The 57,671-nt window shown below is 48.2% G+C and carries 45 protein-coding genes, 1 tRNA gene and 2 pseudogenes (1 of these 48 running past the window's edge); 17 read left to right on the top strand and 31 right to left on the bottom strand.

The features are described from left to right. Positions 1-7,795, top strand: the 3' portion of a protein-coding gene (locus L5M49_RS17780) for an Ig-like domain-containing protein (protein ID WP_263266571.1). Its footprint begins 1,598 nt before the window's first position; the window shows 7,795 of its 9,393 coding nt (coding positions 1,599-9,393); its start codon lies beyond the left edge, outside the window; it ends in the stop codon at positions 7,793-7,795. Between the two features lie 51 nt (positions 7,796-7,846). Here the strand turns inward: L5M49_RS17780 and ftnA are convergent, their stop codons facing one another. Further along, the gene (gene ftnA, locus L5M49_RS17775) at positions 7,847-8,383 is read right to left on the bottom strand and encodes a non-heme ferritin (protein ID WP_263266570.1); all 537 of its coding nucleotides are present in this window, start codon (positions 8,381-8,383) and stop codon (positions 7,847-7,849) included. 349 nt (positions 8,384-8,732) lie between these two features. Here ftnA and glp point away from each other — a divergent pair, with 349 nt between their 5' ends. From glp to L5M49_RS17755, 4 genes are all read left to right on the top strand, one after another. Next, positions 8,733-9,986 (top strand): gephyrin-like molybdotransferase Glp, encoded by a 1,254-nt coding sequence (glp, locus tag L5M49_RS17770; protein WP_263266569.1) that lies wholly within the window; start codon positions 8,733-8,735, stop codon positions 9,984-9,986. Between the two features lie 10 nt (positions 9,987-9,996). Further along, a complete protein-coding gene (gene moeB / locus L5M49_RS17765; protein ID WP_263266568.1) occupies positions 9,997-10,764 on the top strand; it encodes a molybdopterin-synthase adenylyltransferase MoeB in 768 nt (255 codons plus the stop codon). A 99-nt stretch (positions 10,765-10,863) separates the two neighbouring features. Continuing rightward, positions 10,864-11,526 (top strand): Bax inhibitor-1 family protein, encoded by a 663-nt coding sequence (locus tag L5M49_RS17760; RefSeq protein ID WP_263211893.1) that lies wholly within the window; start codon positions 10,864-10,866, stop codon positions 11,524-11,526. A 17-nt stretch (positions 11,527-11,543) separates the two neighbouring features. Further along, positions 11,544-11,801 (top strand): DUF333 domain-containing protein, encoded by a 258-nt coding sequence (locus L5M49_RS17755; protein WP_263211895.1) that lies wholly within the window; start codon positions 11,544-11,546, stop codon positions 11,799-11,801. Positions 11,802-11,887: 86 nt separating this feature from the next. Here the strand turns inward: L5M49_RS17755 and rlmF are convergent, their stop codons facing one another. Continuing rightward, positions 11,888-12,988, bottom strand: coding sequence for a 23S rRNA (adenine(1618)-N(6))-methyltransferase RlmF (rlmF, locus tag L5M49_RS17750; RefSeq protein WP_263266567.1), 1,101 nt, complete (start codon positions 12,986-12,988; stop codon positions 11,888-11,890). 58 nt (positions 12,989-13,046) lie between these two features. Beyond that, a complete protein-coding gene (locus L5M49_RS17745; protein ID WP_105250969.1) occupies positions 13,047-13,475 on the bottom strand; it encodes a flagellar basal body-associated protein FliL in 429 nt (142 codons plus the stop codon). A 170-nt stretch (positions 13,476-13,645) separates the two neighbouring features. On the opposite strand from L5M49_RS17745, the gene L5M49_RS17740 reads away from it, so the two are divergent. Then, entirely contained in the window at positions 13,646-14,209 is a 564-nt protein-coding gene (locus tag L5M49_RS17740; protein ID WP_131525672.1) for a chorismate--pyruvate lyase family protein, read from the top strand. 117 nt (positions 14,210-14,326) lie between these two features. Here L5M49_RS17740 and L5M49_RS17735 read toward each other — a convergent pair whose 3' ends face one another. Both L5M49_RS17735 and L5M49_RS17730 read right to left on the bottom strand, forming a co-directional pair. Continuing rightward, positions 14,327-16,918, bottom strand: coding sequence for an immune inhibitor A domain-containing protein (locus tag L5M49_RS17735; RefSeq protein ID WP_263266566.1), 2,592 nt, complete (start codon positions 16,916-16,918; stop codon positions 14,327-14,329). Positions 16,919-17,235: 317 nt separating this feature from the next. After that, positions 17,236-17,829, bottom strand: a complete 594-nt coding sequence (locus L5M49_RS17730) for a YhgN family NAAT transporter (RefSeq protein WP_011848195.1) — start codon at positions 17,827-17,829, stop codon at positions 17,236-17,238. 220 nt (positions 17,830-18,049) lie between these two features. Here L5M49_RS17730 and L5M49_RS17725 point away from each other — a divergent pair, with 220 nt between their 5' ends. Both L5M49_RS17725 and L5M49_RS17720 read left to right on the top strand, forming a co-directional pair. Beyond that, complete coding sequence (locus L5M49_RS17725) at positions 18,050-19,702, top strand: metal transporter (protein WP_263266587.1); 1,653 nt, start codon at positions 18,050-18,052, stop codon at positions 19,700-19,702. A 61-nt stretch (positions 19,703-19,763) separates the two neighbouring features. Further along, positions 19,764-20,567: an NRDE family protein gene (locus L5M49_RS17720; RefSeq protein ID WP_263266565.1), complete on the top strand. Its 804-nt coding sequence runs from the start codon at positions 19,764-19,766 to the stop codon at positions 20,565-20,567. 47 nt (positions 20,568-20,614) lie between these two features. Here L5M49_RS17720 and L5M49_RS17715 read toward each other — a convergent pair whose 3' ends face one another. Beyond that, positions 20,615-21,067, bottom strand: coding sequence for a YybH family protein (locus L5M49_RS17715; protein WP_105250965.1), 453 nt, complete (start codon positions 21,065-21,067; stop codon positions 20,615-20,617). 405 nt (positions 21,068-21,472) lie between these two features. Here L5M49_RS17715 and L5M49_RS17710 point away from each other — a divergent pair, with 405 nt between their 5' ends. Then, positions 21,473-22,036: a lysophospholipid acyltransferase family protein gene (locus L5M49_RS17710; RefSeq protein WP_113941259.1), complete on the top strand. Its 564-nt coding sequence runs from the start codon at positions 21,473-21,475 to the stop codon at positions 22,034-22,036. Between the two features lie 26 nt (positions 22,037-22,062). Continuing rightward, complete coding sequence (locus L5M49_RS17705; RefSeq protein WP_168826912.1) at positions 22,063-22,686, top strand: LysE family translocator; 624 nt, start codon at positions 22,063-22,065, stop codon at positions 22,684-22,686. A 26-nt stretch (positions 22,687-22,712) separates the two neighbouring features. Here L5M49_RS17705 and L5M49_RS17700 read toward each other — a convergent pair whose 3' ends face one another. Beyond that, positions 22,713-23,978 (bottom strand): mechanosensitive ion channel family protein, encoded by a 1,266-nt coding sequence (locus L5M49_RS17700; RefSeq protein WP_263266564.1) that lies wholly within the window; start codon positions 23,976-23,978, stop codon positions 22,713-22,715. Between the two features lie 209 nt (positions 23,979-24,187). On the opposite strand from L5M49_RS17700, the gene L5M49_RS17695 reads away from it, so the two are divergent. Beyond that, positions 24,188-24,766 (top strand): outer membrane protein, encoded by a 579-nt coding sequence (locus tag L5M49_RS17695; RefSeq protein WP_263266563.1) that lies wholly within the window; start codon positions 24,188-24,190, stop codon positions 24,764-24,766. Between the two features lie 32 nt (positions 24,767-24,798). Here the strand turns inward: L5M49_RS17695 and L5M49_RS17690 are convergent, their stop codons facing one another. Beyond that, positions 24,799-25,191, bottom strand: a complete 393-nt coding sequence (locus L5M49_RS17690; protein WP_263266562.1) for a DUF1090 domain-containing protein — start codon at positions 25,189-25,191, stop codon at positions 24,799-24,801. Positions 25,192-25,406: 215 nt separating this feature from the next. On the opposite strand from L5M49_RS17690, the gene L5M49_RS17685 reads away from it, so the two are divergent. Continuing rightward, positions 25,407-26,036, top strand: coding sequence for a DUF3157 family protein (locus tag L5M49_RS17685; protein ID WP_263266561.1), 630 nt, complete (start codon positions 25,407-25,409; stop codon positions 26,034-26,036). Positions 26,037-26,174: 138 nt separating this feature from the next. After that, positions 26,175-27,170 (top strand): DUF481 domain-containing protein, encoded by a 996-nt coding sequence (locus L5M49_RS17680; protein WP_263201212.1) that lies wholly within the window; start codon positions 26,175-26,177, stop codon positions 27,168-27,170. On the opposite strand, the gene L5M49_RS17675 is transcribed toward L5M49_RS17680, so the two are convergent. Both L5M49_RS17675 and L5M49_RS17670 read right to left on the bottom strand, forming a co-directional pair. Continuing rightward, entirely contained in the window at positions 27,153-27,605 is a 453-nt protein-coding gene (locus L5M49_RS17675) for a VOC family protein (protein ID WP_263266560.1), read from the bottom strand. The two genes, L5M49_RS17680 and L5M49_RS17675, sit on opposite strands and share 18 nt — an antisense overlap. A gap of 18 nt (positions 27,606-27,623) precedes the next feature. Next, positions 27,624-28,262 (bottom strand): MliC family protein, encoded by a 639-nt coding sequence (locus L5M49_RS17670; RefSeq protein WP_131524607.1) that lies wholly within the window; start codon positions 28,260-28,262, stop codon positions 27,624-27,626. A gap of 450 nt (positions 28,263-28,712) precedes the next feature. Here L5M49_RS17670 and L5M49_RS17665 point away from each other — a divergent pair, with 450 nt between their 5' ends. Next, positions 28,713-30,041, top strand: coding sequence for a M48 family metallopeptidase (locus L5M49_RS17665; protein ID WP_168826895.1), 1,329 nt, complete (start codon positions 28,713-28,715; stop codon positions 30,039-30,041). 45 nt (positions 30,042-30,086) lie between these two features. Here the strand turns inward: L5M49_RS17665 and L5M49_RS17660 are convergent, their stop codons facing one another. The 5 genes from L5M49_RS17660 to fdhD form a co-directional block, all read right to left on the bottom strand. Next, positions 30,087-30,311: a sulfurtransferase TusA family protein gene (locus tag L5M49_RS17660; protein WP_107946198.1), complete on the bottom strand. Its 225-nt coding sequence runs from the start codon at positions 30,309-30,311 to the stop codon at positions 30,087-30,089. Between the two features lie 20 nt (positions 30,312-30,331). Further along, the gene (locus tag L5M49_RS17655; RefSeq protein WP_263266559.1) at positions 30,332-31,369 is read right to left on the bottom strand and encodes a YeeE/YedE family protein; all 1,038 of its coding nucleotides are present in this window, start codon (positions 31,367-31,369) and stop codon (positions 30,332-30,334) included. A gap of 10 nt (positions 31,370-31,379) precedes the next feature. Continuing rightward, positions 31,380-31,613 carry a sulfurtransferase-like selenium metabolism protein YedF gene (yedF, locus tag L5M49_RS17650; protein WP_107946196.1) on the bottom strand — a complete coding sequence of 78 codons (234 nt, stop codon included), beginning with the start codon at positions 31,611-31,613 and terminating at the stop codon, positions 31,380-31,382. Next, positions 31,613-32,827: a selenium metabolism membrane protein YedE/FdhT gene (gene yedE, locus L5M49_RS17645; RefSeq protein ID WP_263266558.1), complete on the bottom strand. Its 1,215-nt coding sequence runs from the start codon at positions 32,825-32,827 to the stop codon at positions 31,613-31,615. The genes yedF and yedE overlap by 1 nt, the downstream gene beginning before the upstream one ends. A gap of 113 nt (positions 32,828-32,940) precedes the next feature. Further along, a complete protein-coding gene (gene fdhD, locus L5M49_RS17640; RefSeq protein ID WP_198573380.1) occupies positions 32,941-33,777 on the bottom strand; it encodes a formate dehydrogenase accessory sulfurtransferase FdhD in 837 nt (278 codons plus the stop codon). A gap of 141 nt (positions 33,778-33,918) precedes the next feature. Here fdhD and L5M49_RS17635 point away from each other — a divergent pair. Continuing rightward, positions 33,919-34,013 (top strand) — tRNA-Sec (locus tag L5M49_RS17635). A 69-nt stretch (positions 34,014-34,082) separates the two neighbouring features. Here the strand turns inward: L5M49_RS17635 and selB are convergent. The 9 genes and pseudogenes from selB to hutC form a co-directional block, all read right to left on the bottom strand. Beyond that, positions 34,083-35,921: pseudogene (selB, locus tag L5M49_RS25355) on the bottom strand (selenocysteine-specific translation elongation factor); the annotation flags it as partial. A 5-nt stretch (positions 35,922-35,926) separates the two neighbouring features. Beyond that, positions 35,927-37,348, bottom strand: coding sequence for an L-seryl-tRNA(Sec) selenium transferase (gene selA, locus L5M49_RS17625; protein ID WP_263266586.1), 1,422 nt, complete (start codon positions 37,346-37,348; stop codon positions 35,927-35,929). Positions 37,349-37,444: 96 nt separating this feature from the next. Beyond that, positions 37,445-38,350, bottom strand: coding sequence for a formate dehydrogenase accessory protein FdhE (fdhE, locus tag L5M49_RS17620; RefSeq protein WP_263257091.1), 906 nt, complete (start codon positions 38,348-38,350; stop codon positions 37,445-37,447). After that, entirely contained in the window at positions 38,350-38,991 is a 642-nt protein-coding gene (locus L5M49_RS17615) for a formate dehydrogenase subunit gamma (RefSeq protein WP_105250947.1), read from the bottom strand. The genes fdhE and L5M49_RS17615 overlap by 1 nt, the downstream gene beginning before the upstream one ends. Further along, entirely contained in the window at positions 38,988-39,899 is a 912-nt protein-coding gene (fdxH, locus tag L5M49_RS17610) for a formate dehydrogenase subunit beta (RefSeq protein WP_168826883.1), read from the bottom strand. The genes L5M49_RS17615 and fdxH overlap by 4 nt, the downstream gene beginning before the upstream one ends. A gap of 2 nt (positions 39,900-39,901) precedes the next feature. Further along, positions 39,902-42,916: a formate dehydrogenase-N subunit alpha gene (gene fdnG, locus L5M49_RS17605; protein WP_173496974.1), complete on the bottom strand. Its 3,015-nt coding sequence runs from the start codon at positions 42,914-42,916 to the stop codon at positions 39,902-39,904. A 675-nt stretch (positions 42,917-43,591) separates the two neighbouring features. Continuing rightward, positions 43,592-45,133 carry a histidine ammonia-lyase gene (hutH, locus tag L5M49_RS17600; protein WP_263266556.1) on the bottom strand — a complete coding sequence of 514 codons (1,542 nt, stop codon included), beginning with the start codon at positions 45,131-45,133 and terminating at the stop codon, positions 43,592-43,594. A 52-nt stretch (positions 45,134-45,185) separates the two neighbouring features. Next, a complete protein-coding gene (hutU, locus tag L5M49_RS17595; protein ID WP_113941241.1) occupies positions 45,186-46,853 on the bottom strand; it encodes a urocanate hydratase in 1,668 nt (555 codons plus the stop codon). 155 nt (positions 46,854-47,008) lie between these two features. Continuing rightward, entirely contained in the window at positions 47,009-47,716 is a 708-nt protein-coding gene (gene hutC, locus L5M49_RS17590) for a histidine utilization repressor (protein WP_263147157.1), read from the bottom strand. Between the two features lie 173 nt (positions 47,717-47,889). Between hutC and hutI the strand changes: the two genes are divergently transcribed. Next, entirely contained in the window at positions 47,890-49,116 is a 1,227-nt protein-coding gene (gene hutI / locus L5M49_RS17585; RefSeq protein ID WP_263266555.1) for an imidazolonepropionase, read from the top strand. Positions 49,117-49,213: 97 nt separating this feature from the next. Here hutI and L5M49_RS17580 read toward each other — a convergent pair whose 3' ends face one another. The 4 genes from L5M49_RS17580 to L5M49_RS17565 form a co-directional block, all read right to left on the bottom strand. Then, a complete protein-coding gene (locus L5M49_RS17580; RefSeq protein ID WP_263266554.1) occupies positions 49,214-49,966 on the bottom strand; it encodes a siderophore-interacting protein in 753 nt (250 codons plus the stop codon). Further along, positions 49,959-50,519, bottom strand: a complete 561-nt coding sequence (locus L5M49_RS17575; RefSeq protein WP_263266553.1) for a MarR family winged helix-turn-helix transcriptional regulator — start codon at positions 50,517-50,519, stop codon at positions 49,959-49,961. The genes L5M49_RS17580 and L5M49_RS17575 overlap by 8 nt, the downstream gene beginning before the upstream one ends. A 108-nt stretch (positions 50,520-50,627) precedes the next feature. Then, a complete protein-coding gene (locus tag L5M49_RS17570; RefSeq protein ID WP_113941236.1) occupies positions 50,628-51,164 on the bottom strand; it encodes a protein tyrosine phosphatase family protein in 537 nt (178 codons plus the stop codon). A gap of 229 nt (positions 51,165-51,393) precedes the next feature. Continuing rightward, positions 51,394-51,672, bottom strand: coding sequence for a hypothetical protein (locus L5M49_RS17565; protein ID WP_263164109.1), 279 nt, complete (start codon positions 51,670-51,672; stop codon positions 51,394-51,396). 225 nt (positions 51,673-51,897) lie between these two features. Here L5M49_RS17565 and L5M49_RS17560 point away from each other — a divergent pair, with 225 nt between their 5' ends. Then, the gene (locus L5M49_RS17560) at positions 51,898-53,721 is read left to right on the top strand and encodes a glycerophosphodiester phosphodiesterase (protein WP_263266552.1); all 1,824 of its coding nucleotides are present in this window, start codon (positions 51,898-51,900) and stop codon (positions 53,719-53,721) included. Between the two features lie 822 nt (positions 53,722-54,543). Here the strand turns inward: L5M49_RS17560 and L5M49_RS17555 are convergent. The 3 genes and pseudogenes from L5M49_RS17555 to L5M49_RS17545 all read right to left on the bottom strand — a co-directional run. Beyond that, complete coding sequence (locus tag L5M49_RS17555; RefSeq protein WP_263266551.1) at positions 54,544-57,108, bottom strand: outer membrane beta-barrel protein; 2,565 nt, start codon at positions 57,106-57,108, stop codon at positions 54,544-54,546. Between the two features lie 2 nt (positions 57,109-57,110). Beyond that, complete coding sequence (locus L5M49_RS17550) at positions 57,111-57,443, bottom strand: InlB B-repeat-containing protein (RefSeq protein ID WP_263266550.1); 333 nt, start codon at positions 57,441-57,443, stop codon at positions 57,111-57,113. After that, positions 57,440-57,671 (bottom strand): annotated as a pseudogene (locus L5M49_RS17545) (IS4 family transposase); the annotation flags it as partial. The gene L5M49_RS17550 and the pseudogene L5M49_RS17545, both read right to left, overlap by 4 nt.

Here is a 57,671-nt window from a genome sequence, read left to right as displayed (position 1 = left end):
GGCTTCCCCCGACGCCACTCCCCCCACAATAACCTCGGTTAACTCCAGTACTGCCAATGGCACCTACAAAGTAGGTGATGCAATTAGTATTCAGGTCAACTTTGATGAATCTGTGATAGTGACCGGCACGCCGCAATTGGAGCTGGAAACCGGCACTACCGACCGGGTAGCGAGTTGCGCGAGCGGCACTGGCACTAGCATGACCTGTACCTACACAGTTCAGGCGGGTGACACTACAACTGATTTGGATTATGTGGCGACCAATTCGCTGGCCTTGAACGGCGGTACAATACGCGATGCTGCGGCTAACAACGCAACCCTGACGCTGGCAAGCCCGGGGGCAGCCAATTCATTAGGTGCAAATAAAGCGATTATTGTCGATGGCGTCGCACCAACTGTGAATAGCGTTAGCGTTCCTGCGAACGCAACCTATATCGCAGGTCAAAATTTAGATTTCACTATTAATTTCAATGACAATGTGACGGTCAATACCGGAGGCGGTACACCACAATTATCCATTACTGTTGGCGCGACAACTCGTCAAGCAACTTATCAAAGTGGTTCGGGAACCGGTGTATTATTATTCCGTTACACCGTTCAAGCGGGAGAGTCTGATACAGATGGTATTTCTGTCGGCACTTTGAGCGCGAATGGCGGTACCTTGCGAGACTCAGCTTCTAATAATGCTAACCTGACTCTCAATAGTGTAGGGGCAACAACCTCGGTATTAGTTGATGCAACTGCGCCAGCAGTTACGTCCGTCACTGTTCCGGCTAATGCTACTTATACCGCAGGACAAAACTTGAACTTCACCATTAACTTCGGTGAAAACGTCACCGTCAATACCGGAGGCGGTACACCACAATTATCCATTACTGTTGGCGCGACAACTCGTCAAGCAACTTATCAAAGTGGTTCGGGAACCGGTGCATTATTATTCCGTTACACCGTTCAAGCGGGAGAGTCTGATACAGATGGTATTGCTGTCGGCACTTTGAGCGCGAATGGCGGTACCTTGCGAGACTCAGCTTCTAATAATGCTAACCTGACTCTCAATAGCGTGGGGGCAACAACCTCGGTATTAGTTGATGCAGTCGCCCCCAGCGTCACCAGCATCGCCCCCAGCGGTTCGCCGGCAGCCAATGCGGCAAGCATGGACTTTGCGGTTACTTTTGATGAGTCGGTAAACAACATTTCGACTGATGACTTCGCACTGGTTACGACGGGAACGGCGGCAGGCACTATTGCCAGTGTTTCGGCAGTGTCAGGCTCCACCGTAAACGTCACCATTAATACCATTAGTGGTACGGGCACGCTCAAGTTAAATCTCAATGGTTCAACCAATATTGCAGATGCGGCTGGCAATGGTATAGCAGCTTACAATAGTGGCACTTCCCACAGTGTGGATCGCGATGTCCCCGCTGCACCTTCCACCCCTGATTTGGATGCAGGCTCTGATACAGGTGTATCCAATACAGATAATAACACCAGTGACAATACCCCTACCTTTACCGGCACGGCAGAAGCCAATGCCACAGTGACAGTAATTTCTTCTCTGAGCGGAACTTTGGGTACTACAACGGCGGATGGCTCCGGCGACTGGAGTTTTACCGCTGGCGCTATGGCCAATGGCATCCACAACATTACGGCAACGGCAACTGATGCGGCAGCTAATGTCAGCAGTGCCTCGGCGGCTTTGGCGGTCACTATCGATGGCCCGGTCACAGTCACCACGAATGCTGACTCAGGTGCTGATGCGACTATCGACGGCAGCCTGGGGGTTGATCTGGTCGATGGCGGCGGCCTGTCCCTACGTGAGGCGCTCAATTATGTAGCGGCTAGCGGTACTGTTGATTTCGCGGTGGGATTGAACGGCACCACTATCACTTTGGGCGCGCCTTTAACAGTTCCAGCGGGCATTACGATAGATGCAGATGCGCTGGGCACTGCCTCTATTACCGGCAGTACTTTCACCCTGGCGGGCGGCCTCAGTTTGACCAATGGCAGCGGTGACCGGTTAACTTTGGGCAGTGAATTGAGCAGTGCGGGCGCTTTAACCAAAACCGGTGCTGGTCGCTTAATCCTGACGAATACAAACAACAATAGTCACAGTGGCGATGTCACTGTCACAGCGGGTGAATTGTGGATTGGCAGCGATAGTGCTTTCTCTACAGGAACCCTCACCCTGAATGGCGGTGTTCTGGGCAACAACATGGCCAGTTTTAATCTGGATAACCCCATAGTGCTGGGGGCCAGTGGCGGTGGCATTCAGGTATTGAGTGCAGCACAAATCCTGACATTGTCAGGCAATATTAGCGGCGCAGGGGCACTTAGCAAAACCAGTGGCGGTAATTTAACGCTAAGCGGTACCAATAGTTTCTCCGGTGGGCTGGCTATTTCTGGTACTAACGGAGTAACAGTAGCGGATTCGACTAACCTGGGTTCAGGCGCAGTCACAATCAATGCTTCCAGCCTGCTAACCCTTACCGGTAGTGCCCAGACGGTTACTAACGCCATTGTGCTGGCCGGTGACGCAACGATCACTAACGACAATGCCATGACAATATCCGGTGTTATCAGTAGCACGGGCGGTTTGACCAAAAGCGGTGCAGGCGTATTGACCCTCAGCGGCACCAATACGGCAACCGGGGCGATCAACGTTGCTGCAGGCGGTTTAGCACTCGCTGGCGGTAGCGCCGTTGCCGATACTGTCCCGGTGACGGTGGGCGCAGGCGCAACCCTGAGCTTGCCGGCTGGTAACGAAACCATTGGTTCCATTGCGGGCGCCGGTAATGTCGTGTTGAGTTATCGTTTAACCACCGGCGGTGACAACAGCAGCACAACGTTCTCGGGTGTAATTTCTTCTACAAATGTGTCCGGCATTACCAAAAATGGTAGCGGCACTTTCAAACTCACAGGTACCAATAGTTACACGGGTTCAACTCAAGTGTCTGCAGGCAGTTTGATCGTGAATGGTTCCAATTCTACCAGCTCTGATGTGACGGTCGCATCGGGCGCAACCCTGGGCGGGTTGGGTACCGCGCCGGGTGTCGTTATCAACAGCGGCGGCAACCTGGCGCCGGGTGATTCGGGTATCGGCATTCTCTCTATTGCTAACGGATTAACGATAAATTCCGGTGGTAATCTACTATTGGATATCGCCGGCACGACTGCTGTCATGCAATACGATAGGTTGAATGTGGCAGGAACAGTATCATTATCAGGCGCCAACATCTCAGCTACTCACAGCTATGTCGCCGCCAACGGCGATAGCTATACAGTGATTACCAATGATGGTGCAGATGCGATTAGTGGCACCTTCTCGGGTATTGCTGAGGGCGGCGCCTTTGTTGCCAGCGGTAATTCCAGCAACTTAATTACCAGCTATGCAGGTGGTGATGGCAACGACCTTAGCCTGACCAACACACTGCTGCCAGGTGCTCCCACCGCTGTTAGCGCAGCAGCAGGCGATGGCTCAGCGCAGGTCAGCTTTACTGCACCGGCTTCCAATGGCGGTTCGGCAATTAGTGGTTATACCGTTACTGCCAACCCCGGCGGTGCTACTGTAACGGGCGCGAGTTCGCCCATTAATTTCCCCGGGTTAACTAATGGCACTGCATACACCTTTACCGTTACCGCAACTAATGCTGCAGGGACAAGTGCTGTTTCTGCGGCATCAAACAGTGTGACACCTCAGCCATCCAATTCTGCGCCCACGATTACGGGTTCACCCATATTAACCATTAACCAAGGTGCTTCGTATCTGTTTACGCCTACAGCGACTGATTCTCCGGGAGAGACACTAAGCTTTAGCATCCTAAATAAACCAGTGTGGGCGACTTTTAACCCAGCAACAGGCACTCTGTCAGGTACACCGTCCAATCAAGATGTCGGTATGACAAACGGTATTGTTATTAGTGTTTCTGATGGCACTTTGTCAGCGAGTTTACCTGCATTTAATTTAAGTGTAGCGAACGTCAACGACGCGCCGACCATCAGTTCAACGGCGGTGACCACAGCAACGCAAGATACCGCGTACAGCTACACCGTTGTGGCTGCGGATACTGATGTGGGGGATGTACTGACCTTCAGTGCAGTGACTAAACCGAGTTGGTTGAACTTCAATGCTGCCACTGGACTGTTAAGTGGCACGCCAGGCAATGCGGATGTGGGTAGCCATGCCGTATTACTGCGGGTGACAGACACTGACGGCTTAACAGCAGAACAATCCTTTAGTATTACAGTGACCAACGTCAATGATGCTCCGACCATTAGTTCAACGGCGGTTACCACAGCAACGCAAGATACCGCGTACAGCTACACCCTTGTGGCCGCGGATACTGATGTGGGTGATGTACTGACCTTCAGCACAGTGACTAAACCGAGTTGGTTGAGCTTTAATGCGGCTACTGGCTTGTTAAGCGGCACGCCAAGCAATAGCGATGTAGGTGCACACCCAGTAACACTACGGGTGGCAGACACTGACGGCTTAACGGCAGAGCAAAGCTTCAGCATCACAGTGACCAATACCAATAATGCGCCTGTAGCGACAAGCTCAACTGTGACGTTAGAGGAAGACGGTTCTGTGATGATAACCCTAACGGCCGTAGATGCAGATAACGACCCGCTTACCTATGAAGTGGTGAGTCAGCCAGAATCCGGCACCTTAGAGCAACATGGCACTGTTTGGCTGTATACCCCTGAGAAGGATTTCAATGGAACAGACATGTTTAGCTTTATTGCTAAGGATGCCGAGCTGAGTTCCGAGCCTGCAACTGTCACGATTAACGTCACGCCAGTGAATGATGATCCGCAGGCGGTTGATGACGACTACACCTTAACAAGTACCGCCAACGATATGTATGCGCTTGCGGTGCTCGCGAACGATGTTGATGTCGATGGTGATACCTTAACGATTGATGGCGCGGCTGCGGATATCGGCAGTGTGCAAATCACTAGTGAGGGCTTGAGTTTTACTGCGCCTGAAGCCTATGTCGGGCCTGTGGCACTTCGCTATACCATCAGTGATGGCAATAAAGGGCGTGCAAGTGCCAAAGTGAATGTATTGATTGAAGGCACTGAGTCGGACAATCAGCCCGTGATCACTTTGCCTGACGATGTCGATGTGAATGCGACGGGCCTATTTACTCGCGTTGAGCTCGGCTTCGCAAAAGCGGTCGATCGTAACGGTCATCCATTGCCCGTTTCTCTGGTGAATAAGAGTCTGTTCTTCGCACCAGGCAGCTACTTAGCTTACTGGCAAGCTATTGATCGCGATGGTAATAAGGCGATTAAAGCACAAAAGGTGAAAGTGCATCCTTTGATTTCCTTGAGTAAAGATCAACTTGTCGGTGAGGGCAATGAGGTGGTAGTGAGCGTGCACCTTAATGGCGCCGCACCCGTATATCCACTTTCTGTGCCTTATACCGTTTCAGGCTCTGCAGGTAGCGGTGATCATGATTTGGTTGATGGGGTGGTCGAAGTGACATCGGGCCAACAAGCTGAGATCCGCTTTAGCACCTTTGAAGATGGTGAGGTCGAAGGGGATGAGGATGTGCTGATTAGTCTAGATCCTAGCTTGAACTTGGGCAGTAAGCAGCAAACCCAGGTGTTGATCACCGAAGCGAATATTGCGCCTAAGGTAACGTTGGATGTGACTCAAGCGGGAGTGCACCAATTTATTGTGGCGCAAAATGGCGGTGATGTACGCATTGATGCTGATATCAGTGATGCCAATATGCAGGACAGCCTAGCGTCAACATGGGCAAGCGGTTCGCTGAACTTACAATCCGATGATGCGGGCATGTTCTTCTCTCCAGTATCTGTACTGCCGGGCATTTACCCTGTGAGTGTGACGGTTACTGATAATGGTTTGCCAGCGCTGTCAACCACAGAACAAGTCTACATTGTTGTACGTTCAAGCCTACCTATATTGACAGGCGCAGACACAGACGGTGATTTGATCCCAGATGTTCAAGAAGGCTTTACCGATTCAGATGATGACGGTATTCCTGATTACTTGGATGCGATTAACGACTGTAACATTATGCCCGAAGGTGAATTGCAGCCTGTGTACTTCTTGGCTGAAGGGCAGGCTGGCGTGTGCTTACGCTTAGGTAATATTGCACTGATGCAAGAGCAAAGTGGTATTCAACTATTACCTGATCTTGTCCCAGAAGACAGCATAGCGGCCAATGTCGGCGGTATTTTTGACTTCATCGCGACGGGATTGCCACAACAAGGGCAGAGTTACAGTCTGGTGATACCACAACGTTCGCCAGTTCCTGCCAATGCGGTATATCGTAAGTATCAAGCCCAAAATGGTTGGAAGGATTTTGTGATTGATACGCGCAATAGTGTCGCCAGTAGTGAAGGTGAGCGTGGTTTCTGTCCTCCACCAGGAGACAGTCGTTGGACTTCTGGATTAACTGAAGGCCATTGGTGTGTGCAGTTAACCATAGAAGATGGTGGACCAAACGATGACGATGGCATCGCTAACCGTACTATCGTCGATCCAAGTGGCGTGTCCGTGATACTCAATGGCAACCATTTACCGGTGGCGAACCCAGATACGGCCTCTTTACCTTGGAATCAGAGCCTCGATGTTGATGTGCTCGCCAATGATACCGATAGCGATGGTGATGCCTTGACAGTTACACAAGTGACTAGCGAGTTTGGTACCGCCGTCATCTTGGCTAATCAGCAGCTAAGTTACACGCCAGCAACCGATTTCATCGGTACTGATGTGCTGGTGTATAGCATTACCGATGGAAAAGGTGGCACTGCGAGTAGTGAGTTGACTGTGGTAGTGAGTGGCAATACCGCGCCAACGACAGTCAACGACAGCGCCGCAACCGACGACAGAACGAGCTTGCTACTCGATGTGTTGAGTAATGACAGCGATCCAGATGGCAATGCTTTAACCTTAGTCAGCGCAACCGCGCAGCAAGGGACAGTATCCATTGAGACTAACAAGCTGCGTTATATCCCTAAAACAGGATTCGATGGTGTCGATACTGTGAGTTATCAGATTAGCGATGGGTTGGGCGGTGAGGCAACCGGGCAAGTGTTAATTACCGTTAAGGCCTATCAAGAGGTGGTGATTGATAACAAATCGGGTGGCGGCAGTCTGTCCTTGTGGGCATTAGGATTGCTCATTACGACGGGTTTAATCCGTCGCCGTAAATTACATAAAGTGGTCTTGGGGGCTGTGTTGCTCGCCAGCACAGTGACTCAAGCGAATGCCGCTGATAACTGGTATGCCGAGGGCTTTGTCGGCCAAGCTCAGGCTGATAGCGGCAGACGAGAGTTACAGTCTGACGCTGCAGCTGGCGTAGTGACATCGGTTGATGACAAAGATACTGCGTTTGGCTTAAGTGTGGGTTATCAATGGACTCCCATGGTGGCAATCGAATTAGGCTATGCCGACTTTGGTAATGGAAGTGCGCGGATTGAGGGCGCAAGTCTGACTCCGGCGCAATATCATGAGCAGGTCAAAGCCGTGACCCCCGTACTGGCTGATGGCGTGATGTTGGGATTGCGTTTAACCTTACTGCAGCATGATGCTTGGCGGTTTGAAGTACCTATCGGATTATTTCGATGGCAAGCGGATATCAGTAGCACTATGGGCAATAGCCGTTTAACCACAGAACTCGATGGCACTGATTGGTATGCCGGAGTGCGGTTTAGCTATCAAGTGAGTGACGCTTGGTCAGTTGGCTTGGGGTATCAGTATGTGGATATTGAGCCGAATGACTTCCTCAGCTACCAGCTCAATTTACGTTATCAATTCTAAGCGTAAACCAAACAAAAAGGGGCTTGGCCCCTTTTTGTTATTAAAAGCAACTTAAGCCTGTTGTTGGCCTTGACCGTTCATTATGCTTTCGCCACCCTTAGAGGCTAGCTTAGCTAAATCTTTATCGATAAAGAACAGTGCCTTACCATCTTCGCCCACTAAACGTATCTTATCGACAATCGACTTAAACAGCTTTTCTTCTTCATGCTGCTCAGCGACATACCATTGTAAGAAGTTAAAGGTTGAGTAATCTTGATTCGAAAATGCGGCATGGGCCAAGGCATTGATCTGACGGGTAATCAGCTGCTCATGCTCATAGGTTAATTCAAACAACGCCAGTAAAGAATCAAACTGTGACTGCGGCGCCGCAATCGCACCTAACAAAGGTAAGCCACCGGTTTCACTCACATACGTGAACAGACGACGCATATGGCCCATTTCTTCATCCGCGTGCTCACGCATAAACTTAGCTGCGCCTTCAAATCCCTGATCTTCACACCACGCACTCATTTGCAGGTATAAATTTGAGGAGAAGAACTCCATATTAATTTGTTCATTCAACTTTTCGATCATAGTTGCAGACAGCATAGTAAATCCTCTTTTGCATTCGAACTGAATCATAGGGGACATTGTCATCAAGGGGGTCGACAAAAGCAACAAAATTTACCTTTGGATTTATTGCTAAGTTAATGATTCATTGATAAAAATGATTTTCATTTGTTCATCGACTCGCGTTCAACCCTCGAATTAGCGCAGTAAATTGTGTGACTTCTAGCGAGGTTATCGCCCAAAGTGGCAGAAAAAACTGACTGGCCTATCACAGAAACTCACATGCAAATCATAGCCATCCCAGATCACCGTGGCATAATAGCCAGTCATAATCAGGTGGAAATTCATTCAGCGTCATTACGACCCATTGCATATAAGGCAGACCCTAATGTCCGTAACAGCCGATCCTTGTTCGCAACCTAGCTTAATGCATCCAGATCAAGCTATTCCCCTTTTGCTCGAGCAAGTTAGCCCAGTGTCAGACACCGAAGTCGTATTGCTTCCCCATGCCCTTGGCCGCGTCCTAGCAGAAGATTTAGCTTCCTGCATCGACCTGCCGCCCTTTAACAACTCCTCTATGGACGGCTACGCCTTCCGTTTTGTCGACTTAAATACGCAAACCAATCAGACCGCATTGCGCCTTATCGGCAGTTCCTTCGCTGGCCATGGTTTTAAAGGTGAAGCCAAACCTAATACCTGCGTGCGGATCATGACGGGCGCGCCTGTGCCTACAGGTTATGACACAGTGCAAATGCAGGAAGAAGCCGAGGTTGAAGGTGAGATTATTCATATCCGCCATCCTAGGGCGCAAGGCGCCAATGTGCGTTGCCGCGGTGAAGAACTCACCCAAGGCACTAAAGTGCTCAGTGCTGGCATTCAAATTGGTGCCGCCGAACTCGGGGTGTTAGCCACTATTGGCGTTAGCCAAGTGCGAGTTTATCGTCAGCTTAAAGTGGCCTTTTTCTCCACTGGCGATGAACTACGTCCCGTTGGCAGCGAATTAGCCCTAGGACAAATTTACGATTCAAACCGTTACTCGATCCAAGGCTTACTCAGCCGCGCTAATGTGGAATGGCTCGATTTAGGCGTAATAGCCGATGATCCTGAAGCCATACGTCAGGCATTTCGCCATGCTGCCAGCCAAGCCGACATGGTATTAACCTCGGGTGGCGTGTCGGTCGGTGAAGCGGATTTCACTAAACAAATTCTTGATGAGGAAGGCAAAATTACCTTCTGGAAACTCGCCATCAAACCAGGCAAGCCCTTTGCCATGGGCCGAATAGGCAAAGCGATATTCTGTGGTTTACCGGGGAATCCCGTGTCTTCTATGGTGACGTTTTACAAACTCGTTTGGCCAATACTGAACAAGATGCAGGGGTTAACCCCAGTTGCACCTTTGATGTTAGACGCTGCGCTCACCACGCCTGTGCGTAAACAACCAGGCCGCGTCGAATATCAACGGGGCGTTTTAAGCCGTAATGCACAAGGTAAACTTGAAGTTGCCATTACCGGTAGCCAAGGTTCTGGCATGTTGACTTCGATGAGCTTAGCAAACTGTTTCGTTTTATTGGAGCAATTCCAAGGAGATACAGCCGCTGGCACGCAAGTGACGGTCGAGCCCTTTAACAGCGTGCTTTGCTAGGAAAATCTCCATGAATGTGCCTGACGATATTCTTAGCGACAGCGAACTCTTAAGATACAGCCGTCAGATCTCCATCAAAGCCATGGATATCGACGGCCAAGAACACCTAAAACAAGCGAAAGTGTTGATGATAGGTGCAGGCGGATTAGGCTGCGCCGCCAGCCAATACCTCACAGTTGCAGGGATTGGCGAGCTGACCTTGGTCGATTTTGATCACGTTGAACTCTCTAACCTGCAGCGCCAAGTGCTGCATCAAGATGCCAATGTCGGCCAGCCAAAAGTCGAATCGGCCAAACAGAGCCTGAGTCTGCTCAATCCCTTTATTAAGATCAACATTATCAATGCAGTATTAGATGATCATGAGATTGACGCCCTTGTCGCCAATCACAATCTAGTGCTCGACTGCACCGATAATGTCAGTGTGCGCGAACAACTCAACCTCAGCTGTTTTAAGCATAAAGTGCCCTTAGTGTCCGCTGCGGCGATTCGCATGGAAGGCATGGTAACAGTGTTCGATTATCACAGCGAAACACCTTGTTATCATTGCTTTAGCGCCCTATTTGGCGAGCAACAACTCAGCTGCGTCGAGTCGGGCATCCTAGCCCCTGTCGTCGGCATGATAGGTTGCTTGCAGGCGGTTGAAGCCATCAAGGTCATCACTGGTATGGGTAAAACCTTAGCGGGCCGCATTTTGATGATCGATGCAATGACGATGGAGTTTCGTGAGATGAAACTACCGAAACACGCCAACTGCAGTGTCTGTGGTACTCAGGCTTAAGATATTCTCGCTTGAAAAACGGCTTTACTTGCCTTAACTTAGCTCGACGCTGGTGAGGCTGAACGACCAGTTAACATAAGGAAATCACAAGGAAAACATATGGATTCGGAAAACAGTGTATTTGATCGCATGACCACAGACGATCCCATCGTTGGCGCAGGCATGTACAACCTCGTTATCGGCCTCACGCTGATTTGGGGTTTTGCGGTTAACTATTGGATGGTCACCAATATCGACCCAGAAGCGATTGCCAGCGTGAATCCTTGGATTTTCTTTATCGGCTATTTTGCCTCCTGTTTTTTCGGGATTTATCTGTTTCAAAAATCGAGCAATCCCGTCGTCAGCTTTATTGGCTACAACTTTGTAGTCGTCCCCTTCGGCTTGATTATCAATATGGTAGTCAGTCAATACGACCCTGAGTTAGTGACGGAAGCCATTCGCATCACAGGCCTAGTGACCATTGCCATGATGTGTTTAGGCACACTCTTTCCCGCCTTTTTCCAAAAAATTTCCGGCGCACTCACGATTGCTTTGATACTCGTCATCGTCGTCGAACTGATTGAAGTGTTTATCTTTAATACCCACCACGGGATTTTAGATTGGATCGTCGTGCTGATTTTCTGCGGGTATATAGGTTACGACTGGGGACGGGCGAATCAAATTCCGAAAACCATAGATAATGCCATCGATAGCGCAGCCGCTTTGTATATGGATATCATCAACTTATTCCTCCGCATTCTGCGAATTTTAGGGCGTAAATAAGTGTTCAAGGAGGATCTATGAAAGTCCTATTACCGCTTGCTGCAACTTTACTGCTGGCAACTGTGGCACTCGTGGGTTGCGGCGAAGCTGAAAAGCCTGCTGCGCAAGTTAAAATTGCCAATCCCGCCTCTGAGTATTGCATCTCCCTGGGTGGTAGCTTAGCAATAGAGAAAACCACCGAAGGTGAGCATGGCATCTGTACCTTGCCAAACGGTGAAGCCATGGAAGAGTGGGCGTTATTCCGCCGTGATCATCAGGAAGAAAAGCCGCAGTAACAGTGGTTATTTTTACCTTTAATCAAAACAGGCGCCATTGGCGCCTGTTTTGTTAGCAGTACTTAATTGGGTCATACTCAAAAGTCTTAACGGGCTAAGTGTTCACCGCGCCAGATTTTGCGCTTAACTGCTGACTGGAAACTCCACGCTAAAACCCGCGTAATTTTATTGCCCTGCTGCATCTCAATCGTTTTCACAGTATCGACTTTCAACTGCGCTAAGGCTTGATAACAAGGTTTCAGGTTTTCCTTCTTCGACACTAGACTGGTAAACCATAAGCATTGATCTGCAAACATTTGGCTCTCACGGATCATAGTCGCTAAAAACTGTCGTTCACCGCCTTGGCACCAAAGTTCAGCTCCTTGACCACCGAAATTCAGCTTAGGCGCAGCCTTTACCAAGCCACCCCGATTGAGCTGCAGATTATTCACCTTACGCTTTGTACCTTCGCTCGCCTCAGCAATAGAGGCATGAAATGGCGGATTGCACAGGGTTAACGCAAAACGTTCTCCGGCTTGAATGATTCCCTTGAAGACCGCCTTATCATTTGGCTGTAATCGTAAACTTATCTGCCCTTGCAGCACTGGGTTTTGCTCAATAATACTCTGCACATTACTGAGTGAACCGGCATTAATATCCGAGGCGACAAATTGCCAACCGTATACTTGGCAACCCAATATGGGATAAATACCGTTCGCGCCAGTACCGATATCTAATGCCCTAGTCTTATCCAAAGCAAATACATCATCGCCTTCGGCTAGAAGGTCTGCTAAATAATGTAAATAATCGACTCGACCGGGAATAGGAGGACATAACGCTCCATCAGGAATATCCCAAGATTCAATCCCATAATGATGTTTCAGTAGCGCCGCATTAAGGATTTTAACCGCTAACGGATCGGCAAAATCGACCGATAAAGCCCCATAAGGCGTGGGTCGAACAAAGGCTTTTAGCTTAGGGAATGAACTCATCAGCGCCGGAAAATCATAGCCGTTCAAGTGTACATTTCGAGGATGCAAAGCTTTTTTGATCTCAGCACTAGGCCTGTTTTTGACCGACTTGGCTTTGCCTTTCACCTCCGTTCTAGCCTGCTTTGGTGCTTTAGTTTTTGCATGACCAATGTTGGCTGTACTCGTTAGGCGTTTCGCAGTCACTAATTGGACGGGTTTCACGGCAGGTTTTGACATAATAGCTCTTGTAACGCAATGGGCCGACCTGAGTCAGCCCATGGAATGGGGCAGTAAATTAATCGTACAGATAAGAGGTGAACAATAAGTTTACGATCAAGGGTTTGCCAGCTTCTTTGGTGATCAAATTGTTGACCATTTCAAAGCACTCACGACGAATCTCTTCACGACCCGTGAGTGACTTAATCTTCTCTTCCGATTGATTGCCTAACACTTCAACAATTGCGGCTCGTAATAATGGATTATGGAGCTCAATTGTCACTAGATCATCTGGACTCTTTACCATTAACTCAACGCTAATCTTCACAAAACCCAATTTCTTGCGATTAGAAATATAGTTAGTGACAATTTCGGGTTCGAAACCATAGTAGGCATACTCACCCGTAGGTGGGGTTGCTGCAGCAGGTGCAGCTTCTTTTTCATCGGCCGCATAAACACTGAAAACACTTGTAAACAGGATAAGACAGACTGAGAGTAATTTTTTCATAGCGACTTACGGCTCCCTAAAACAATAACGGTAATGGAAGAAACTTCCCAATCTATATAGCCAAACAACCTGAAAACGCCAGATCAGTATCTTCAGGTAGCTTGGGTATATATGCTCGCGTCGCGACATGCTAGACTGCCGACGTTTGTTTATATTGTAACGAGTATTTAATGAATGTGACTAGCTTAAGCTTTCCCTATGGTGAATCTATTCAGTGGTTTTCAGCCGATCTAGCCGACAAACTCCCCAAATCGCCCTTGAAAGAATGGTTGCTTGCCACTGGCAGCCTAACGCAAAAACTCAAAACTTGCTGTGCTCAATTTGAAGTAAAGATACTAGGCGAAGGACTGCATGCTCCCTTAGAGGGCGAATATCCCCAGCAAGGTGCTGTATGGATCCGTGAAGTCTTGCTTTGCCTCGACTCGATACCTTGGGTATTTGCCAGAACCTTAATCCCTGAAAAATTAATGGCCGAGCGCAAAATGGATTTCCTTAGTTTGGGTACTCGCCCCTTAGGTGAATTACTGTTTAGCCAAGATAACTTCATCCCCGGTAGAATCGAAGTTGCCAGTTTCGAAACCTGTAGTCGCCTTGCCCACTTAGCTGAAAGTTTAGATCAAAGTGTCGAACATGCACTCTGGGGACGCCGCCGCTATTTCCATCACGGTGAGCATGAAATGATCGTCAGCGAAATCTTTCTGCCAGCGGCCGAACAAGCTATCCGTCAGTTGTAAACTTTAGATTTCACCCAAAGCTTAGTCAGATTTTAGCCTCAAGACAGATAAAAAATGCCTCTAGATCAGAGGCATTTTTGTTCGGGTTTTAAACAATCAACTTAGTGGACATTTAACTTAGTGCACATTTAACTGGCGGCGCCAAGTCAATAAGCTAAGGAAGGCAAGGCTTAACCAACCTAAGCTGCCACCACCTGAACTCTCACTGGCCGGCGGAGTTACTGGAGGCGTAACAGGTGCAACAACCATTACCGTCGAACTGCTAATCGCCTTAGTATTTTGCGCATCTGTCACTGTAAGCTTCACAGTATAAGTGCCCGCCTTTGCATAGGTATGGGTTGGCGCCGTGACAGTGCTTGTCGTGCCATCACCAAAATCCCAAGCGTAGGTTAATACTCCCATACCGCCATCAATATTACTGGTGAAGCTTACTGCTAATTGGTTGACAGTATTAGTAAAACTGACAGTTAACGGCGCTATAGCATCAGAGTTCGCATTAGCAAGACGAATAACCGCAGTACTATTGTTGCTGGCTTGAGATAGTACCTGCGTTGTCAACCCTAGCTGCTGCAACACCATACCTGACTGTGGCTGTAGTGGCGCGCTGTAATCAAAACTGTCATCGAACAGGCTGACAGCATCGCGATGATTGTCCTCCAAATAGAAGGTTTGATTTACTGTACTAAAGGCCGCATCACGAATTTGTACGTCGGTAGAGCGAGTGCCAATCATATTTTGGTCAGCATCAATCACACCAATCAAGCCATGGCCAGCGTGGTCTGAAACGTTATTGTCACTGTAGCTAAAATTTTCTAACCAGAGTAAAACTCCGGGATCAAAGCTTTTTGCTTTCAAACCCGCATCGACACCATTATGGCTACGCAGCTGGATAATATAACGAGACTGAGATTTGGGATCCGGACGAGAATCCTTAATCCGGCTATAGCCGTTAAACGTCATTTTATCCGCGACTTCAGCGTTATCACTATATAACTCAGTGGTATTTTGTTTAACGCTGATGTTATCAATAGCGATCCCTGACTCAGAGGTATAATCATCGGTGACATAGTTGATTTCGACAGCAACAGATTTTCCAGAATATGCTGATAAATCATACTCTAATGTTACCCAAGCATCGCGACCTTCCGCCTGAGCAAGCGCAGACGATTCACCAGTAATGATATGACGAGCACTATTCATTGCATTGTTCGACTTAGTGTAATTACCCGCAATGGCCACACCATCCACTTTCACCTGCATGTAGTCATAGTTAGGCTCAATACTCCAACTGGCCTTCATACTCAGAATCAGTTTATCTGTGGTTACGGCAGGTAAATTAACATTAAAATTCATGCTGTTATTCAGCATATTTCCTTGGCCAGAATAGTACTGATAACTGCCCTGATAAGGTGTTTTAAAAGGAATTAACACAAGAGGGAGCGGAATAGAGATCTGATTAACCGCCTGATGATTAACCGCCTCATTCAACGTCACTTCCATGCCTGATTTGGGAATGCTATCTAAGGAAATTTCACGTTCATTTAACCACTTACCTTTGTATCTTTTCTGTAGATAAGATCGAGCATAAGGACTAAAACCACTCGGCTGAGCGCCTGGAATAGCACCAGCCCAACTACCACCAGACATTAAAGACCATAGCCCCACAGGCGAGCCGTCTTTCTTATCATTTTCAGAGGTATCGTACTCATCAGGCAGACCTAGATCATGGCCAAACTCGTGGGTACACACGCCCGTTGCCGCATCGATAGGCTGGATTGTATAACCGAATACTTTTTTGTTCGTACCAGGAAGCGCATAACCATTGGTTGCTTGGTCGACATAATATCGATGCGACCATATCGCACTCGATCCTAGTTTTCCGCCGCCGACCTCTTCGCCTACGCTAGAGTGGAAAATCATCACATGGTCGATAATGCCATCGGGCTCATCGTAATTACCGTTATTGTTCAAATCATTTTGGTCTTCAACATCATAACTCGCCAACTCAGCTTCAGACATATTTGCAACAGCTTGCGATACGGCTTCTTTTACCAATTGTTCGACCTGTGAATCACTACGGGTATCTGGATCATTAACACCATAGTATTCAGCATTTTGCGAGGCGGTATACCAGCCCTTCACATCCCCAGTAAAGGAGAAGGTTTGCCCAGAAACCGCTTGATAATATTGATACCCCGAATCTAACGTCTGCCCCTGTGGACCTTTGAAGCCCGTAGGCGAAAAGAGTAATTCCTTGTAGTGGGACGCAGGATAACTCGGGTAATACATGTCTGTATCCCCCGCTTTTAAGCCATTGTCATCATGTTTTAGATCAGCAAAATCCACTAATACTGTGAGCACTTTAACGGTTTTCTTTACATCCGCATCGGCCTGTAAACGCTGTGCGGGTGAGCGCATCATTTGCGATGATTTAGCTCTTTGTAGACGCGCATGTTCAGCTTCAACTTCGATGCGCGGCGCTTTAGGTTGTGCCAAAGTGGCGCGATGAATATAAGCTTCTATCGCCTCCTGCTTTACACTATCACTGGCATCGGCGGCCACTTCGCCACGCTTAATCAACCAATATAAAATTCGATCTTTATTAATCACACCCGCATCTGCAGGCGTATGATTCGGAGCTGCAATACTCGCGCCGCTAATCAATGCCAACATCAGTCCAAACGCTGTTACGCCTTTTGTACTTCGCATTTTTAACATCCTTCTGTAACAGCCAACGCCATTCTATTTATTAAGACTAGTGTCTCTTTGTATTAAGACAAATTACCTTTAATGAGTAACCTACCCAGGGTTTATCCGTCTTCAAGTGATAGAGACAGAGTTTTCGACATTAGCAGCACTGCACCTCAGTAACAACTTGATACACCTGTTCGCAGGTAAGATTTGCACTTTTGTCAGCAAATATTCAGCAAACCTCTGTGCTGACTCAATTCCAAGCCAAATCTCAGCCATAAAAAAACCGCATTAACAACGTTAATACGGTTTCGTTTTGATCAAACTAGATAAAGTTAGCCAGCGGTTTTCAGATAGTTTGAAATACCGTCGAGGAACATTTGCACTGAGATCATGACCAGCACCATACCCATCAAACGCTCGACCGCTGTGAGCCCCTTTTCCCCCAGCACACGGGTGAAAAGTTTATAAAACATTAAGATCACCGCACTCGCCCCCCAAGCTGACACTAACGCTATGGTCCAATCGCCCATACGTGAGCTATCGGTATGCGCCAGTAAAATCAAGGCTGCAAGAATCGATGGGCCAGCCATCAAGGGAATAGCCATAGGCACGATAAAAGGCTCTTCTCCCGCGGCTAATCCAACGACACCACCGGGTTGGGGGAAGATCATCTTAATCGCGATCAAAAACAGAATAATACCGCCTGCAATACTCACAGATTCGGAACGAAGATTTAAGAAACTTAAAATGGCTTCACCCGCATAAAGAAAAGACAGCATGATCACTAAGGCGAAAAGTAACTCTCTGATCAGTACCTTACGACGTTTCTTGGGATCGATATGCCGCAGAATCGACGCGAAAATCGGCAAATTACCCAAAGGGTCCATGATCAGAAACAACATTACCGCAGCAGAAAATATATCCATTTAACGTATCAACACCCAAGCCAACATAAGCCGATATTGTATAACCTTTTCTCGAGTTAGATCTGAAAATTTCTCCGCAGAATGGTCAAAGTGAATAAAATTCTCCCCTTCAAAACACAGTATAAAATGTCAGTTGAGTAAATTGCCTGCAAGTCACTGCTCACTTTGCTTTACAGCTGGTATACTATGGCGTTTTTTCAGCAAATTTTCCGTGGAATCCATGCTCTATCTTCTTGCTAGCTGTATCGCACTCTTAATTGGCCCTCTGTTTTATCGCTACTTCTCATCGAGTAGTGGCTTACAAAAGGGGCTCGATGGTTTTATATTCGTCTCATTAGGCGGATTAGTGCTGATCCACATCTTGCCAGAATTACTCGAGCATGGTGGCATGCTTGCGATCGTCTTTGTACTCCTCGGCATCTGGGGGCCTACCGCCAGCGAACGCCTATTTCACCGTTATTCAGAAGTCACCCATAATTTTACGCTTTTCTTGGGTATTGGTGGCTTATTACTGCATACCATCACCGATGGCACCGCTATGGTTTTGGCGCAGCAAGACGATAACTCCATTCTGCTAGCTCTTGGTGTCATACTCCACCAATTACCCGTCGGTTTTGCAGTATGGTGGATACTTAAACCCCATCTCGGAACACGTTGGACACTTATGATCTTTGCAGCCCAGATGCTATTTACAGGCATAGGCTATTTCGCCGGTGAGCAACTACTTCCTTATTTAAATATCGATGACACTGTCTACTTACAAGCCTTTATTACTGGCACAATTCTGCATGTGGTACTACATCAACCCCATGGTCAGCATGAAAGTGATACGCAAGGCAAATATGAATACCAAGCTGGCATAGGTAGTTTGCTCGGCATCGGTTTACTCGTGATATTGCTATTAATGGATTCAGGCGGCCACGAACATGCCCACCATGATCACAGTACAGAGCAATTAATGACTTGGCTATTAAAGCTCGCACCCGTGTTGCTGCTAAGCTATGGTGCGGCTGCGCTACGCTTTAAATTAGGTTTGACGCCGCAGGATGGCAGTTTAGCCCGTCGCTGGTTCCAACGCTTAGCAGGGCCTGAAGCCTTAGTGATCACAGCTCTACTTCTTGGTCCTTGGTTAGCGTTATTCCAATTGCTTGTAGTGTTTATTCTGAGTGCATATTTAAGCCATGCTAACGTCACCATTACCGATCCACACACTAAATTACCCAGCAATTCACTGCGTTTCGGCTTTGCTCATTTAGTCGATCGCAGCGCACCTTGGATTTTACTCAGCCTAGTATTAGTGAATTTAATTGGCCACCCTTCAATACCCTTAAGCAATCCATTGCTACAGGTTGTTGTGCTATTGCTTGTATTTTTACCTATGCGTTTCTGCAACTTAGGCGCCGCCGTCCTCGCTCTTGCACTGGCCTATAGTGGCTGGAGTCCTATCGCGATTATGATGCCGCTGATTGCTGCACCTGTGCTCAACATAGCTCAGCTTAAGTTAATGACATGGACGCAAAGGGCGATATTACTGAGTATTATTGCGCTGAGCTTAGCCGCAGCATTACGCTTGCCACTATGGTTCTCCTTATTTACCTTGCCTGAAGTCGTGAACTTAATTGCTCTACTGATCCTCTCAGGGTTGTTTGCCGCCAGCTTACTGCGCTTAGGTCCACGTAAATTTTTACGCCGCTTAATGCTCAGCAAACCTGCAGTTCATGCGCATAGTCACGCCCATAGCCATTCCCACGAGAATACACATACTCATGAATCTAGCGCTTCGCACACAGACGAGCAGAAACCTGTTGTGACACCTAGTGCCGATAAACATGCACATGAACACGCAAAAACGGATAAGCACTCGCACCACTAACGCTGTTCATTTGTGAGCAGACAGGCTAAGTTAATCTACCTTTGGATTAATTTAGCCTGCTATGTGCATACTCTTTGTCGCCATTAATGCCCATCCTAAGTATCCCTTAATCATCTGTGCCAACCGCGATGAGTTTCATCATAGACCAACTGCGCCAGCGCATTTTTGGCCACCGGAAGAAAACATACTCGCGGGTAAAGATCTGCAGGCCGGTGGCACTTGGTTTGGCATCAATAAACAAGGACAAATCGCTGGCGTAACCAATCTGCGCGTTCCGCAAAAGAACCCTGAAGCCATGCGTAGTCGTGGCGAGCTAATTACTATGACGCTCAACTCAGGGTCGCTCGTGTGCCCTAATTGGCTCGTTGAACATAGCGACAATTATCAGCCGTTCAATCTCATCTTCGGCCAAAGCACTGACTTATATTGTTTTAACAGTATCAATAAAGACACAGTAAAACTTGCCGATGGATTTCATGCCATTAGCAATGGTGCACTCGATGATATTTGGCCGAAAATGGCGAAGGGACAGCAGGCATTAGAAGCGGCAATCAGCCAGTCCAGCAGTATAGAAGTGCAAGTACTGTTACAACTAATGAAAGACGATTCCCAGCCGCAAGATAATGAGCTGCCTAATACGGGAGTAGGGATCGAGTGGGAACGGCGTTTAGCTGCGATTTATATTCGTCACCCCGACTATGGCACCCGCTCCACCAGCATTCTGCTTGAAGATGCTGAGGGCGGTATGCATTTCACCGAAGTGAGATACGATGGCAAAGGTAGACAGCTTGGACAGCAGGATTTCCATTTAACCCTGCCCGCCGAGCCGCCCGCCAAACCAGACTGTTTATTATCGCAAATCTAATTTGAACTGCTGAACTGCAGTGCAGCACTGAGTGTAAAGGACACAGTTTAGTCTGAACTGTGGTCCATAGTGATCACCCAACGATCGTCGATTTTTTCAATCAACAGAGTAAACACGCCCGTTGGGGCATCTTTTATCCGCCGTAAATCCCAGCGCCCAACAACCATAGCGGCGTAATTACTGAGCATTTTGATTTCTTTGATAGTGAACTTCAGTTCACCAAGCGCTTCTTTATTTGGATAATTTTTCTTATAGGCAGCGAGAGTTTCTTCCCAGCCAAAACGAAACTTACCATTAGAGACAAAACGCAGTTGATCACTCTTCCAATAGCCTTGCATATAAGCATCGAGATCGCCGCGATTCCAGGCGTCTTCTTGGCCTTTGAGCATCTGCGTAATTTCATCCGTCGGCACCGCATTAACATGACAAGTCAGCAGGAGTAACAGTGCCGCAAAAACACGCTGCCAGATAACCTTGTTTAATAGTCCATTTTTCAACATAGTATCGTTCCCCCACAATCAATCAGGTTAAACTGTATTATACCCAAGCTACCTCAAGATACGAGTTTCAGAGCGTCTAGGGTACACCAATTCAAGGCGCTTCAATGAAAGAATGTCGACCACCTTTTGAATTGATGCAACACGGAAGTGGGGTGCCCTAGGCGCTCCGTCCCGGCGGCTGATGTTGATCATGTGGCAACGCATTTTATGCCGTGTTGGCTATTTAGGTTCGCAAATAGCCTTGTATAAAATGCGTTACCTTACCATGAACATCAGCCGCTGTATCCTGCATCTGGAGGTTGTTTGGGTATATCGCGAATTAAGTACAGACTATCTTGTTTAAGCCAGTTTAAAATCTAAAAAAGCTGATGATATTATTAATTTTTCGACTCTGGGCACCGAACTATGTTTACACCACTTTGCCGTTGGCTACTTAAAACTTCAGGCTGGCAGATAGAAGGCCAACTGCCCGACTGTGCTAAATACATCATCATAGTTGCGCCGCACACTAGTAACTGGGATTTCATTGTCGGCATTTTAGCCCGTGGCGCCCTAGGTATCCGCATTCACTTTCTCGGCAAACACCAACTCTTTATCCCGCCTTGGGGCTGGTTTTTCCGCGCCATTGGCGGCAGTCCGGTGGATCGGCGCAAGAACAACAACTTAGTCGATGCCGCCGTGCAGCTGTTTGAGTCAAAATCCGATTACAAGTTAGCGCTAGCGCCAGAAGGCACCCGCGGCCCAGTGACGCGCTGGAAGTGCGGCTTTTATCATATCGCCAGCAAGGCCCAAGTACCCATCACTCCCGTTGGCTTAGACTTTAGCCGCCGCACTGTCGTTATCCGCACACCACTGCAACCCAGTGACGATATCGTGACCGACATGCAAGAGATTTTGAGCTTCTATCGCACCATTAAAGGCCGTCATCCCAAGGTGATCCCTGATTTTATAGCGAGTGCTAAACATTAACATTTATTCCATTTAGAGCAGCAAATATGCAACCCGAAACTTGGTTACTCTATCTCTTCGCCATTGTATTGATTGGGATTTCACCCGGTCCTATCGCTATGTTGTCTATGTCCCATGGGATCCACTTCGGCAAGATGCGCAGCATAGCCACAGGCCTTGGCAGTGTTAGCGCCGCTTTAATCTTAATGATGGCGTCAGCGGCAGGACTGGGGGCGATTATTAGCGCCTCAGAATACGGTTTTACCCTGCTCAAATGGTGCGGCGCGGCCTATTTAGTATTTTTAGGTATTAAGCTGTTATTGACGAAAAACCAAGGTCAAGCCCTTGAAGTTAGCCCGTCAGAGGGCAAAGGTACGCCTGCGCAGCTTTATAAGCAGGCGTTTCTAGTGGGGATCAGTAATCCGAAGGATTTACTGTTTTTTGCCGCCTTGTTTCCGCAATTTATCAATCTTGCCGCGCCGCAATTACCGCAACTGACCATCCTTGCAGTCACTTGGGCCGTGGTGGATTTTAGCTTTGTGATGATTTATGCCTGCATGGCCAATGTACTTGCGCCCAGCCTAAAGGCGAGCAACAAGCTGCATTGGTTTGACAGAACCAGCGGCGGTGTATTTATCACCTTAGCCGCGATTCTTGTCTCTCGAAACTAAATCGATAATCATCGACAGTCATCAAACTAGTCGACCTTAACAGACTTTAAACTGCGAATGTCATTGCCGGTGGGCGCTTGGAACGCCTGCAGACCAAACTCAGGCAATATTGCAAAAACATGGTCGAAGATATCCGCTTGTATCGCCTCATAAAATGCCCAGCGAGTGTCGTTAGTGAATATATAAATCTCGATCGGTAACCCTTCAGTGGTCGGCGCTAATTGGCGTACCATTAAGGTCATTTCCTTATGGATTTTATCGTGACGCTGTAGGTATTCCTGCAGATAAGCGCGGAAAGTGCCGACGTTAGTCAAATGGCGGCCGTTCACTTTCATATCGAGATCTGACACTCTGGCATTCGACTCACGAATTTCGTTTATTTTTGCGGGGAAATATTCCTTTAAGCAATTGATCTTACTGAGACGTTCGCGCTCTTCCTCGGTCAAAAACTTTATGCTGTTGATATCGATATTGATCGCGCGTTTGATCCTGCGACCACCCGACTCAGACATACCCCGCCAGTTGCGAAACGCATCCGACACTAAGGCATAAGCAGGGATCATAGTGATGGTTTTGTCCCAGTTACGCACTTTCACTGTGGTCAGCGAGACTTCTTCTACCGCACCGTCAGCGCCGTATTTGTCCATCTGGATCCAGTCGCCTTTACTCACCATACGGTTAGCCGCTAACTGAATGCCCGCCACAAAACCTAAGATAGTGTCGCGGAACACTAACATCACAAAACCCGTTGCCACACCTAAGCCGCTGAGGAAGTACACAGGTGATTGATCGGCCAAGATTGAGATAGAAACGATAATCCCAACAAAGAATAAAAATAGCTTAGTTAACTGTACGAAACTCTTAACAGGCAAGCGCCGACTCACCAGATTCACATCTGAAATTTCATCAACCGCATCCATACCTGCATACATAGCGCGGATAATCAGCACCACTAACCAAATACTCAGTAATCGGTCGACTAGCCCGCTTAGCAGTGGATGCTCAGTCAGCGCGATTGGCACTAATAGATTAAGTACGATAGCGGGCACAAGCATGGCCAGCTTTTCAAGCACCTTATAACGCATGAATACATCGTCCCACGTCGCCTTAGAGCGCAGGATCACCATATTCACCGCACGAATCACCACGCGTCGGACAATAAAATAAGCGATGCTCGCTAACAGTAAGCAAGCAATGACCATAACTGTGGTCGATATTCCATCAGAGGGTTGGCTATCAATCCCAAAGCCCGCTAACCATGCCGAAATTTCGAGCCTTATTTCCTGATCCACAATTTCACTCCAACGTAGGCGCTAGCGCAACAAACCCATACAAAGGTAACTGCCGAGTTGACCTCGGTTAAATGTCACCCTAGAAAACACTCAAATCAAAACACAAAATATTTACAAACACTTATTTTAAAAGAGATTTTAGCATTTTGAATTGACCCCGCACACAGGAAAATGAACAATATTTCCCCTATCCCTAAGGAAACCATCCCATGTGTCGTCATTCATATACGCTAGCCTGTCTTAGCATTGGACTCCTGAGCCTATGCCAACCGTTTCAAGCGGCCGAATATAGCACTTCTAAGCAATTAGTTAGGCCAGATAAATCAGACGAAACTGCCAATGCACCTTATATCGCTCTCATGCTCGATTATATTCCCGCCACAGATAATCTCTACGGCATTACAATCGCCCCCTATCATTTCGATAATAATTACCAACAATGGGGTTATTACCTAGGCTATGCCCGCAGTCGTGAAACCGATATTATCGTGCCAGAACCCGCGCAGTCCTATCGCCAAGAAAGCCTCTTCCGCTTAGGCTTAAGCTACAGCTTAACGGCAGATTTAAGCTTTTATGCCGGAGGCAGCGGCTATATCAGCACAGTGTCTTACACGAATAACATTTCACCCAAAATTGTCGATGGCAAACCCACATGGGAAGAAGATAAAACGACCCGTTGGGGCGCAGAAGCTGGGCTAAGATATCGAATCACTGAGCACTTCATACTGAGTGCCGGTTATAACTCCAGCACAGAATCCACTATTTTAAGCATAGGTTACGCGGGCTAAGCTCCTAGCGATTGGGCTTGAGCTTGAACTATTTATTGCGTTAGCTCGGCTCGCGCCTTAGCAAGATCAGCCTCGACTTCGGCGACTTTATTGCGTTTCTTGTTGATTTTATCCATAGAACGACCATCTTCTATGGCTTTGTCCAATTCGTTTTGGCGCTCAGTGAGTTTTTCCTCTAAGGCCTCAACTTTAGCGACTCGCTCAGCGTATAAGCTATCATCGTCGCAATGGGTTGAAACTTCGTCATAGGCCTTTTCAAGTCCCGCGACTTTATGCTTATTACCTGCCGCTTTTGCTTGGGCAAGTTCGGCACTAATGGCATCTAATTTCGCCGCGCAACCCACTTTCGGTGCTTCAGCAGCCAAAGTGACAGTGCTAAATGCCAATCCAATCACTAAGCCATAAATTCCATGTTTCATCTGCATCTTAATCTCCTGTTACTTTATTCATTGAGCATACCGCTCATGCACACCTATCTAATAGTGCCACAGTCAGCTAGCTCAATCTGTACTAGCGTTAAAATCTCGCCATTAATCCACTTTATTCATCAAAACACGACTTAGACAGTGACTAACATGCGGCAAATTGTTTATGTTAGGGCAGAATATTGACTCAGACGGATATCGGAGCCAGAAAATTAATGCACACTTCATTACGCCTTAGCGCACTTAGCTCATTGTTATTGCTAACATCATCGGTTATGGCGGCCGACGTAGCCAATATCACCCTAGAAAATGGCGCCCAAGTCAGACTCAAAGACGACTTTACCTGGGAATACGTGATCACTGAAACCAAAGCCGCGCCCAATGCCCTAGCCGCTGCAGCCGTAGCAAGTGCATCGAGCAATGTTGCCAGTGTCCCAAGTGCCGCAGTTACCACTCAAACTGTGGCTGCGCCAGTCACCACATTGACCGCCACTGCGATTACTCAACCTGAGCTATTAGGCTCAACGGCAAAAGATGGGATCAAAGTCAGCTTTGCTGAAGGTCAATGGAAAGGCGATAAACTTGGACTCAGCTTCGATCTCGCCAGCACCAGCAATGAACACGTTACCTTAGTTGAAGTTGAAGCTAGCTTCTTCGCCGATAATGGTACTTTGCTCAAAACCGAAAAACTCGAAGTGTGGGAAGCCATTTTCCGCATGCCTGAGACCTATCTACGCAAAGGCGAACAGCGTAAAAGCAGCGTCATTTGGGTCGAAGGCATAGATAAAGCCCAATGGCAGAAGCAGCTCATTAACCTCAAAATAACCGAAATTAACTCACGCTAACTGGCAAAGAAGTAAGGGATTGCGAACCCGTTTTCAATCCCTTATCAACACTTTTATCAAATGTTATTGCTTTGTAGAGCCTGTGTTCGAGTAGAATGACAACACTTACTCTCCCTTTATTTTGAGCCCACGAGCAAGATGCATAATCTGATATCCAATCCAGCATTGTACCTTGTTGCTACGCTCTGTAGTGTCAGCCCCTTGTGTTATGCCGACACAGTTTTTTTGCTCAATGGCGATAAAATTAGCGGTGAAATTAAAGAGTTTAACGATCAAAATCTCATCATCAACACCAGTTATACCCCTAAAATTACCATTCAACGCAGTGCCATTCTCAGCCTCGAAGTCACAGATCCTAGACCTTGGAGTGTCAGTCGTTCCATACAGGACATAAGTATTCAAGCCTCTAATGAACATGGCATGGTATTAATTAATAACCAACACACTCCCGTGAGTGAGTTGAGATTCTCGCAGCACTATGCAAACTCAGATTGGAATTTTAACGGTAGTGTAGAAACCACACTTGATGTCACCAAAAACAAGAAAAATAGTCAGAAGCTACATATCAAAGGCGATATCACAGCGGAAACCTTGCAATGGCGACATAATCTCAAGACCGAAGTGCGCTACGAAACCGAAGATGACGTGACTAAGCGCAACACCCTCGAAGGACATTATTCATTAGACTATCTACTCAATGAGCATTGGCTGTTACGTCAGGAAGATTTTTATGAAGAAGATAAACTCGGCATCGATAGCCATAGCTATTATGCAGCGCTCGGTCCTGGTTATCGCTTTTGGGGTGCTGGACGCGATAAATTAGACTTCGTCGTAACCTACAACCATTTTTGGCTTGAACAACAGTCCTTTAAACTAGAACTAAATGCTTGGGCGGCCTCACTTAACTATAAACAATATTGGTTTGGTGGCATTTTAGAGTCCTATGCCGATCTGCAAATTGCCTTCCCAGATATGCCTTCGATTGATTACATCTCAAACTCGACAGTAGGACTTAAATATCTGCTAACTCAGCGGATTTATTTGTCATTTAAATATGACTTCAATGACACTAAAACAGTGATAGGCAATACGAGAGATACCAGCTACACCTTAGGATTAGGGGTTAATTTCTAATCCTGGCTCCCGATACGCTAACCTGTGTGCCATAGGATGTTCATCATTCAATTGCAGTAAATCCCATAAGTTACCGTAGAGATCTTTAAACACAGCGACTGTGCCATAGTCTTGTTCTTGCGGCTCACGCGCAAACTCCACGCCATCGGCTACCATGCGGCGATAATCACGCCAAAAGTCATCGGTATTCAAGAATAAAAACACCCGACCACCCGCCTGATTACCGATAAAATTGAACTGATCAGGTTTAGACGCCCGCGCTAACAAGATAGAAGCGCCCTTAGAACCCGGTGGGGCAACAACGACCCAGCGCTTATCTTGTTCGGCTTGATAAGTGTCTTCGACTAATTCGAATTTTAATTTATTCACATAAAAATCAATCGCCTCGTCGTAATCTCTTACGACCAAGGCGATATGCACGAGAGCTTGTTTCATGGCGACCTTAAATCAATCCTATTTAGTCACCAGTTTACAGGTCATTTCTGGTGCTTCGTAGCCCCAAACCACTTTCGCTTCGCCTTGATGTTCCCATAGGCTTTCATTGCGGCCTTGATACTTAGCGCCGCTGCCGCTGGGTTGCACAAACATTAATGAAGTACTATCACCATGTTCAGCAATCAGGGTGGCAGGTTCGGTTTTAAAATAAGTCACCACTACTTCGTTAGCTGGATTGCCGTCACAGGCATAAAACACTGGGCCGGTCATGTCGACTAAACGATATTGTGCCTGCAGTTCGGCAATGCGGGTTTGATAGCTAGATTCAATACACGCGTGCTTATCGTCGCTCTTCCAGCATTCATTACGGCCTTTCACCCAACCACGTTGCATCGCCTTTAAAGTAGGAGGTTGTTCATTCTTCGCTTTTTCAAGCGCTTGGCTATAAACCTTAGCTAACTGATTATCAAGTTGGTTCAGCCCTGCATCCTTACAGACCATGTCTTCAATACTGCCAGCATTCACTTTCGTGCAGTCAAAAGAAGGTGCATTAGCCGCCATTACTCCCGCACTTAACGCGCTAACCATCACGCCTGCGGCACAGTACCATTTGAAACCCAATCGATTACTTATCATCTTATTTGTTAACTTAGCCATCTCAATTCCTTTGTATTTCTGTGGTTTGTTTTAACGCTTACCATAGCTAACCCTATATAGGCTTAACCGAGCCTGACTCAAAGCACTCTGCTTGAAGAACCATGCCTTAAAGTGCACTCATAGTGATGTGATTTACTTTTATCTCGGTTCTAACTTAAGACTTAACCCTCAGCCGATATGCTGCGAAAACACCTAATTCTAGTGCGCTGCGAGGAAAATGCCCAGAGACTAAGAGCCACTTACCAATCTGTGTCTGCCTGCATAATCGGACTCTCTAGCGCTAAAAAACCACAAAATCCTGATGAAATCGACCTACTCCAATTTGCGCATAGCTGATTAAACTAATGACAAAACGGTTAATTTTTTGCTTTGCACGCGATAGTGGTTGAATTTTCGAGTAAAATTGACTACTTTCACGCCGTTTGTCTCTTCACAAGGAAAAGGATCAACATGGAACAAGTTATTACCGCAGGGAACGAGAATCCCATTCAAATGACAGATATTGTCTATTCGAAGGAAAAATCGCTGTTCACTCTGTTAGCTATTATTTCTGGGATCGTCTGGGCGGCATTGATCATAGGCACTTTTGGCATGGCGCTGCTCTATGTGTTGATGTTTTTCATTATTTATCTCTTTAGCCACTCCGCCTTTATCAGCTACTTAAAAGGCACGGCTGTCGAAATCAATGCAGAGCAGTTTCCTGAATTACATAAACAATATTTAGCGTGTTGCGAACGTTTAGAAATGCGCGAGCCACCACGCGCTTACTTATTGGCAGCCGATGGCATGTTAAACGCACTGGCGACACGCTTCCTCGGTCGCAACTATATAGTGCTATTTTCATCGATTGTGGATGCGCTTGAGTCAGATAAAGATGCGCTCAACTTCTATATCGGCCACGAGTTAGGCCATATTCGCCGCAATCATATAGGTAAAGCGCCCTTCTTAGTCTTCGCCACTTGGTTACCTTTAGTCGGTGCGGCTTATTCTCGCGCCTGTGAATATACCTGCGATCTCCACGGATTACGTTGCTGCAACAGCTTACGTTCAGCCACAAATGCCGTTGCTGTGTTAGCCGCTGGTGTCGAGCAATGGAAACGTATGAATGTGGATCAATATATCCGCCAAGCCAGTGAGTCGAGTGGTTTTTGGATGTCGCTGCACGAGCTTAATGGCAGCTATCCTTGGTTGACTAAGCGCATGGCAAGAGTCCAAGCCAAAGCACAAGGAGTGGAATATGCACCGCCATCACGCAGTGCATGGGCCTATGTACTCAGCTTCTTTATGCCACGTTTAGGTACAGCGGGCGGTGGATTGATAATCTTCGCTGCGATTATTGGTATTGCTGCAGCTGTCGCGTTGCCAGCGTATAAGGACTATCAAGAGAAAATGGGTGCCACCACGAGTTATGAGGCACCAACCACGACCGAAGCCACACCAGCAGCATTGAATGTACCCGATGCGGCACTGGCCATCGCCAGTATCGACCAGCAACATCAAGCACTGGCACCTATCACTGACATCTTAGTCGGTTACTATCAAACCAACAAAGCTTGGCCAACCGAATTGGATGTGCTTGGACTCACGGACGAGCAGATTGCGACATTTAATCTGTACACAGATGGCATAGTCGGTTTTATAGGAAGCGAAGCACTCGGGGATTATCAAGGCTATGAAGTCTATCTATCGCCTCAAGTTGATGAGCAAAATAATATCACTTGGGTTTGCAGCAGCAATGGTATTCCGGATGAATATCTGCCAGTAGATTGCCAAGGCTAAGATCAAAAAGCGCTGCAAATGCAGCGCTTTTTAGTTGAGGACGAGTTAGCCCTTTTGAATCGTCATAGTCCAAGCAGCATCGCCCTTCTGGGCAAAGTGGGTCACCTCATGCCCGGCTTCAGCCGCCCAGCGGGGAATATTCTCAGTTGCTTGGCCACAATCGTAATCCAGTACCACTTTATCGCCAGTCTCAAGACTCGCAATTAAGCGTTGTAACTCAATTAAAGGAAAAGGGCATAGTTTACCCGTTGTGTCGAGATACTGTTCCATATACAGCTCCTTTATAAACGTTAAATCTGCGCAAGACGCATTGGCCTCAGTAGCGCAAAATAGTTAAAGCACCAACTGCCAAATAAAATAGCAGGGATAAATAGCCAGCCTTGCCACGACAAATAAGCCGTGCCAACGAGCGCATTACCAAGCATGCAACCTCCGGCAAGCCCGCTCCCCACGCCCATCAACAGGCCACCAATAAACCCAAATAACACCACTTTATGACCAGGGTAGCGCCAGCGCTGCTCAGCACTGCCCCGAGCAGCGATAAAGGCGCCTACAAATAATCCCAAGAGAAAATATCCAGGCCAACTAAAGAATTTAGTGTTACCTGTGGTGACAAGATCCCATAACTGCGCACTCGGGCCACTGATCCCAACACTGCCTACACGGCCACTTTCAAGACTTGCAGGCCATGCAAGTAGCGCCAGTAAACCAATCAGCAAAGCACTTACAAAGGGATGCCAGCGCGCTTCAAACAACCAATGAGCTAAACCCGTTTTACGGGGTACCATCAGTGCAACCGGACGTTTGCGGCGTTTGAGATAACCCAATGCCAACCACAATGTGAGTAATACGAGGACAAGCACGATCACCCAAGGGGAAACGCCCAGAGTTTGATAGAGCGTTTGGTCCTCAAGTTGATGCTGTTTAAAAGGTTTAAGTAGACCTTTCAACTCATCGAGACGCACTAATTTACTGGCAGCAATAAAACCGAGAACGGCCATCACACTGGCAGCCAACCCTTCGGCAGCGCGGTAATAGGCACCAGTGGAGCAGCTTCCCGCTGCTGCCATACCCACACCAAACAATACACCACCGACTAAGGTTGCCAACCAAGGGAAATGCCCTTCTGGCAATTTAACCCAACCCCATTCGTAAAACAGGAACAGCCCTAGACTTTGGATGTTGATGGCAATCAAAATAGCGATCACCATGGTAAAGTCCCGTTGCAGATAGGTATCGCGGATCCCGCCCGCCATACAAAATCTACCCCTTTGCATCACAAATCCCATGGCTAAGCCAATACCTAAGCCACTGAGAATAGTCAACATAGTCCTATCCTCAACGCTGGATCAGATAACGAATAGTCGGACCATTCTGCTCAATTTCCAGCACTTTATAACCATGATTTTTAGCGTCGAGGGGAATGTTGTTAATAGACTGCGGACAGTCACTAATCACCTCGAGAATTTCACCGGGCTTTAACTTAGGCATAGCCTCAAGGGTAGCCACTGCGGGATAAGGGCAAGGTTCACCCACCATATCGAGTTGATAATCTGGAATATATTGAGCCATTACGCCGCCTCCGCTAGCAATTGTTCATCACGCTTCGCCTTACGAGCAAAGAAACGTTTCTCCCACAGCAACATAGCGCCAAAGGAGAGCCCCAGCAGCACATAGGTCAGCAATAATCCGCCTTTATCGCCAAAGCTGGTCAGTAAATTAACTTTGTCCCAGTTCGTAGCTAATGGCTGAGCGATATCATCCCAGTAATACGCCAGTAAGGTTGAACCCAACACGTTACCTAAGCCCACCCACCAGAAATGCACTTGGCCTTCGACTGCACGATACATCCAACCCGTTTCACAACCACCAGCCAGTACAATACCAAAACCAAACAGTAAGCCGCCGATCACCGCATTAGGGCCAGCCCACATGATCTTAGGTGGCACACCCAGTTGCACATAGCTGTAAATACCTATCGCACTGACCGCCATGCCTAAGATAATTGCCTTCGCCATGTGAGTACGACCAGTGATCCACATATCGCGGAACGCTGAGGTAAAGCAGATTTGGGCCCGTTCGATTAATAAACCAAAACCAACACCACAGAGCATAGCAATGCCGAGTTTTGGCGCATTAAACATAGTCAATAACCCCCAACCGACGATGCCTACAAACATCAACATACCGATACGGAAACGACGTCTAGCTTGGTTTTCGTCCTGCTTGATTGAAGTCGCTTTATCGACTTTTTTCAGTTTTATCGGAATACGGAACATCGGCAGTAAGGTAAATCTTGCACCAAAGTAAGAGCCTGCTGCGGTCGCCAAAGCAAAGAACCAAGCATGTAAAGAGAACTGCGGAATACCCGTGAAGAAGGCTGCAAGGTTACAACCCATAGCTAAACGGGCACCAAAGCCAGCAATAATGCCGCCGATCAGTGCCTGAGCAATACGGATACGGCTCTGTGGCATACGCAGTTTGACGTTATTGGCCCAGAGCGCAGCAGCAATACAACCACCAAACATACCGATAATCATCATGCCGTCGATACGATCTAGAGGAGAGCCCTGCAGACCTATCACTTTGAAATAACCCCAGGTTTCAGGCTCTGCACCTAAAAACTGCAGTAAATGACCACCCCAACGAGTGAATTCCCCAGTAACAGCCCAGAAGGTTCCGGTCAAACCAAAATAGTAAGTAGAAAGGATACCCGCAGCGATCACCGCTGGCATAGGAGCCCAAAAACGAACTAAGTATTCTTGTTTAAATTGTTGCCATGTCATGTCATTACCCTAATGAACGAGACTATAAAAAAATAAGCACAATGCGCTTATAACCTTTATGCCACAATGATTTAGGTTGTTATATACAACTTCAATCACAAGTGGCCTCACGCTTAAATGGCTTTAGCTAAGCTGACACACTGCTGCCCCAACAGGCGATAACCGTGGGTGTAAAGCGTTGCCCTGCCATTACGGCAAAAACCGATAAGCGTGATATTGCTTTTCTCTGCTAATTCCAACGCCAGTGAAGTCACGGCGGACATAGCAAACAGAATTTGGATATTGGCACTAGCGGCCTTTTGCACCATCTCAAAACTCGCGCGACTGGTGAGCAATACGGCCACTGGACGTTCCACATTTTGAGCGGAAAAGGCGCCAATTAGCTTGTCTAGTGCGATATGCCTGCCTATATCCTCATAGGCGGCGATGATCTGTCCTTGATGGTTAAGCCCCATGGCCGCATGAGTGGCGCCCGTCAGCTTAAAATGTTGTTGATTATCTTGAATTTGCCCAAGTGCAACCTGTAAGTGTTCGATATCGAATCTGGCATCTGAGTCCACCCGCATCACAGGCTTGACGGCCTCTTCGAGCTGGGCGACGCCGCACAATCCACAACCTGTGCGCCCCGCCATATTGCGCCTTTGTTGCTTGAGTTCCATAAAGCATCGTTGGTTGATTTCCACTTGGATCAACACGCCTTCACTGGTGAACTCGAGCTCCACCCCTTTGATATCATTGATATGGGAAACGATACGTTCAGATAACGTAAAACCAATAGCGAAGGCTTCTAAATCTTGAGGACTCGCCAACATCACGGTATGCGCTATGCCGTTATAGACCAGTGCGACTCGCACTTCATTAGCTAAGTAGTCAGTCAGCTCAGATGCGTGCCCATGTTCTAACAAGATCACGTTTCTTTCTGTCACCACTTCATGTGAATGATATTCCATAGCGCCCCTTTAAAACTATAAAACCAAATAAAAACAATTAGTTTGATGACAATTTAAGACTTGTATCACAAACCCATAAACTAAATAAGAATCGCCTTGAATCATCCTTACGCATTTTCTACTATCCCTAAGTCTTCTATTGGAAGAACGTCGTCTCCGGTGAGGCGTCCGGATTTCAAATCCGGGTAGGGCTGCCAGCAGTCCTGGGTAGGTTCGACTCCTATGTTCTTCCGCCAATTCTCATGGGAAAAAAACAACTCGGCATCCCGAACTTCTCGGCTATTACTGCGATACTTCCTACGGGTAAAACCACTTCTGTCAAAGAACTCAAGCAGTTGAATACTCACCTTACGCCCAAGCCCAACCATGTCTTTAAATTCTGCCGTTTCGAGCTTGCCGTGTTCTGCAATATGAGTACGCACTAAGCTGGCGTAGTAACAGATTTGCTCGCTGAGCAAATATCTGTCCTTCACCACAGCAGTAATAAACCCCTGCTGCACCAGCTGGAAACACAACAACCTTAATTTGGCAGGTTCTAGCGCAAGGTATTCGCCCATTTCGGTGACCCATACAGGGGCGGTTTGCTCGGCAAGCCAAGGCGCAAGCGCCTGCCAACAATGCTGAGCCTCAGCGTCTAGTACTATTTTGTGTTCAGCGAGCTGCAACAAGGCACCACGCAGCACCATGCGACCTTCTTGGCAAAGCGTGTCGAGCACTTTATTGGCTAATTCGGGCGGCAAAGCGCTGTGGCTCATGCGCTGCAGGCGATTACGCCCAAGCCCAAGTTGGTCAGGATGCTGTTGATGGAACTCGCTAAGTAAAGAAACAAACTGTTGTTTTTCTTGCTCAAGCAAACTTGTCGCTATAGCAAATGCCCCAAAACGAACTAAACCCGCTTGGGCTAACAGCATTGCCAGCCCTTCGTCGGTTAATTGCCAACGCCACGCGATTTCATCAAGCTCTATCGCCTGAGTTTGGCCGAGTAAAGCCACCACATGGGCAGGATTATCCAAGCGTGCTAATTGCAGTAATCTCGCGACTCGTTCAGGTGTACGTTTCTTACGATTAGGGACTTTCAGCGCCAACACTCGCCCCGCACCTAAAGTCTGTTTACCTCCAATGTGTCGCAGGACAATTCGATCGTTCTGGCATAGGAGTAGCGGCTTTTCGAGTACTAACTCCGCCAGACAGAAGCCTTCTTCATCAGCTTCATTTAACAGGGAAACTCGACCTAAAGTATGATCGGCGCCATGGTGACAGTGGACATTTTGCCAATGCACTAATGGCTCACAGCCTAAAAAATCGAAGGCTCGAATGTGCACAACGGGGCGGCTACAGAGCTCGGCTTGAGGCAAACTGCTCAACCAATCGCCACGCTCTGGCTCCCTATGGTTATCGACACCCGTTAAATTGAGTGCTACGCGTGTACCCGTGACAGCCCTTTGGGCTTCTTGTCCCTGACAATGTATGCCTCGCACTCTGAGTTTGGCCTTTTGCCCTGAACTAAAAAGACTATCACCCACGCATACGCTGCCGCTGATCACTGTGCCCGTCACGACACAACCCGCACCTTTCACACTAAAGGCGCGATCGAGCGTCATCCTAAAGCTGCTGGCATCCTCCGCTCGCTTTGACTCTTGCTCACCTAAATCAAGAATATGCGCCTTCAGCGCCGCCACGCCATTAGATGCTAAGTCGGCGGTTCCATTCGCCGACACTTCAAAAACACCACTGGCCTCAATGCCATACTCGGCCAGCAAAGTGAGTCCATCGGCGACAAGCTGTGCCGCCTTGTCACTATCAACTAAATCCCGCTTAGTTAGCACTAAGGTCAAACTGTGCAAAGGTAAGAGCGCAAGAATTTGCAGATGCTCACGGGTTTGCGGCATTACGCCATCGTCACAGGCCATCACTAACAGGGCATGCCGAGCATGACTCACGCCCACCAGCATGTTGTTGATAAATTTTTCGTGGCCGGGCACATCAATAAAAGCAAGGCGCGAACCATCTCGAAGTGGCATAAATGCATAGCCAAGATCGATCGTCATACCGCGGCGTTTTTCCTCCGGCAGACGATCGGTATTCATCCCAGTCAAAGCGCGAATAAGCGTACTCTTGCCATGATCGACATGACCCGCAGTCACAATGATCACAACTGCACACCTAAAGTGCTCAACTCGGCGAGGAGTTCGGCTTCACTATCAAGACCGCGCAGATCTAATCTGAGTTGGTCCTGACTCATGCGACCTATGATAGGCCGTGCCACCTGCTTAAATTGTTGTTCTAACAAACTTAAACTACCACCATTGAGTGCGGTAAAACACAACGCCACTGAGGGTAAAAAAGTATCGGGCTGTGAGCCACTGCCGACTTGTGTTTGGCACTCGACTAACTCAATGCGATAACAAGGTTCAAAATGTGGAACCAAAGCTTGCTGTAAGCGACGACCAATCTGCCATAACGTCTCTTGGCTACGGGCAAATTTCGCCATAATAGGCAGCTCAATGTCTAAGGTTTCAGGGTTAAGATAGTGGATCAATGTCGCTTCTAACGCCGCCAAGATCAGCTTATCGCAACGCAGGGCGCGCTTTAGTGGATGACTCTGTAACTGCTTAATCAGCGACTGTTTGCCAACGATCAAACCAGACTGAGGGCCACCCAATAGTTTATCGCCGGAAAAACTCACTAAATCGACCCCATCGGCTAGCATGGCTTGGGGCGTAGGTTCTTGCTTTAGACCAAAGCGGCGCAGATCCGTCAGTGATCCACTACCAAGATCTGAAATGAGTGATATGCCACGCTCACGGCATAACTGACCCAGCCTTGCCTCCTCCACTGCGGCAGTAAAACCACTAATATGATAATTACTGGTGTGGACCTTCATTATCGCAGCGGTATTTTCAGTAATGGCCTGCTCATAATCCTTAAGGTGAGTCCGATTGGTGCTGCCGACCTCGACTAAGGTGCAGCCCGCTTGGCGCATAATGTCAGGGATGCGAAACGCGCCGCCAATTTCCACCAACTCACCACGGGAGACTATGACTTCTTTCCCCGCAGCCACCGCTGACAGCATCAACAACACAGCTGCGGCATTGTTATTCACGACACAACAAGCCTCGGCACCCGTTAAGCGCTGGATTAAAGCACTGATCGCATTATCCCTGTGACCACGTTCACCTGCCGCAAGCTCAAACTCCAGCGGTGTGGGGTAGCGCATAACAGAAGTCACGGCTCGAATTGCCGCTTCTGACTGCTGCGCTCGGCCAAGGTTGGTATGCAATATGGTGCCAGTGAGATTCCACACGGGTTTTAAGCTGTGGCTGTAATCGTTAGACAGTTGATCAACCAAACATCTGTGCAATTGCGCAAGCTCGCCACACCATGTCGGCAAACAGTGCTCACGGCCGATTAAGCTGCGCGCCGCCTTTAACTGGGTATCCAGTGCGGACTTTACTGCCGCTTTGCCGTAGGACTGCTGCAATACCACAAAACTAGGCTCTGCAAGTAGGCTATCCATTGAAGGCAAAGCTCGGTACAGAACTTGTAGTGTTTCAGGTGCTTGGATCATCATCTGTGTCATTTTGTTTATATTATTGCCATTGGTTTATAAAAAGCAGGAAGGGATCAGCAACCCGACTCCCTCCCGCATTTGTTTAAGCTATGTGGCTTACGTGGTTTCGTGGGCCAGTAGCAGTGGGTTCAGTGTTGTTGCCCCAAAGCCCTTAGCATTTAGCTCACTGTCTAACATCAAGGTCGCGAGATCGTCTGCCGCCACATCCATAGAAGGTGACTTCTCGACGAACATCATCTTGGTATAGCCATGACATTCATCGCAACTTTCGATCCGCACTTGAGCCTTGGCATCATCTAGCGACCAAATCGTCATTTCTTTGTCCTGACCGCAACTGGTGCAATGGGCGCGAATGTAATGCCATTCGCTCTCGCACAGACTGCAATGCAAGTAGCGCAAACCAGCTCGGGGCTGATCGACAATCACACTCGCCACTGGATGACATCCACACACGGGACACATACTCTGCTGCGCCACCTTGCGCTGATCCATCCGCTTGATGACCATAGGTGCCCAATGCGACCAATAAACGCCCATCGCCGCCCAGATGAATAAGCTAAAACGGGCAGGCACTTCACTGACATGCCCTTGGCGTAGTGAACGCCCCCACGAACTCAGTTGCTCAGGTGATTGCTGCATCAACAAACGCACTACCCGAGCTATGGATTCATCCACCTGCGGCAACAAATCACTTAACAGTTGCTGTAGCAGTCCTTGCCAATAGCTATCTGCCTCTGAGCCCAACAAGGAAAGCGGAGTCGCCTCATCTTTCCCCCAAGCGAGAAGCTTACCGAAGTCAGCCTCCTGCGCTAACCTGGCCTGTATAGAGACCAAACGGCGACATAGCTCAAAGTAGTCAGCCAGCGGCGAGTCCTTGGCCAATGACAGCAAACGCTGCGCCCTTCTGTGATACACAGCTTGGGGATCTGCCGCTTTTAACGGTTTAAGTTCCAGCGGCGATTCGCTGCCTTGGGCCAGAGGTATCTCGGCTGTATGACTCATTAATGTTTCTCCACGTCCGAATGTTCATCCAACATCACAGGGTGATGTTTGCGGCACCAAGCCTTAGAGACTTTGCCGTAAAGCATGCCCTTAACCGACCCTTCCACCCATGTCGCCATCCAAAAATGTACCATCACAAAAATCAACATGATGAGCGCACAAATGGCGTGCAACAGAATGGCCCAACCCACCACAGTGGCGGAGAAATAGGGCGCAAAGTAAGGCTGCCACATGATGATTCCCGTCACCGTTAAAGTGATAGATGTCAGCACGAAGGCGCGAAACAATACCTTTTGCCCAGGGTTGTAATGGCCGATAGGCGGGATTTTCTCCTCGTTCTCGAACATCACATCCTTAATGGCGAGCATCCAAGCGAGGTCGTGCTTTTCCCATTTGTTGTGTTTGTAGTAACGCACCAACATCAACATCAGAGGTAAGCACATCATCAAGCCCGCAATGGGATGAATAAACTTCGCCAATTGCGGTGTGCCCGCTATCGCCCCAAGCCATTGAAACGACGGATAGAAGAAGGAAAAGCCAGTGAGAAATGTCACTAGGCCAACCGCCACAATGAACCAATGACAGATGCGATCGAACAGCTTGTGACGCACTATCATTTCTTGCTTATCATGCTTGCTCATTTGTCGGCCCCCTCTTCCTGCTTAGCCTCTTCCTCTGGCGGTTGATAACCCGGTTGGTCTTCTTCGACTATGTTGCGACCGACGGTGATCTTATGCAGACAAGCGACGGCGGCAGTGGCAAGAATGCCCATAGTGCCTAAAGGTTTGACCCAGTCCTGCCACAGAGTGAGTGACAGTGGGATCTGCGGGTTATCAGGCATGTTGTAGCTTTCGGGCTGATTGATATCGTGTAATATCATCATCATACCCGTGCCACCTACACCCTCAGGGTTATAAAGTCCTGCCTTAGCAAAACCCTTTTCCTTCAGTTCTTCGACCCGTTTTTGCGAGTAGAACAACATGTCCTCACGGGTGCCAAAACGCAGCGCCCCTGTGGTACAGGACTTAACGCAGGAAGGTTCCAATCCCACGGCCAAACGGTCAGAGCACATAGTGCACTTGTAGGCCTTGTTATCCTTAGGATCGATTTTGGGCACATCAAAGGGACAAGCACTGGCGCAATAACCGCAGCCGATACATTTGTCCGAATCGAAGTCCACCACACCATTGGCGTGCTGGATAATCGCGCCCGAGGTCGAACAGGCCGTTAAGCAGGCAGGGTCAGCACAGTGCATACAGGCCGAGTGAGTAAATTGCCAACGCAGCTTGTTGCTTTCCATCACCTCATGGAACTCCATCAGGGTCCAACATTGGCCCGATAGCGACATAGGGTTTTGGTAACTGCCTTGGAAGGTGCCCACCTCTTCCCGTAAATCATTCCACTCAGAACACGCCACTTGGCAGGCTTTACAGCCATTACACTTAGTGGCGTCGAACAGCTTAGCGACCTTTTCTGACGAATTACGCCCCTTTGCCGCAGGCGTCACCGCTGAAGTACCGGAGCGGCGGATAATGTCTTGTGATGCCATAATCAGATCCCCTCCGCTTTAGTGATGTTAACCAAAAATGCTTTGAACTCAGGCACCTGTGTATTTGCATCCCCCACTTCCGTGGTGAGTACGTTACAGGAGTAACTCTTACGAGTGAGTGCATTATGGCTGCCGTGACGGGGTAACCCGACGGTATGGACTAACTGGCCATTTACCTTTAACGGCTGTAGCCGTTTAGTCACTAAGGCTTTGGTTTCAATGCTGCCGCGTTTAGAGCTGACAGTGACCCAATCCCCATTGGCGATACCTTTTTCTGCCGCTAACATTTCATCGATTTCGACGAAGGTTTCAGGCATAGAAATCGCAGCTAAACGAGCATGCGTAGACCAGAAGTTAAAGTGTTCAGTTACACAGTAAGTAGTTGCCACATAAGGGAAGTCCTTATGGGAACCTAAGGTTTCCTTCACACCCGGTAACATACGTACCGCAGGGTTACTGGTGACCTTGTGTAACGGGTTCAACCCAATAGGCGACTCCATCGGCTCGTAGTGCTCAGGGAACGGACCTTCGGCCAATAATTTAAGGGCGAAGAAACGACCCACACCTTCGGGTTGCATGATGAAGGGGCCAGCGGATTCCTGTGGTGTTAACTTCATATTGAAGTCGCCCACATCGATACCGTGCCACTTACCGTCAACCCACTCGACGATAGTGCGTTTTGGATCCCAAGGTTTGCCGTTGATATCGCAAGAAGCGCGGTTATACAGCACACGACGGTTTGCTGGCCAAGCAAATGCCCAACCCGGAGTAACACCTTTACCGGAAGGATCATGGTTGTCACGGCGAGCCATCAAGTTGCCTTCTTCGGTCCAAGAACCCGCATAAATCCAACAGGCGCTGGCGGTACTACCATCAGCTTTCAGTTCAGCAAAACTACTGAGCTGACGTTGAGTCACGAGATCCTTACCGTTAAGCTCGCGAGCGATTTCTTCAGCGTGCGGTGAGTGAGGATTGTGGTAATTCCAGCTCATCGCGTGCACTGGCTCAGGCAGCTTACCGCCCTCTTGTTTGTACAGTTCACGCATTGCCATTAAGACGCCAGAGAGAATCTCAGCATCTGGCTTGGCCTCACCCGGCGGGTTAGCGCCCTTCCAATGCCACTGCATCCAACGGCCAGAGTTGACGATGGAACCTTCTTCCTCGGCAAAACATGTCGTAGGTAAACGGAACACTTCAGTCATGATTTCAGCGGGATTGACTTCATTGAAGCCATCGGCATTTTGCCAGAAGGTTGCGGTTTCCGTTGCCAAGGCATCCAACACCACCATGTATTTAAGATTACTCAAGGCTTTGAGTACCTTATTACGGTTTGGCATAGAGTTAATGGCGTTAACACCTTGGATAATGTAGCCATTCACTTCGCCGTGGAAAGCCATATCTAAGTGTTTAGTAAAGTCGTACTGCTTGTCCCATTTCGGCAACCAGTCATAACCAAAGTCATTTTCAACCGTGGCGTTATCGCCCCAAAAGCTCTTCATTTGCGAAACAAAGAATTTAGGGTAATTTTGCCAATAGTTGGTTTGACCCGGACGCAGAGCGACAGGGGTATAGTTGTGGAGATAGGTTTTAAGATTAATGTCTTTTTCGTTCGGTAACTTGAGGTAACCGGGCAAGCTTTGACACAATAAACCCATATCAGTCGCGCCTTGCACGTTCGAGTGTCCGCGCAGAGCGTTAACACCACCGCCCAACACCCCAATGTTACCCAGCAGCAACTGCACCATGGCCATAGAGCGAATGTTCTGCGCCCCTTTACTGTGGTGAGTCCAACCTAAGGCATACATAAAGGTCGCGGCTCTATCGTGGGTATGAGTGCTACCAATTTGTTGGCAAACGATCTCATAGTCCGCAATCGGCGTACCGGTAATATTGCTTACGGTTTCAAAGTCATAGCGTTCTACATGTTGCTTCATTAAGTTCCACACACAGCGTGGATGTTCGAAGCTAGGATCGATTTTCGCGTAACCCTGTTCGTCTAACTCGTAATACCAAGACTCTTTATTGTAGCTATCTGTTTCTTCATCGAAACCACTGAACAGACCTTCACTAAAAGAGAAGTCTTCGCGCACTATGTAACTGGCATTGGTATAAGCCTTCACATAGTCGTAGTTCACTTGTTTAGTTTCAATAAGATAGCGGATCACCCCGAGCAGGAAGGCGATATCTGTGCCCGAGCGGATCGGCGCATAGTAATCGGCCACAGCGGCGCTACGGGTGAAGCGAGGATCGACCACCAAAAGTTTAGCGTTGTTATGTTGCATAGCTTCTGTAACCCAGCCGAATCCGACAGGGTGAGCCTCTGCAGCATTACCGCCCATAATAATGATCAAATTAGAGTTTTTAATATCGATCCAGTGGTTGGTCATGGCACCACGTCCAAATGTCGGAGCAAGACTTGCTACCGTTGGAGAGTGTCAGTTACGCGCAATAGTATCGATTGCAACTAGGCCCAGTGCCCGTGCAAATTTCTGGGTGATATAGCCGCCTTCATTCGGCATCGCCGACGAGGTCATCATCCCAGTGCTAAGCCAACGGTTAACCGTCATCCCAGCAGAATTCTTTTCAATCAAGTTAGCATCACGGTCATTCTTCATCAGACGGGCGATGCGTTGGTAAGCTTCAGTCCAGCTGATACGAGTCCATTCATTACTGCCTGGCGCACGGTACTCAGGATATTTAAGACGATTAGGGCTATTCACATAATCCACTAAACCAGCGCCCTTAGGACACAAGGCCCCACGGTTGACTGGATGGTCTGCATCCCCTTCGATATGGAAAATACTTTGTTCGGCGTTTTTGCCGTTACTTCCTTTGCTGTACATCAGCAATCCGCAACCCACTGAGCAATAGCAGCAGTTATTGCGGGTTTCTTTCGCGCTAATGAGTTTGAATTCTCGAACGGCCGCATAGGCCTTTTCGGACATCAATCCCAACGCTGAAATTGCTGAGGTGGCAGCTCCGGCAGCACACAGTCTAAAAAACTGGCGTCTGTTCATTGCGTCCTCTCACACTCTTGTCGTTATGAGTCTAGTGGTTGCTGTAGTAAAAATGGCAACCGATTGAGTGAGTCCTACTAAAGACCACACTTAATTTAAGATTATCCCCAAAGAAGAAATAGATAACAAATAATGACATGAGATCAAGATCTCAAATAAACAACCACAAAACATAACTTCAAAAAACATTAACAACAAAGCATTAAAAACCATTTATCAACAATAAAAGCACAATAATAGGAATTAAAAACCAATAAACCACAAAAGACAATTTGTCCAACATTACAAGCCCATATTGTCCCACATCATAGGGTTATGGTTATTAAAAATGATTATATGCATTCAAATATGCATAATGATGGCGGATAAAAACACAAAGGTAACGGTTTCTAGAGGGATAGACAGCCACAAAAACTGACAATGTAAAGATTAGGGCAAAAAGTGCAGAGTCTGCGGTGTTAAACACACCAAAATGGCAAAGACAAAGATCGAGGAAAAGCAGATAAAAACCAAAGAAAAAGGCACAAGCAATCTGCCTGCACCTTAAATTTTGCCTTTTAACGCTTATTTTTAGCACATTGAGGCGCAAAATCTGGGCGCGATAACAAAAGCGCCTCAGTGCAGCCTATTCCCGCGGAGTAAACACCTGTTCAGCCATTAAACTAAAACAAACGCCTAAAAGCTGGCTAGCGTTCCTGCTGGCAAATAAGTGTTAAAGCTCGCTGTATATAACAAATCTGTCGCGGCTTCGATATCTGGCGCGAAGTATCTGTCTTTATCGTAATAAGCGACAACTTCACGCAATTCGGCTTTAGCCTTAGCCACTGCAGCACTTGGGGCTAAAGGAGCGCGGAAATCTAAACCCTGCGCCGCCGCTAACAATTCAATTGCCAGTACACCACGGGTATTTTCGCTCATATCGCGCAAGCGGCGGGCCGCAAAGGTCGCCATAGAAACATGGTCTTCTTGGTTAGCCGATGTTGGCAAGCTGTCGACTGATGCCGGATGGGCGTAGGTTTTGTTCTCAGACGCCAATGCCGCCGCCGTCACTTGGGCGATCATAAAGCCCGAGTTCACCCCGCCGTTTTTTACCAAAAATGGCGGCAGTTTAGATAGGCTAGAATCGATCAATAACGCAATACGACGCTCGGCAATGGAGCCCAGTTCAGCAATCGCAATCGCCAGATTATCCGCCGCCATAGCCACGGGTTCGGCGTGGAAGTTACCGCCAGAAATGATATCGCCTGTATCTTGGAACACCAGTGGGTTATCGGTTACGCCATTGGCCTCTGTGCCTAACACATCGGCCGCGTGACGAATTTGGGTCAAGCAAGCACCCAGCACCTGTGGCTGACAGCGCAGTGAGTAAGGATCTTGCACCTTTTCACAGTTAGCATGACTTAAGCTTATCTCAGACTCTTCACCCAGTAGATGACGGAAGACCATGGCCGAATCGATTTGACCTTTCTGACCACGCGCCGCATGGATGCGAGGATCAAACGGGCTACGGCTGCCCATCGCCGCTTCGACGCTCATGGCACCGATCACTGAACTTGCTGCGAACAAGTCTTCGGCGTGGAACAACCCTTCCAGCGCCAGCGCAGTCGACGCTTGTGTGCCGTTAAGCAAAGCGAGTCCTTCTTTGGCCGCTAAATCGATTGGCTTAAGGCCAGCGATTTCTAAGCCTTCAGCGGCAGAAATTAACTCGCCTCGATAGCTCATTTCGCCTTCGCCCAGCATAGGCAAACACATGTGCGCCAGTGGCGCTAAGTCACCCGAGGCGCCAACAGAGCCTTTTTCTGGCACGCAGGGATACACTTCGGCGTTCACTAAACTGATTAAGAAGTTAATCACTTCTAAACGAATGCCTGAAAAACCACGGCTTAATGAGTTGATTTTTAACACCATCATCAAACGCACTGTGGCATCTTGCATGTATTGCCCCGTGCCAGCGGCATGTGACAACACGATAGAGCGTTGCAGCAATTGCAGATCTTCGGGCGCTATCTTGGTATTGGCCAACAAGCCAAAGCCCGTGTTGATGCCGTAAACGGTACGGCCTTCATCCAACACTTTTTGCACGATTTGCGCACTGGTGTTGATATCGGTAATCGCCTCTGGTGCGAGTTCCAGTGTCAGCTTATGGCGGCTGATTTCGCGCAATTGCGCTAGGCTCAAGCAGCCCGGCGTTAACACTAAGTGATTCACAGATTTCATATTTTTAGCTCCAAGCTTTTAGTTATTATTGTTATTGAGTCGTTAGCATCGGCTAGTCTTGCATAGGTAAATCGAGGCCCTGCTCCTTGGCGCAGTTTTTCGCAATCTCGTAGCCCGCATCGGCATGGCGCATCACGCCTGTCGCTGGGTCGTTCCACAGCACGCGGCCAACCCGTTTTGCCGCCGCATCTGTGCCGTCACACACAATGACCACACCCGAATGTTGGCTAAAGCCCATGCCGACGCCGCCGCCGTGGTGCAAAGACACCCAAGTTGCACCGCTGGCGGTGTTGAGTAGCGCGTTCAGCAATGGCCAATCTGATACCGCATCTGAGCCGTCCAACATAGATTCGGTTTCGCGGTTCGGGCTGGCCACAGAGCCAGAATCTAAGTGATCACGGCCAATTACCACGGGCGCCGACAACTCACCATTTTTGACCATTTCGTTGAAAGCTAACGCCAAGCGAGCGCGATCTTTTAAGCCAACCCAGCAAATACGCGCTGGCAGACCTTGGAAGGCGATACGCTCGCGCGCCATGTCTAACCAATTGTGCAAGTGTGGGTTATCTGGGATCAGTTCTTTGACTTTAGCGTCGGTTTTGTAGATATCTTCGGGATCGCCAGATAACGCCACCCAGCGGAACGGACCTATGCCTTCACAGAACAGTGGGCGAATATAAGCAGGAACAAAACCTGGGAAATCAAAGGCGTTTTCAACGCCCATTTCAAACGCCATTTGGCGAATGTTGTTACCGTAATCGAGTGTGGCTGCACCCGCGGTTTGCAGGTCGAGCATGGCTTGTACTTGAACCGCCATCGAGGCTTTCGCCGCTTTCACTACGCCCGCTTCGTCGGTTTTACGCATGGCGGCAGCCTCAGCCATAGTCCAACCCTGCGGTAGATAACCGTTTAATGGGTCGTGTGCCGAGGTTTGGTCGGTCACCACATCTGGGGTAACGCCGCGTTTAACTAATTCAGCAAACACATCGGCGGCATTTGCCAGTAAGCCAACAGATACAGGCTTACCAGCTTGGTTTGCCTCTTCAATCATCGCCAATGCTTCATCGAGCGAAGTGGCTTTTTTGTCGACATAACGGGTGCGCAGACGGAAATCGATGCGAGTCTCGTCGACTTCACAGGCTAACACCGAGAAGCCAGCCATAGTGCCCGCCAGCGTTTGTGCGCCGCCCATGCCGCCTAACCCACCAGTGAGGATCCACTTGCCTTTAGAGATACCTTCAAAGTGCTGTTTTGCGACCGACACAAAGGTCTCGTAGGTGCCTTGGACTATGCCTTGAGTGCCGATATAGATCCAAGAACCCGCCGTCATCTGGCCGTACATAGCCAAACCGAGCTTATCTAACTCGTTGAAATGTTCCCAGTTCGCCCAATGTGGCACTAGGTTTGAGTTAGCAATCAGCACGCGCGGTGCATCAGCATGGGTGCGAAATACGCCCACAGGTTTGCCCGATTGCACTAATAAGGTTTCGTCGTCTTCGAGGCGTTGTAAGACTTCGATGATTTTGTCATAACAATCCCAATCGCGGGCGGCGCGGCCGATACCACCATAGACGACTAAGTCTTCTGGGCGCTCGGCCACATCTGGGTGCAAGTTGTTCATTAACATGCGCATTGGCGCTTCGGTGAGCCAACTCTTACAGCTTAATTGTGTGCCATGCGGTGCAATAATACGGCGGCTTGGGTCGTGGCGCTTATCCATTGAATTTTCCTCTTTCAACCTGTGGTGCTAACTCGTATTCGCTAAGTCGCTAATACGGGTTAGCACTATTGTTTTTATTGTGTTTTTATCTTTTAACTTATAAGGGTACAGCTATCAAAGTTACTGATTTACATCTGTTAATCACGCCACTGGCGTTACTTGCTAAAGGTTAAGTGGCCGCCGAGTTTAAAGCGGCTACCTGGATGAACTAATTTTGCGAAACTCACGACGCCTTGGCGTGACCAAGTGCGGCGTAAAATCTGTAAACAGGGCTCAGTGGCGGGGATTTCGAGCCTTTGCTGTAATGCTTCACTGGCGATAATCGCTTCAATCGTGTGATGCGCCTCGGTCAGCGGTGCCACTTGGGACAAATATTCGTGGGGTGTCTGCTGGGTAAAATCCTGCAATAAATAATCAGGTACCAGCTCAGGATTCACATAACGCTCTTCAACTTGCAACGGTAAGCCCTGCTCGCAATGCACTAAGATCGAATGGAAGACTGTCGCACCGTGCTCAAGCCCAAGGGAAATTGCGATACTCGTACTCGCCACGACTTGTTCTAACACCCATTGCTGCACGCTATAGCCGTGGCCGCGGTCTTTTATCTCATCGGCAATATTGCGGATCGCCAACATAGACGACTGGGATTTACACCCTGCGACGAAGGTGCCTAGCCCTTGAGAACGCTCAAGCACACCGCTATCCGTCAGCTCGGTTAGCGCACGTCGAGCCGTCATTCGGCTGCAGGTAAACAAATCGGCAAGCTGATTCTCAGAAGGCACGCGAGCATGTTCTTCCCACTCACCCGACTCGATAGAGGAGATAATGTATTGCTTAATTTCTGCAAACTTAGGAGTAGCCAAAACATTTCCTCAATATAAAGCGCTAGAATCTAGGTACTATTCACTCTTTCAAACGTTCAAAATTGCGGCTACAATCCTAGCTTGTATATACAAGTAAATACAAGCCAGCTCACATAAATTTAATAAACCGTTAATCACTTGGTTAACATCTGCCAGCACAGCGAGGGGAATACATGTCTTGGGATCAGGTTTGGATAGACGTTAACTTAGCCACAATGGACCCTTCCGTATCAGCACCTTATGGTGCGATCACCAACGCGGCCATCGCAGTAAAAGATGGTAAAATTGCTTGGCTTGGCCCCCGCAGCGAACTGCCCGCCTTCGATGTTTTGTCAATTCCCGTTTACAGGGGCAAAGGCGGTTGGATCACCCCAGGATTAATTGACGCCCACACTCACTTAATCTTTGCCGGTAATCGCGCCAATGAATTTGAGTTACGCCTACAGGGCGCCAGTTACGAAGAAATTGCTCGTGCAGGTGGCGGCATTATTTCAACCGTTAAAGCTTGCCGCGAAGCGGATGAAGCAGAATTATTTGAACTCGGCCGTCAGCGTTTAAACACGCTCGCCAAAGAAGGGGTGACTACGGTTGAGATCAAATCGGGTTATGGTTTAGATACTGAAACTGAATTGAAAATCCTGCGTGTCGCCCGCGAGCTCGGCAAACATCACCACGTAGATGTGAAGACCACATTCCTTGGCGCCCATGCGATTCCGCCAGAATATAAAGACAATAGCGACGGCTACGTCGACTTAATTATCAATAAGATGCTGCCCGCAGTGATCGCCGAAAACCTCGCCGATGCGGTAGATGTGTTCTGCGAGAATATCGCCTTTAACCTTGAGCAAACCGAACGGGTACTCTGCGCAGCCAAAGCGGCGGGCTTAGAGATTAAGCTCCATGCCGAGCAGTTAACCAATATGGGTGGCAGTGCACTAGCCGCACGTCTTGGTGCTAAGTCTGTAGATCATATCGAATATTTAGATGAGACAGGCGTAAAAGCCTTAAGTGAAAGCGGCACCTGCGCCGTACTACTGCCGGGCGCCTTTTACTTTTTGCGGGAAACCCAAAAACCACCTATCGATTTATTGCGCCAATACGGCGTACCTATGGTACTCGCCAGCGATTTTAACCCAGGTTCATCCCCCATTTGCTCAACCCTGTTGATGCTGAATATGGGCTGCACCTTGTTCCGTTTAACACCAGAAGAAGCCCTAACAGGACTCACCTTAAATGCCGCCAAAGCACTAGGAATTGAAGACACTGTTGGCAGTTTAGTCGTTGGCAAACAAGCCGATTTTTGTCTGTGGGATATCGCCACGCCTGCGCAGTTGGCCTACAGCTATGGCGTCAATCCCTGCAAAGATGTGGTGAAGAATGGCAAGCTAGTTCACCAGTAGCATAGATCCATCAATAATAGGTGCATCAGCAGCAAAAACGGCATAAGCGAAAGGTTAGATAAGGTCGCTAAATCAAACTTGGCGACCTTATCTGAATTTAAACATTGGCCCCATTTTCTAACTGCTCATCTTCTTGCTTTACCAGCTTATGCTCACCTTCGTTACAGCCTATTTTCCAATAGCTCGAGGTATAAAAATGGCTCTTAGGCAATGAATGCGCTTGCTTAAAATGCCTTCTCAACGCGCGCATGCTATTAAATTCACAGGCAATCCATACGGCTGGCTCGCCAGCAAGCCAAGGTAATTGGGCAATTCGCTCGACCAATGGACGGCCTTCGGGATCGGCCTCAGGATTGATCACCCAATGCAGCTCGACATGTTCAGGATGTACGAGAGGCTGAATGTCGGCTTCACTCAATACTTCAATCACAGCGTAACCCACGGCATTGTTTGGCAATTTTGCCAGATTCACGCTAATGGCGGGCAAGGCTGTCATATCACCTGCGAGTAAAAACCAATCCGCCTCAAAGTTGATCAGTTTTTTAAGTCCGGGTCCACCAATTTGAATGAGTTCGCCCACCTGCGCCGTTTTCGCCCAACTCGATGCGGGGCCGTCGGTATCGTGCAGCACAAAATCCACATCGATTTCATCATCGCGTTGCTGACGGATAGTGTAAGTTCGCATTAATGGACGCTCACCCGCTTGTGGGAATAACAACTTGATATAGGCACTCTCTTGATCGGCAGGAAATCCAGCCAATCCCGCACCGCCTAAGGTGATGCGTAACATATGCGGAGTAATATAAGTGGAGCGGATCACTTCTAGCTCACGTGGTGCAGGTTTATTCATTATGATTTTCTCCTATTGCGTTTTCTGCCGTTAAGCGCAACTCAATGGCTCCTTTTCCAGCCGTATCTTTTGGCTTACTAGATGGTCTTTTTTGAGTAAGGCAATCAGTTTCACTTTTGGCGGCAGCGGCATCATCCACACTTTTACTAATCCTATTGGCAAGTTTAATAAAAGTATCGACTTCGTCTGAACTGAGCGCCTGCGTCATGCGCGCCACAGTTTTACGTTCTGAGGCATTGATCTGAGTCATGATCTTTTCCCCCTCAGCCGTGGGTCGCAGTAACTGGCTGCGGCCATCCTTAGGGTTATCGATTTTAGTGATCAACCCGCTCTGCTGTAGCTCATTAAGAACACGGGTAATTTGCGCTTTATCCCGCTGCATTCGCAGGGCAATAGACTGAGCTGTCGATTCAGGATTGCGACACACGCCCTTCAAGGCACGGATATGAGTGACAGGTAAATCAATCTCTTGTGCAGCAATATCGCTACGCAATTGCTTTTTGTAGGCATGCACTAATCTGTGCAAGGTTTCACTGAGTGACAATGAAGGCATAGAAGGCTCTCGATATAGTTGACTGTATCAACAATATCGAGATTAGTTGATTGTGTCAACTAATCTACTCCCGCACCTTTTTAGAGAGTGTTTATAACGGAACATAAATCAAAGTTTATATTTCGCTCTAATCTCATTCAGTAGTGCTTGCCACTTAGGGTAAATCGCTAACTCATTATTCCATGGCGCCATGGTCTGTGCCATGTTGGGATTTTGACCTTGTTTTAACTGATATAAATAAGCAAACGCTGAGGCTCGATAATTAGCGAGACAATGCACTAATACATCTTTCCCCTTATGCTGATCCATAGCCGCAAAGAAGGCTTCCACATCTTCGACCTTTGGATTTTGCCAATCCACGGGAATATACACATAGTCCATTCCGGCCTGAGTCACGAGTTTACCTTCATCAGGGTGGGCATCTTTACTGCTGTCCGGCATAAGATTGATCACCACATCCACACCAGCTTGTTTAAGCAGTGAAAATTGCTGCTCATTTGGTAAACCTGAGCTTAATAACTGCGGCGCTTGCTGTTGTAATGCACGAATACCCTGAAGATTTTCGATCGATTCTATATTGGCATTCGCCAGTGGAGCCCCCAACAACAGGGCAAGAACAAGGCTTGAAAGTACGGAATTTCTCATCAATAACTCCTTGGCTAACATAAAAATCAGAGGCTTGCTTAATCCTCTGATAATCCTGTACCACCGAAGTTCAGCAAATATCATCCCAATCCACCACGAATGCACAAACCTTTGAGCTAGCACTCATTTTTCGCGCCGAATTAACGATGGTTGCGTTTCATCTTGGGAGATTTAGCAATCGGTTGCAAATATCGATGACTTACCTCTCAACATTTTTAAAAGCAACGGGCTAAAACATATTAAAAATCAACCATAAAAACAAAATAGAAGGTATTACCATCAGCGTGCTCACAACCACATATACCCAATGTTTGAAATAGATAAAGATCCCGATACCCACAATATTGGCAACAACAATAGAAATCACCAGCAGCAAAGGGGAGGCAATATGTGCAATATTATTCAAAACTCGAGATGTTGGGATATGGATTATCACTCCCGTAGAATTCAGCACAATCAATACTGCCAGTAATGAAAATGCCATCAGTACCCAAAAAAACTTACTCATTGTCCCTATCAACCTGTTATCCCTACATCCATCAGGATTATAAAGGTTCGTACCCCTATATGGCATACACTATTGAGTGTAATTATCTGTTTTACAAAGCACACCACCGAAAGCAACAGACAGGCATAAATCATCATCTTACCCAAGGTAATAAATTCGATGGCTAACCTTAAACCTGAAACGCTGTTAAATTACAGTCCTAACTCGCACGAATAAGGAAGCGGCATGCTCAATCCTGAACACAGTTACTGGCATGACACGCTTAAAGCCATTCGTCGCTGCGGTAGAAAACTCATTGAATTTGAACTGTTATTCGCTTTAGTGTCGGCGGGTATTATCGTCCCGTCTTTTGGTTGGCTACTGCGCCATCTGATTGCCAAAACGGGCAATGTCACCATTACCAATTACGACTTAATCGCCTTTGCCATGTCTCCCTATGGCTTGCTGTTTATGGTCATTACTCTATTCAGCAGCTTTACCGTTTTTTTTACCCAACGTGCTGGAGTCACGATTCTCGCAGCATCTGGCTTATACGATATTCCCATTGGCCCAGTGCGGGCGCTGATTTTCGCGACAGCGCGCTTACCCGTATTTATTCGCCTTGGTAGCATTTATGCGGCTTGCTTATTGCTGCTCAGCGTACCTTTTATCGGGTTAGGATATCTGATTTTCAGCGTGTTTCTACAGGGACACGATATTAATTACTACTTGTATTTCAAGCCCATAGACTGGTATCTCGCCTTAACGAGTATGGCCTTCTTAGCGATAATCTATGTCCTTGTTGCCTTATATCTGTGGGCCAAAGCGGCCTTTTCACTGACGATTATTGTGAGTGAAACGACCGATGCTTTGACGGCACTCAAACGCAGCTGGCAATTAAGCGTAGGCAATGAACGCCCGATTATGTGGCACGCTGCGGGTTGGTGGTTGAGGATAGGTGCTTTGGTGTATCCCTTAATACTGCTGATCTCCTGGGGAACCGATAGCTTACTCGATAGGGTTACGCTGACACTTTCGGCAGAATTAGCCATTTTGGCCCTCGTCTCTGCACTGATTTTTATGCTCAGCGCGGCATGGTCCTTACTCGGAATGTTTGGGGAAGCCTTTATCATATTGCTGTTATACCGCCAGCTGGGAGAAAAACCCGCAGGGTTAGAACGCCTTGGGCGACAAACAGTAAAAAGAACGTCTGAACTGTCGCTTTATACAATAAGTGGGGTGTTGGTCGGCACTTTTTTAATCATGTTGGGATTAGGGGTATATGCCCTCAATAGTGAACCACAAAGGGATGACATCCTGATTACTGCACACCGTGCTGGCGCAGCTAGGGCACCAGAAAATACCCTTGCGGCTTTGCGTTTAGCGATTGCAGAAAAGGCGGATTATGCCGAAATCGATGTGCAAACGGCATTCGATGGCACCTTAATGGTATTGCACGATGCTGATTTGATGCGCATAGCGGGCGACCCAAGACGAGTTGCCAACCTCAGTGCGAGTGAAATGCAACAACTTGATGCGGGGAGCTGGCACAGTGCCGCCTTTGCAGGGGAATCCGTACCAACACTACTAGAGATGCTTAATGAGGCACGCAACAAAATCGGTTTGAACATTGAGCTTAAATATAATCAAGCCGATCCCAGCTTAGCGCAGGCCGTTGTCGCCTTATTGCAACAAGAGAAAATGACACAACAAGTGGTGATTACATCGCTCGAAGCAAGAGCCATTGAAGAAGTGCAACGACTCGACCCTTCCATTCACACTGGCCTTATCGTCACTCAATCCATTGGCGATCCCATTAAGGCGAATACACAATTCTTAGCGGTCAATCAATCGATTACTAACGAAAAATTTATCGCCAGAGCACACAAAGGAGGTAAGCAAGTGCATGTATGGACAGTAAATAATCCACGGCAAATGCTGCGCATGTTGGCGCTGGGAGCCGATGTGCTCATTACCGACTATCCGCAGGAAGCCGTGGAAATCCGAGAACAGTGGCTCGCGTTATCCCCTGTTGAACAAACGGCACTGCGCCTACGCTATGTTCTGTAAATTCTGCTTATTTACTCAACCTCGCCTCGAAGCGCTTAGCTCTACGTTGAAGCAACCAAAAAAGGCTTAACACCCCAAATGAAGCGGCTAAAGTGGTCAGCGTTAGTGCAAGAAATCCGGCCACCCAAGTTAAAACAACATCATTCACTCGGAGTTTAGATTCAAGCAACGACCAGTCATTAAGTCGCGAATAAACCGACAAGGTATAGTTCAAGTGGATGATGGCTAAATAGTGCTATTTAACTGAAAAATAGTGATTTTTAGCCATAGTCACCTAGCCCATTGTTTGGTTGACTGTGTAAAAAGGTAAAGCCAATGACTAAGTTTGAAGTCAGCCACTTTGAGGTACTGGCAACAAAGCGCAAAGTGTCGTCGTCACTTTTCTAAGTGTTCGCAATGATTATCTGAATCTGAGGTAAATTCTTGCAAGGTTTCAACAGGGCCATGAAACAACTTGCCAAGCTCAGCGATGGTCATAGTTTTTAGCCGAAAAAGCATCATTACCCCATACCCCATACCCCTTATCTACAAAAGAGTGCACGCCAAATGACACGACTGCAGTAATGATAGAAATGGGGGATATTAAATAAGCAGTTCGACACTCATCTGAGTTCTTCTTGGGCGCGGCATAGCAAGTCCTCCACATCAAGACTTTTGTTGAGTCGAGGATCCTAAATAATGCGATTTAAGCTGAGTAGCTCGATTTTCGGCGCGGACACAGTCAGATAACTGCGCACACATAAAAAACCCCGCAACAAAGGCGGGGTCAACAATAGAAAGCTGCCAGCGACTAAAACTGTAATTTGCCAGCAGTTAACAAGATCAAAAATGCCACTGAATACCGACAGCGATCAGATTACTGACTTGTGGTGATGTCTGATAGCTACCATAACTAAGCTGAACGGACCATTGTTCTGACAAGGTCCAGCTTAGACCCGCGGTGTAGGCAGCTTGCCAATTTTGCTGCGAGCGTGATTCAGCAGCAGTATCAAATAACTGCTGCCGCTGCATTAAATACCAGCCACCAGCAGTGCCAAACACGGAAACCGGGCCAGCCAGAGGATAAGACAAACGCACCGCCAATGTTGGACCATAACCTGAACCGCTGACCAGTCGTGCAACATCAGGCAACTCAGTCTGTTGCAACACACCAGGCAGGCGCACCGTTAACTCACCAGCATCCAACCAACCGCCTTCCAGCGCCAGGTATGTATTTAACTGATAGCCCCCATGCAGTTGCCAGGCCAGCCGCTGCTCCTGCTCCGCGCTGAATTGCTGACCTTGTAACTGAAAACGGCTGTCGGTATCCATCTGACCAACAGTCGCACGCAGATACATCTTATCCAGCGCCATGGGCTCTGCGACCACAGGTGCAGAACCCGCCACTAGCAACAGCAGTCCTACCCGACGCCGCAGCACCAATGCCAACAAACCGACCAAAGACCACCAGCCGGTGCTGCCACCCGCAGTGTTATAGACTTTATCGGTCCGTACTACCTGCGCCAGTACTCCGGGATCAACAATGACACAATTGGCTTTACCATCAGCATCATTTGGACCGCCATCTTCAATAATTAACCGCACACATTCATCCTTCGCAGTTAAACCCGGTGTCCACACCACATCTGACACCAACGGACAACGGCCTTCACTATTTTTGCCTGCACTAAACAACTGATTACGGCTGTTTTGCACAAAATCAAACCAGCGGCCATTGTGATGTTTACGCCAGACACTTTCAGTATTGATCTGACGGCCTTGCGGCAACGGGATCACAACAGGCACACTTTCACCCTGATTATTCAGGTTTCGGATCTCAAAATCGACCAACTGGCTTTGTTGCTGGTAGCCTTGATCAGGTAAAGCGCCGTCATTCAACGCCACGCCAAACTGGCCACTGGCCCAGGAACTGGCCTCACTTTGTTGACCCAGCGTCAGTTGATATTGCGCCGGAATTTCCAAATAACTAACGCCTGCTTCGGCCGGGGTACAGCTACTGACTCGGCCATTCTGGTCCTGTTCAACTTTTGGACAAAGCGGTAACCGGCCAGGCTGGGCAGTGAATAAATTCGCTGCCGCTGGCAAACCGCTCTGGTCAAGCTCGCTGCCACAATGATCATGCGCGCAACCAGCCACCACCAACAACACCAGATCCGTTTCCAGAGTTTGATTATTGTCAGTCGCTTGCAGCTTAAACTGATAACGGCCTTGTAACTTGGCAGGATCCAGCATCACCACAGCAGCGGCAGCTAACTCGCCTAACTCCCAGCGATAATCCAGCACTTTGTCGTGACTATTGCCTGCCTGCAACCTGATCAAACCAGCTTCCTGCCGGACGGCATAACCAGATAAACCGTCCTGTTCTATGCTGACCTGCAACGCAGCAGTGCTGGCCATAGCGCCAGTCTGCAGTTGATGGATCGCCGGTGTGCCCAAAACCGCATTGCCTGAACTGACTGCGGTCAGCTTGATCGTGGCATTATTACTGGTTTGCTCCGATAACTGATAACTGCGACGCCGCTCGTCCTGCAGATCAATCAACAACTTCTCCTCGCTAAGCTGAACGCCTTCAGCGCTAAACTCTACCGTCACCGGATAGCTGATCGCTTCATCACTGAGCCAAATACTGATTTTGGCTGCCGTTTGCTGTGCAACCTGTTGTGAGGCGGCAGTAAAAGCAACAAATGGATGCACTTCCAGCGTCAGTATCTGAATTTGCTGGCTTTGTTCATCCTGCAACTGCAACTGATAACGACCGGTTTGCTGACTGCTAAAGATAAATTCAGTGGCGGAAACCGCCTTGAAGAGAGTGCTGACTTGTTCTGGCGATAGCTGCTGCAGCTGGTTCGCTCGCAACACCTCACCACCCAACCAGCGGAACTGGCCACTGCCACCGCTGACAGTTACCGCAACAGACTGATTGGCAGTGACCAGATTCGTCTGGACGGCTGCTTGCACCGCAAAAGCAGCGAAACTTTGCAATTCGACCATACAATCTGCCGTAATGGCGGCGGTGTGGATGGTTTGTTGTCGCAGCACAGCACCGCAACCACGCACTTGCAGATAAAGCGCCGGATCGGTTTGCATCAGACTAAACACCGCAGATTGGCCATGGGGAATTGCTTGTTGCGCTGGGCTGATCGTCACCCCTGCGACCGTATTGACACTGACCTGATACAGACGCTCTTTGTACAGGGCATTTACCGTTAAGGCGGCAGTGACTTTGCTAAAGTCCGCATCCCAGCCAGTGAAGGTATAACCTTCCCGCTCTGGTGCCGTTGGTGCAGTCGCTGCTTGGCCATGAGTGATTTGCTGAGTCGCAATCTGCTTGCCATCGGCATCAACAAAGCTTACGACATACACATTCTGACTGTATTGCGCTGTCACTGTTAAAGCTGAAGTGATATTAGCAAAACTGACATCCAACCGGTGAAGGTATACCCTTCCCGCGCTGGCACAGCTGGCGCTGTTGCCGACTGACCATGAGTAATTTGCTGGGTCGCAATCTGCTTGCCATCGGCATCGACAAAGCTGACCACATACATATTCTGGCTATATTGCGCCGTCACTGCTAAAGCTGAAGTCACGTTAATAAAACTGACATCCCAACCGGTGAAAGTATACCCTTCCCGCGTCGGCACAGCTGGCGCTGTTGCCGCCCGGCCATGAGTAATTTGCTGGGTTGATAACAACTGACCTTCAGCACTGAAGGATCCCCTCATAAATCAGCCATAGCATAGCCATATTTGAGCAACTGATTGGCGAATAATACCCAGGCCGCCAGCAATTCTTTCTCCGTGATTTGATAATCAGGCCGCCTGAGTACCTCCAATCCCAAGCGAATCGTTGAGAGTACCGTTCGATGCCCAATGGTATTGGCCTGAAAATGCTTATCCCAGCCCTGTTGCTGTGCGTGTAAACCAACTAGCCACAACAGGCATTGAACCATC

Origin of the sequence: Shewanella sp. SM74, from assembly GCF_025653725.1 — a bacterium.
GTDB classification, from domain to species: Bacteria; Pseudomonadota; Gammaproteobacteria; order Enterobacterales; family Shewanellaceae; genus Shewanella; species Shewanella oncorhynchi.
Note: the sequence above shows the minus strand (reverse complement) of the source record. Positions and strands in the feature narration are given on the sequence as shown.

What these genes read in the sequence shown, in the direction of transcription:
- L5M49_RS17565 (WP_263164109.1), bottom strand. Translation starts at nt 51,672, where the DNA reads ATGAGTAAGTTTTTTTGGGTACTGATGGCATTTTCATTACTGGCAGTA.
- L5M49_RS17715 (WP_105250965.1), bottom strand. Translation starts at nt 21,067, where the DNA reads ATGTTGAAAAATGGACTATTAAACAAGGTTATCTGGCAGCGTGTTTTT.
- ftnA (WP_263266570.1), bottom strand. Translation starts at nt 8,383, where the DNA reads ATGCTGTCTGCAACTATGATCGAAAAGTTGAATGAACAAATTAATATG.
- L5M49_RS17615 (WP_105250947.1), bottom strand. Translation starts at nt 38,991, where the DNA reads ATGAGCAAGCATGATAAGCAAGAAATGATAGTGCGTCACAAGCTGTTC.
- glp (WP_263266569.1), top strand. Translation starts at nt 8,733, where the DNA reads ATGTCCGTAACAGCCGATCCTTGTTCGCAACCTAGCTTAATGCATCCA.
- rlmF (WP_263266567.1), bottom strand. Translation starts at nt 12,988, where the DNA reads ATGTCAAAACCTGCCGTGAAACCCGTCCAATTAGTGACTGCGAAACGC.
- L5M49_RS17675 (WP_263266560.1), bottom strand. Translation starts at nt 27,605, where the DNA reads ATGAAACAAGCTCTCGTGCATATCGCCTTGGTCGTAAGAGATTACGAC.
- L5M49_RS17665 (WP_168826895.1), top strand. Translation starts at nt 28,713, where the DNA reads ATGGAACAAGTTATTACCGCAGGGAACGAGAATCCCATTCAAATGACA.
- yedE (WP_263266558.1), bottom strand. Translation starts at nt 32,827, where the DNA reads ATGACATGGCAACAATTTAAACAAGAATACTTAGTTCGTTTTTGGGCT.
- L5M49_RS17740 (WP_131525672.1), top strand. Translation starts at nt 13,646, where the DNA reads ATGAATGTGACTAGCTTAAGCTTTCCCTATGGTGAATCTATTCAGTGG.
- L5M49_RS17685 (WP_263266561.1), top strand. Translation starts at nt 25,407, where the DNA reads ATGCACACTTCATTACGCCTTAGCGCACTTAGCTCATTGTTATTGCTA.
- L5M49_RS17580 (WP_263266554.1), bottom strand. Translation starts at nt 49,966, where the DNA reads ATGAATAAACCTGCACCACGTGAGCTAGAAGTGATCCGCTCCACTTAT.
- hutU (WP_113941241.1), bottom strand. Translation starts at nt 46,853, where the DNA reads ATGGATAAGCGCCACGACCCAAGCCGCCGTATTATTGCACCGCATGGC.
- L5M49_RS17690 (WP_263266562.1), bottom strand. Translation starts at nt 25,191, where the DNA reads ATGCAGATGAAACATGGAATTTATGGCTTAGTGATTGGATTGGCATTT.
- L5M49_RS17710 (WP_113941259.1), top strand. Translation starts at nt 21,473, where the DNA reads ATGTTTACACCACTTTGCCGTTGGCTACTTAAAACTTCAGGCTGGCAG.
- L5M49_RS17550 (WP_263266550.1), bottom strand. Translation starts at nt 57,443, where the DNA reads ATGAGGGGATCCTTCAGTGCTGAAGGTCAGTTGTTATCAACCCAGCAA.
- fdhD (WP_198573380.1), bottom strand. Translation starts at nt 33,777, where the DNA reads ATGGAATATCATTCACATGAAGTGGTGACAGAAAGAAACGTGATCTTG.
- hutI (WP_263266555.1), top strand. Translation starts at nt 47,890, where the DNA reads ATGTCTTGGGATCAGGTTTGGATAGACGTTAACTTAGCCACAATGGAC.
- L5M49_RS17760 (WP_263211893.1), top strand. Translation starts at nt 10,864, where the DNA reads ATGGATTCGGAAAACAGTGTATTTGATCGCATGACCACAGACGATCCC.
- L5M49_RS17725 (WP_263266587.1), top strand. Translation starts at nt 18,050, where the DNA reads ATGCTCTATCTTCTTGCTAGCTGTATCGCACTCTTAATTGGCCCTCTG.
- L5M49_RS17560 (WP_263266552.1), top strand. Translation starts at nt 51,898, where the DNA reads ATGCTCAATCCTGAACACAGTTACTGGCATGACACGCTTAAAGCCATT.
- L5M49_RS17735 (WP_263266566.1), bottom strand. Translation starts at nt 16,918, where the DNA reads ATGCGAAGTACAAAAGGCGTAACAGCGTTTGGACTGATGTTGGCATTG.
- selA (WP_263266586.1), bottom strand. Translation starts at nt 37,348, where the DNA reads ATGATGATCCAAGCACCTGAAACACTACAAGTTCTGTACCGAGCTTTG.
- L5M49_RS17745 (WP_105250969.1), bottom strand. Translation starts at nt 13,475, where the DNA reads ATGAAAAAATTACTCTCAGTCTGTCTTATCCTGTTTACAAGTGTTTTC.
- fdxH (WP_168826883.1), bottom strand. Translation starts at nt 39,899, where the DNA reads ATGGCATCACAAGACATTATCCGCCGCTCCGGTACTTCAGCGGTGACG.
- fdhE (WP_263257091.1), bottom strand. Translation starts at nt 38,350, where the DNA reads ATGAGTCATACAGCCGAGATACCTCTGGCCCAAGGCAGCGAATCGCCG.
- L5M49_RS17575 (WP_263266553.1), bottom strand. Translation starts at nt 50,519, where the DNA reads ATGCCTTCATTGTCACTCAGTGAAACCTTGCACAGATTAGTGCATGCC.
- moeB (WP_263266568.1), top strand. Translation starts at nt 9,997, where the DNA reads ATGAATGTGCCTGACGATATTCTTAGCGACAGCGAACTCTTAAGATAC.
- hutH (WP_263266556.1), bottom strand. Translation starts at nt 45,133, where the DNA reads ATGAAATCTGTGAATCACTTAGTGTTAACGCCGGGCTGCTTGAGCCTA.
- L5M49_RS17695 (WP_263266563.1), top strand. Translation starts at nt 24,188, where the DNA reads ATGTGTCGTCATTCATATACGCTAGCCTGTCTTAGCATTGGACTCCTG.
- L5M49_RS17570 (WP_113941236.1), bottom strand. Translation starts at nt 51,164, where the DNA reads ATGAGAAATTCCGTACTTTCAAGCCTTGTTCTTGCCCTGTTGTTGGGG.
- L5M49_RS17660 (WP_107946198.1), bottom strand. Translation starts at nt 30,311, where the DNA reads ATGGAACAGTATCTCGACACAACGGGTAAACTATGCCCTTTTCCTTTA.
- yedF (WP_107946196.1), bottom strand. Translation starts at nt 31,613, where the DNA reads ATGGCTCAATATATTCCAGATTATCAACTCGATATGGTGGGTGAACCT.
- L5M49_RS17720 (WP_263266565.1), top strand. Translation starts at nt 19,764, where the DNA reads ATGTGCATACTCTTTGTCGCCATTAATGCCCATCCTAAGTATCCCTTA.
- L5M49_RS17705 (WP_168826912.1), top strand. Translation starts at nt 22,063, where the DNA reads ATGCAACCCGAAACTTGGTTACTCTATCTCTTCGCCATTGTATTGATT.
- L5M49_RS17755 (WP_263211895.1), top strand. Translation starts at nt 11,544, where the DNA reads ATGAAAGTCCTATTACCGCTTGCTGCAACTTTACTGCTGGCAACTGTG.
- L5M49_RS17680 (WP_263201212.1), top strand. Translation starts at nt 26,175, where the DNA reads ATGCATAATCTGATATCCAATCCAGCATTGTACCTTGTTGCTACGCTC.
- L5M49_RS17655 (WP_263266559.1), bottom strand. Translation starts at nt 31,369, where the DNA reads ATGTTGACTATTCTCAGTGGCTTAGGTATTGGCTTAGCCATGGGATTT.
- L5M49_RS17670 (WP_131524607.1), bottom strand. Translation starts at nt 28,262, where the DNA reads ATGGCTAAGTTAACAAATAAGATGATAAGTAATCGATTGGGTTTCAAA.
- L5M49_RS17730 (WP_011848195.1), bottom strand. Translation starts at nt 17,829, where the DNA reads ATGGATATATTTTCTGCTGCGGTAATGTTGTTTCTGATCATGGACCCT.